A 57671-nucleotide genomic window follows, 5' to 3' on the forward strand; every position below is an offset into this window, starting at 1 on the left:
CCGTTGCAAAATTGCTCGTTTCTCTTTTAAAGAATGCACATCGTAAATCATACACTCGAATGAGAGTGAAGCGATAATCATCGCTTCACTTCTTCCATAATGTACGCTTCAATGATGTCCCCTTCTTTAAGATCATTATATCGCTCAATTGTAATACCGCACTCATAGTTTTGTGCAACTTCTTTTACGTCATCTTTGAAACGTTTTAACGTATCAAGTTGTCCTTCGAAGATTACTACGCCATCACGGATAATACGCACGCCACTATCACGTGTAATTTTACCGTCTGTTACGTAACAACCTGCGATTGTTCCAACTTTTGTTACTTTAAACGTTTGACGTACTTCTGCTTGACCGATTACTTTTTCTTCGAATTCTGGATCCAGCATACCTTGCATTGCTGATTCGATTTCTTCGATTACTTTATAAATAATACGGTGTAAACGAACATCAACGTTCTCTAATTCAGCTGTACGCTTCGCATTCACATCTGGGCGTACGTTAAATCCAATTACAATTGCATTAGATGCAGAAGCTAAAATGATATCAGATTCTGTGATCGCACCTACGCCTGTATGGATAATTTTAACTTTAACACCTTCAACATCAATTTTACGAAGTGATGCTGCCATTGCTTCTACAGAACCTTGTACGTCTGCTTTCACAATTAAGTTAATTTCTTTTACATCGCCCTCTTGGATTTGTTGGAATAAATCTTCAAGGCTTAATTTAGATTTCTCCCCACGTTGAGCAAGTAACGCTTCTTGTGCACGTGATTCACCGATTTGACGAGCTTTCTTCTCATCAGCGAATGCCATGAAACGATCTCCTGCTTGTGGTACTTCGTTTAAACCTGTAATTTCAACAGGAGTTGATGGACCAGCAACTTTTACACGACGACCAATATCACTTACCATTGCACGAACACGTCCGAATGAAGTACCAACAACGATTGGATCTCCAACTCGAAGCGTACCGTTTTGAACAAGTAATGTCGCGATAGTTCCTTTACCTTTATCAAGCTGTGCTTCAATTACAGTACCAGTTGCATAGCGGTTTGGATTTGCTTTATATTCTTCTACTTCACTTACAAGAAGAATCATTTCTAGTAAGTTGTCGATACCTTCGCCTTGAATCGCAGAGATTGGTACGAAGATAGTATCTCCACCCCATGCTTCCGGAACTAATTCATATTCTGTTAGTTCTTGCATTACGCGATCCGGATTCGCAGCTGGTTTATCCATTTTATTCACAGCAACAATAATTGGTACTCCTGCTGCTTTCGCATGGCTAATTGCTTCAACTGTTTGTGGCATAACACCGTCATCAGCTGCAACAACAAGGATTGTAATATCTGTTACTTGCGCACCACGAGCACGCATCGTTGTAAATGCCGCGTGACCAGGTGTATCTAAGAATGTAATCTTCTTGTCATTTACTTCAACTTGGTATGCACCAATATGTTGAGTAATTCCACCTGCTTCGCCAGCAGTTACTTTTGAATTACGGATAGAGTCAAGTAAAGTTGTTTTACCATGGTCAACGTGTCCCATGATTGTAACTACAGCTGGACGCTCTTTTAAGTTCTCTTCATCATCTTGCTCATCGATGAATGTTTCAAACTCAGTCTCGCTCACAACTACTTCTTCTTCTACTTCAATACCATAATCAGTAGCAATTAATTCAATTGTATCTTTATCTAAGTCTTGGTTAATTGTTGCCATAATTCCAAGCATAAAGAGTTTCTTAATAATTTCAGACGGCTCTTTGCTTAATTTCTTAGCAAGCTCACCTACTGTAAGACTTCCAGAGAAAGTAATTTTATCTGGTGTTTCTACAGTTTGTGTTTGTTGTCTTCCAGCAAAGTTATCTTGACGTTTGTCTTCGTTTCCTTTGCCTTTTTTCTTTTTCTTATTGCTGTTCTTTTTACTACGAACAACTTTTTCTTCTACTTCAAACTCATCTGCAACAGAAGGTTTTTCAGCTTGATACTCATTATCTAATTTGTTTACTACTTCATCGTCTAACATTGTCATATGATTCGAAACCTCGATATTCATTTCTTTTAGTTTTGTCATAAGATCTTTACTTGAGATATTATGTTGTTTTGCATATTCATGCACTCGAATTTTACTCATACCTTCACCCCCGGTAATTTGTATCGAGCATGCTACGCAGCTTTTTCGCAAAGCCTTCATCTAACACAGCTACAACGACTCGCTCATCTCTCCCAATCGCATGCCCTAATTGTTGTCGATTTTCGACCTTTCTCATTGGTACGTTGTAATACGTCGTTTTATCCGTAATACGCTTTGCAGTATTTGCTGACGCATCCTCAGATAGCAAAACGAGTTTTGCCTTACCACTTCGTACTTCTTTTAAAACGAGTTCTTCACCCGAAATAATTTTTCGAGCCCGGTTTGCTAGTCCTAAAAACGATTTCCAATCGGACACTTATTTCGACTCCTTCTCAACAAGCTCAAGAAGTTCTTCATAAAGAGAACTGTCGATTTTCGCTTTTAGATGATGTTCCAATACATTCTTCTTTTGAGCTTGAAGAATGCTTTCTTTATCTTTTGATAAATAAGCACCTCGTCCTGATTTCTTTCCAGTTAAATCAATAGACACTTCTCCCTCTTTGGAACGAACAATGCGAACGAGCTCTCGTTTTGATTTCATTTCTTGCGTTGCAACACATTTTCGTAACGGAACTTTTCGATTGCTCATACTCATCACCTCTATTCGATTTCGTCTTCAACTGAATCGAATCCGAATGCGATTACGCTATCTTCTTCTGTTACAATACCAAGTTGTTTCGCATCAGACTCACTCTTAATATCAATTTTCCAACCTGTTAATTTAGCTGCTAAACGTGCATTTTGTCCACGTTTACCGATAGCTAATGACAGTTGGTGGTCTGGAACAACAACAGTTGTTGCTTTTTCTTCTTCATCTACAAGCACTTTAACAACTTGTGATGGGCTTAAAGCATTAGCAACATATTCTACTGGATCATTTGACCAGCGAACGATGTCAATCTTTTCACCTTTTAGTTCGTCTACAATGCGTTGTACACGTTGTCCTTTCGGTCCTACACAAGAGCCTACTGGATCAACATCAATGTTCTCTGCATGTACAGAGATTTTAGAACGATCGCCTGCTTCACGTGCTACAGAACGAATTTCAACAGTTCCATCATAAATTTCAGGAACTTCCATTTCGAATAAACGTTTTAAAAGACCAGGATGTGTACGTGATACGTAAATTTGTGGTCCTTTTGTTGTTTTTTCTACTTTCGTAATGAATACGCGAATACGATCATGTGGTTTGTACTGTTCGTTCGGCATTTGCTCACTTACAGGTAATAAAGCTTCTACTTTCCCTAAGCTTACATAGATGAAACGAGCATCTTGACGTTGTACGATACCAACCATGATATCTTCTTCACGGTCACTAAACTCAGAATAAATAACACCACGCTCTGCTTCACGCACTCGTTGTGTTACAACTTGTTTTGCAGTTTGTGCTGCAATACGGCCGAAATCTTTTGGTGTTACTTCAATTTCTAGTACGTCACCATCTTGATAGTTCGGGTTAATTTGTCTTGCTTCTTCAACAGAAATTTCAAGACGTGGATCAAACACATTATCAACAACGTCTTTACGTGCTAAAACTTGGATTGTTCCCACTTCTGGGTTAAAGCTCACACGAACGTTTTGTGCTTGGTTAAAATTGCGTTTATAAGCAGAGATTAACGCTGCTTCAATCGCATCAATAATAATATCTTTGCTAATTCCTTTTTCTGACTCTAATACGAGCAAGGCATCTAACAACTCAGTGCTCATGAAGATCCCCCTTCTAACTAAAACGTAACAGCAAGTCGCGCATTTGCAACTTTATCCATTGGAATTTGGATTTCTTTTTTACGTGTTTTAATTGTTAATAATAGTGTAATTGTAGTACCATCGTAGGAAAGCATTTTTCCTTCAAACATCTTTTCGCCATCAATCGGCTCATATGTTTTAATTGCCACTTGTTTTCCTACCGCTTGCTGGAAGTCTTTCTCTTTCTTTAATGGGCGTTCTGCTCCAGGAGATGACACATCCAAAAAGTAAAGATGAGGAATTGGATCCTCTTTATCTAAAGCTTCGCTTAAACGTTCACTCACCGCACCGCATTCTTCAATGTCGACTCCCTTTTCAGAATCGATGAATACGCGTAAGAACCAGTCTTGTCCTTCTTTCACATACTCTACATCTACAAGTTCAAGATTTAACTCTTCAACGATTGGCTGCGCAAATGCTTCTACAACTTCTGTGACTTTCTTATCCATAAACAGCCTCCTTCCTGCCGCCATGTACCATTTACAAGAAAAGACTCCGTCCATAGAACGGTCTATCTTATTCTTTCTCGTTAGCTAACAAAAGCCCCTGCCGTTAAGCAGGGAATATCTGTCTTAGTATTACCAAATTTAAGAAGTAAAACTTGTAACAAAATATGTATATACGACAGAAATTTCTTACCTTTCCACATCAATAAAATGTAGATAGTAACACGAAAGAGTGGGTTTCCCCACTCTTTTTTTCACACAATATACATGACATGGTTATCTCGGTTAATAGTATACCATAGCAAATATTGATTTGCAAAGACTTTTCCTACCTACTAGAACAGAGATAACTGGTTTTGATCAGGTAAATCTCCTAGGCAACCTTGACTATCTAAATACTCAATAATTGTTTTTGAAACCTTACTGCGCTGCTGCAGATCTTCTTTTGATAAGAAATCTCCATTTTTGCGTGCTTCTACAATACTTAAAGCTGCGTTTGTACCAAGACCAGGCACTGCATTAAATGGAGGAATTAAAGTATCCCCATCAATAATAAAGTCTGTCGCATGTGAGCGATATAAATCAACTTTTTGGAATGAGTATCCACGCTCACACATTTCAAGTGTCATTTCTAGTACCGTTAATAAACTCTTCTCTTTCGGCGCTGCATCCAAACCTTTTTGCGCAATTTCATCAATTCTTGCACGTATAGATGCTGAACCTTTTGCCATTGCCTCTACGTCGAAGTCATCTGCACGAACCGTAAAGTATGCGGCATAGAATAGAAGGGCGAAATGTACTTTAAAGTATGCGATACGCACAGCCATAAGTACGTACGCAGCCGCATGGGCTTTAGGGAACATGTATTTAATCTTCTTACATGAATCAATATACCAACCAGGTACATTATTAGTTTTCATGTCCTCTTCCCATTCTTCTGGTACACCTTTACCTTTACGAACCGACTCCATGATTTTGAAGGCTAATGATGGGTCTAAACCTTGATAGATTAAATATACCATGATGTCATCACGACAACCGATAACTTCACTCAGTGTACATGTACCGTTATAAATTAACTCGTTTGCATTACCAAGCCATACGTCCGTACCATGCGATAGTCCAGAAATTTGGACTAACTCTGAGAATGTCGTCGGTTTCGTCTCTTCTAACATCTGCCTTACGAATTTCGTACCAAACTCTGGTATACCAAGCGTACCTGTTTTACAGTTAATTTGTTCTTCCGTTACCCCTAATGATTCTGGACCTGAGAAAATTTTCATTACTTCTGGATCGTCCGTTGGGATTGTTTTCGGATCAATACCACTTAAATCTTGTAACATACGAATAACAGTCGGATCATCGTGTCCTAGTATATCGAGTTTCAATAAATTATCATGAATTGAGTGGAAATCAAAGTGTGTCGTTCGCCACTCAGCCCCTATTGAATCTGCCGGAAACTGTATTGGTGAGAAATCAAAGATGTCCATATAATCTGGCACAACGATAATACCACCTGGATGCTGTCCGGTTGTACGTTTTACACCGGTACATCCTGCTACTAAACGGTCAATCTCTGCATTTCGAATCGTTAAGTTATGATCATTTGCATAACCTTTTACATATCCATAAGCCGTTTTTTCCGCAACTGTACCAATCGTTCCTGCACGATATACGTAATCCTCACCGAACAGTACTTTCGTATAGTTATGGGCACGTGGTTGGTATTCCCCGGAGAAATTCAAATCAATATCGGGTACCTTATCTCCTTTAAATCCAAGGAACGTTTCGAACGGAATATCATGTCCATCTTTTACGTATGGAACATTACATGTAGGACAATCTTTATCTGGTAAGTCAAAACCAGAGCCTACAGAACCATCATTAAAGAATTCTGATTGCTTACACTTCGGACATACATAGTGTGGTGGTAATGGATTTACTTCTGTAATTTCCATCATCGTTGCTACGAATGATGAACCTACCGATCCACGCGAACCTACTAAATATCCGTCTACTAATGATTTTTTTACAAGTTTATGTGAAATTAAATAAATTACGGCGAATCCATGCCCAATTATACTTTTTAATTCTTTCTCTAGACGTGCTTCTACAATTTCAGGTAACTCTTCACCATAAATGCTACGCGCCATTTCATAGCTCATATCACGCGTTTCATCATCTGCACCTTCAATTTTCGGAGTATATAAATCATCTTTTACTGGATGAACATCGCCAATTAATGATGCAACCTTTTGTGTATTCGTTACGACAATTTCTTTCGCTACGTCTTCACCTAAGAATGAGAAACACTCTAACATTTCATCCGTTGTACGGAAATGTACAGGTGGCAATGAATGTCGGTTTAACGGATTGGCTCCGCCCTGCGAACTAACTAAAATTTTACGATACATTGCATCTTCTGGATCTAAGTAATGCACGTTTCCGGTAGCGACAACGGGTTTATCTAACGTCTCACCTAGTTTAACTAAGTTAGAAATAATTGTTTTTAATTGTCCTTCATCTCGAACGAGTTCACGCTCTACTAAATGACGTAACACATCTGGCGGCATGACTTCAATGTAATCATAGAACTGCGCAATTTCTTCTACCTCTTCAGGTGCTTTTTGCATCATTGCCTCAAACACTTCACCTTTATCACAAGCCGTTCCTACTAAAATTCCTTCACGGTATTTTTTTAATAGTGACCTCGGTACTCGTGGTACACGGTAAAAGTAATTTAAGTGAGAGTATGAAACAAGTTTATATAAATTTTTCAATCCAACATCTGATGTAGCAAGTAATGTCATATGACTTGGACGCCCGCGCTTATAAGCATCCCCTTGCCCCATACTATCATTTAACTGATCGTGATATTCAAATCCTTTTTCAATCACATCTTTTAACATCTTCACAAGTAAATATCCCGTTGCTTCTGTATCATAAATTGCACGGTGATGTTGCGTTAATTCAATATCAAGCTTTTTACACATCGTATTTAATCGATGGTTTTTCATTTCTGGGAATAAGAATCGTGCAAGTTCTAACGTATCTATTACTGGATTTGTTGTTTTTTCTAAACCAGCTTTTTTAAATCCTACGTTAATAAAGCCCATATCGAAACTTGCGTTATGAGCAACAAGTGTATGGTCGCCCATCCATTCCTCAAACTTTTTAAACACCTCGTCCACTTCTGGTGCATCAGTTAACATATCATCTGTAATACCTGTTAGTTCAATAATCGTTGCCGATAATGGTTGATGCGGATTTGCAAAAGATTCAAAGCGGTCAATAATTTCGCCACCTTTTACTTTTACAGCAGCTAACTCAATAACAGTGTCATACACAGCAGATAAGCCTGTCGTCTCAACGTCAAAGACAACATATGTTTCATCTGCAAGTAGTCGATGCGCTTCGTTATATGCAATCGGTACACCATCATTAACTAAATTTGCCTCGACACCGTATATGACTTTAATCCCAGCCTTTTTACCCGCAGAATATGCTTCTGGGAAAGACTGTGCAACAGCATGGTCTGTTACCGCAATAGCCTCATGCCCCCATTTACCCGCTTGAGCCACAAGTCTAGAAACAGGAGTAACTGCGTCCATTTGGCTCATCGGTGTATGAAGATGCAACTCTACACGTTTTTCACCTTCTGGTGCTTTATCTTTACGAGACGGTCCCGTTATTTCATTAATATCATTTGCGATCATTACTAAATCTCGAACGAATGTATCATTTTGAACAGAACCACGTGCTTTTACCCACATTCCTTTTTTCAAGGACTGCAGCATTGGAATATCTTCTTTGTCACGCGAGAACATTTTGATCATAATAGAATCCGTATAATCTGTTATTTTTAGAGTTAATAACGTACGTCCACTACGAAGCTCTTTCGTTTCTACATGGAAGACATAACCTTGAACTGTTTTTCTTCTTTCTTCATCTTGAATTTCTCGCATCGGTGTAATCTCTTCGTCTGGCTTAATAAGATACCCGAGTGTAATCGGTCCTTCATGCACGACGCTGCTTTCTTCAGCTTGCTTCTTCGCCATTTCTTCCATAGCTTGTATAACACGTTCACGGTCTTCTTGCTGCGTTTGCTCACGAAACTTTTGCATTTCTTCTGTATTTTGCTGTATATGTGTGTCTAACTGGAAACGCGGGAATCCAAAAGCTTCGTATTGATCCCCTACTGGTTTCGCAACGTTTTTCTTTAAAGCAGTAGATTCCAGTTCATTATTCACATTTATAAGCAACTTCACGCCATTCACCTGCGGAAGCTGCTTCTTTAAGTAAGCAAACATAGGTGAAAATGTAATCCGTTCCGTACAAAGTGGCCAATACGCCCTCACTTCTTCTTCTGTAAATTGTTTATTCTCTGTTTCTAATGCAAATGTTGTTCTTGCAATATGAGAAAATGATTGCTTAAGCTTTGTTTCTAGCAATTCATATAATTCTGTAGGCAAAATACGTGGCACTTGTAAATTAAAATGCCAACTTTTATTTGCTTTATCAATAACGAGCCTTTCAATACCACCGCCTTGTAAATATTGATTTATTAGGTCGTCTGGTATTTGCAACTGCTGAAGCAAAATTTGAAATCGCTCTTGTTGTTCATTTGTTAAAGACATAAGCACTCTCCTTCCATTTGCTATTATAAATTGAAACGTACTACAAAGAAAGATTTCTCCCTTCTTCTTTTACAAAATACGTTTACAAAGAAAGAGAAGGTACCCCATTACGAGGTACCTCTTCTTATTTTAAAATATTAGCAATATATGTTTGAAGTTCTTCTACTTTCACTTCTTCAGACTCGCCTGTAGCGCGTACTTTCACTTCTACAATACCTTCGTCTGCTTTTTTACCAACTGTCACGCGAACCGGAAGGCCGAATAAATCTGCATCCGCAAATTTAACACCTGCACGTTCTGCACGATCATCTAGTAATACTTCATATCCTTGCTCTTGTAATGAGTTGTAGATGTTTTCACCCGTTTCACGTTGTGCATCGGATTTCATATTAACTGGAATTACATGCACATGGAAAGGTGCAACAGCTTTTGGCCAAACTAAACCATTCTCATCATTAAACTGCTCTGCAATTGCTGCCACTGTACGAGATACCCCGATACCGTAACAACCCATAATAAGTGGTTGTGTTTTTCCGTTTTCATCTAGGAATGTTGCATTCATTGCTTCACTATAACGAGTTCCTAATTTGAATACATGACCAACTTCAATTCCACGTGCGAAAAGAATTGTTCCATTTCCATCTGGAGATTGGTCTCCTTCTTGAATGAAACGTAAATCTGTATATTGACTCACTTTAAAGTCACGTTCTGGATTTACATTTACATAATGGAATCCTTCTTCATTCGCTCCTGAACATCCGTTAACAATTGATGCTACAGCATGGTCAGCGATAATTTCGATATCACCTGTTACACCAATCGGTCCTAATGAACCAACTTCACAATTTAATAGTTCTTTTACTTCTTCATGAGAAGCAAGCTCAACAACTGAAGCACCGTATACATTTTTCACTTTTACATCGTTTACTTCATGATCACCACGAACAAGTACAACTACTAATTTCTCATCTACTTTAAATACCATAGACTTAATGCACTTGTCAGCTTCAATGTTTAAGAATGCAGATACTTCTTCAATTGCTTTTTGGTCTGGTGTTGCTACTTTTTCAAGTGCTTTTTCTGCTTCGTCACTCTTCGTATACGCAGCTACAACAGGAGCCATTTCGATATTTGCTGCATAATCAGATGTATCAGAGTATGCAATTGTATCTTCACCAACATCAGATAATACCATAAATTCATGTGTATCTTTTCCGCCCATTGCACCAGAATCAGCAATAACCGCACGGAAATTCAAACCACAACGAGCAAAAATGTTAGAGTATGCTTTGTATAAGCGATCGTACACTTCATCTAAGCTCTCTTGTGTAGCATGGAAAGAGTATGCATCTTTCATTAGAAACTCTCTTCCGCGTAATAAACCGAAACGAGGTCTTTGTTCATCACGGAATTTTGTTTGGATTTGGTATAATGTTAACGGTAATTTTTTATATGACTTCACTTCATCTCGTACAAGATCCGTAATTACTTCCTCGTGGGTCGCTCCTAATGCGAATTCACGAGCGTTACGATCTTTCATACGCATTAATTCAGATCCGTAAGAATACCAACGGCCTGATTCTTGCCATAATTCTGCAGCTTGCATCGCTGGCATTAATAATTCTACAGCACCTGCGCGCTCCATTTCTTCTCGAACGATACGTTCTACTTTGTGTAGTACTTTTAAACCAAATGGTAGAAAACTATAAATACCAGAAGCATTTTGACGCATAAAACCTGCACGAAGTAATAACTGATGACTCTTAATCTCCGCATCAGCTGGAACTTCACGTAATGTAGGACTGAATACCATACTTTGTTTCATCTATTCGCACCTCTTCATTTTACTCTTACACGCAGTAAAACCCCTCACCTCGAGTTAGGTGAGGGATTTTATTCTACGAGCTCTATTTCATTATAAGTTTCACTTTATTTTACAAGAAAAACTTACGAATGTCATTCCAAGTTACAACTAACATAAGTAACATTAATAATGCAAAACCAATAAAGTGAACCATTCCTTCTTTTTGACGATCAATTGGTTTCCCTCGTAATGCTTCAATTAAGAAGAAGAACAAACGTCCGCCGTCTAAAGCTGGAACTGGTAGTAGATTAAATAAACCAAGGTTTATACTTAATACTGCTGCTAAACTTAATACACGCGTAAATCCATAATCTACAACTTGATCTGTTAGATTATAAATTCCTACTGGACCTGACAACTCATTAATAGAGAATTGACCAGTTACTAATTTCACAAGAGACTCAAAAATTAGTTTCGTCCATTGGTATGTTTGTTCAAAACCTGATTTAATAGAACCCATTACCGTTTTCTCTACTGGAGAGTAAACACCAATTCTACCAACCTCTTCTTTACCTTCTTTATCAAGCGTTGGCGTTACCTTCACATTAAACTGTTCACTATCACGCTTTATTTGTAACGTAATTTCCTTATTCGGGTTTTCACGTACAATGGTAACAACATCTTTCCATGTACTTGTGTTTTTCCCATCAATTGCTTGAATTGTATCATTTTCTTTTAATCCAGCTTGCTCTGCTGCACTATTCTCCATTATTTTTCCGACCATTGGCTTGTCAACAGGTACACCTTGTACAAATCCAAGAATCACAAAAATAACAAATGCTAAAATGAAGTTCATTGCAGGACCTGCAAAGATTGTTAAGGCACGTTGACCTAATTTCTTAGAGCCAAACTGCCTATTATACGGAGCAATTTGAATTTCTTCACCAGCAGTAATAATACGAGCCTTTTCATTCACTTGGAATGTTTGAAGCTCTTCCTCGTACTCTTCGTAGCCCGAAATTGTTAAATTATGTTCTAAATCAGCTTGTTCCACTTCAATAACGCGAACATTTGGATACTTTTCATATCCATCAAAAACTAATTTGGCAACTTCGTCTTTTTCATTTAATACAAGGCCAACCTTTTTCCCAGGCTTTAACTCAACTGTATCTGCATCCTCGCCAGCCATTCTTACATAGCCACCAAGGGGCAGTAATCGAATCGTATACACCGTTTCATTCTTTTCAAATGAGAATATTTTCGGACCAAAACCAATCGCAAACTCACGGCATAAAATACCTGCTCTTTTTGCGAAATATAGATGCCCTAGCTCATGGAAAAATACGAGTGCACCGAAAATTAATATAAAGGCAATCGCTGTATTCAATTCCATACCACCTTTGCTAAATTTGTTCCATCACAAACCGTCTTGTGGCTGCATCAATTTCCAGAATTTCCTCTAAGCTCGGACGTGCAATGACATTGTGATGGTTCATTGCTTTTTCAATGAGGTCTTCAACTGTTAAGAAACCAATTCTCTTTTGTAAAAAAGCTTCAACAGCTACTTCATTCGCTGCATTCATTACAGCTGGCATACTTCCGCCTGCTTTTCCAGCTTCATACGCAAAGCGCAAGCAACGGAAACGTTCTTGGTTCATTTTCTCAAAATGCAATGTACCCATTTCCCATAAATTTAACTGCTTTGTGTCTGAAAGAGGTAATCGATCAGGATATGTAAGTGCGTATTGAATTGGTACTCGCATATCAGGTGAGCCAAGCTGCGCCATCACACTACGATCTTCAAATTCAACCATAGAATGAATAATACTTTCTTTATGTAAAACAACATCGATTTGCTCATAAGGGATACCAAAAAGCCAATGTGCTTCAATTACTTCTAGCCCCTTATTCATCATTGTAGCAGAATCAATTGTAATTTTCGAACCCATTGACCAGTTTGGATGTCGAAGCGCATCTTCTACGGTCACATGATGCAATTCATCTCTCGTTTTATCACGGAAACTTCCTCCAGAAGCCGTAATAATTAGTCGAGAAATTCTTTTTTCATTTTCACCATTCAAGCATTGAAAAATAGCTGAATGTTCACTGTCTACTGGAAGTAACGAAACATTATGTTTTCGTGCTGCTTCCATTACAAGATGCCCTGCAGTTACTAACGTTTCTTTGTTTGCAATTCCAATTGTTTTTTTCGCCTCAATTGCACGAAGTGTTGGTAACAACCCTACGCTACCTACAACAGCATTTACTACAATCTCCGCATCTGGATGTAATGCTACTTCTAAAAGCCCTTCACTACCATATACAATTTTTGTATTACCAGAAACAGCTTGTAGTTTTAAAACATCTTCCTCTCTTTGCACAGAGACGATTTGCGGAGAAAATTCTTGAATTACCTTTACTGCGTAGTCAATATTTTTCCCTACAGAAAAAGCAACGAGACGGAATTGGTCTGGGTGCGAACGTAATACATCTAATGTTTGTGTACCAATTGATCCGCTTGCACCTAATAAACTAATGTTTTTCATGACTCCAACCCCTCGTTCATTCATTAATTGTATTGTAATAAGAAGTAGAGAATTGGTAAAACGAATAACCAACTATCTGTTCGATCTAATATACCACCATGTCCAGGTAAAATTGTACCTGAATCCTTTACGCCATAATGACGTTTAAATGCAGATTGTACTAAATCACCAATTTGTCCAAAAATAGAAATGATAATTGCCAACACAATTAAAATCCCTACATTAGCCTCAACTGGGAAGAACATATTGTAAACAAGTGCCACAATAATCCCACAAACGATACCGCCTAGTGAACCTTCTATCGTTTTATTTGGACTAATTTCTGGCCATAATTTTCTTTTTCCTAATGCTTTCCCTACGAAATATGCGCCTGAATCCGTAGCCCATATAACAAATAATGCGCAAAACACATATTTAATTCCTAAAATTCTCGTTTCATTCAAATATAGGAATCCCATTGCAACATATGTTGTTGCCATTAGTAAAAAGGAAGCATGGTCAAAAGTAAATGTATTCTTAGAAAGGACTGTATATGATAAAAGTAATAAAACAATCACAAATGTGATTTCTAATTTACCTAATCCAATCCAAGTAAACAGTTCTGATGCACTACTTGGAATTAAAATAACCCATAATAATACTGCAGCTAAAACTGTTGGTACTGAAATAAGCGTAAGCTTATTCATACGAATTAATTCATATAAACCTATAGAAGCAAGTGCATACACTAAAACCGTAAAAGGCACGCCACCGTAAATTACGATGGGAATGAATAGCGCGGCAGCAACCACTCCAGTAATAATTCTCTGTTTCACTACCAAACCCTCTCTTTCTACACGCCTCCGAATCTGCGCCCTCTATGTTGAAAGTCTGTAATCGCATTTAGCAAATGTTCCTCGGTAAAATCTGGCCAATACACATCTGTAAACCAAAATTCCGAATATGCAATTTGCCATAACATGAAATTACTAATACGTAGCTCTCCGCTCGTACGGATTAACAACTCTGGGTCAGGTAAAGAACTCGTCATTAAGTAGGAAGAAAGCATTTCTTCACTTACATCTTCAACACGAATTTTCCCTTCCTCACTATCTTTCATCATATGTTGCACAGCAGAAACGATTTCATCTCGACTTCCATAGTTTAACGCGAAATTCAGAATTAATCCCGTATTCTCTTTCGTATCTTCCATGGCCTTCTCCATCGCTCTGCGTGTATGCGTAGGGAGACGATCTTGTTGCCCTATTACTCGGACTTGTACGTTCTCTTCAATCAATTCTGGTAAAAATGTACCTAAAAATTCTTCCGGAAGCCTCATTAAATAATCAACTTCCTTTTTCGGTCTTTTCCAGTTCTCAGTTGAAAAAGCATAAAGAGTTAATACTTTCACATTAAGTTTGCTTGCAAATTTTGTAATTTTCTTTACAACTTGCATGCCTTCATGATGTCCCGCAATACGAGGCATCGCTCTCCTCTTTGCCCATCTTCCATTACCATCCATAATGATAGCAATATGTTCCGGGATGTATCCTTTTTTCACTTCTTCAACGAGATGATCAAACGATGTGTCCTTTTTACCTTTAAAAAAAGGAAAGTTTTTAAACATCATTCATACCCTCCAGCAAGCAGACGTATGCCTAAAAGTGTAAAAAGACCCCCTTAAGAAGAGGGTCATATTTGCGAAAGTATCGCTATTACACTTCCATGATTTCTTTTTCTTTGTTTTTTGCGATTTCGTCAACTTTTGCAATATATTTATCTGTTTCTTTTTGGATATCTTCAGTATATCCTCTTAAATCATCTTCTGTAATCTCGCCAGCTTTTTCAAGCTTCTTAAGATCATCGTTACCGTCACGACGTACGTTACGAACAGCAACTTTTGCTTCTTCAGCATATTTTTTCACAACTTTAACAAGATCACGACGACGCTCTTCAGTTAATGCAGGGAATGCAATACGAATTACAGTTCCGTCATTAGAAGGGTTTAAGCCTAAATCTGCTTTTAAAATTGCTTTTTCGATATCACCGATAGAAGTTTTATCATAAGGTTGAATTACAAGTAAACGTGCTTCTGGAACTGTAATGTTCGCTAATTGCACAACTGGTGTTGGTGCACCATAGTAATCGACTTGTACTTTATCTAATACTGACGCATTTGCACGGCCAGCACGAACTGTTGCTAATTCACGAGAATAAGCAGCAACTGCTTTTTCCATTTTTTCATTTGAAGACTTCAATACTTGTTGTCCCATATTTATTTCCCCCTTACAACTGTTCCGATATTTTCGCCTAAAACGGCACGTTTAATATTACCTTTTTCCATAACTGAGAATACAATTAATGGAATGTCATTATCCATACATAGAGAAGAAGCTGTAGAATCCATTACACCTAAACCTTCTTTTAATACATCTAAGTAAGTAAGCGTTTCGTATTTCGTAGCTGTTGGATCAATAGATGGGTCCGCATTGTATACGCCATCTACATTGTTTTTCGCCATTAAAATTACGTCTGCTTCAATTTCTGCCGCACGTAATGCTGCTGTTGTATCTGTAGAGAAGTATGGATTACCTGTACCTGCTGCAAAGATTACAACACGTTTCTTCTCTAAGTGACGAACTGCTTTACGACGAATGTAAGGCTCTGCCACTTGACGCATTTCGATTGAAGTTTGTACGCGAGTTTGAATTCCGATGTTCTCTAAGCTATCTTGAAGAGCTAATGAATTCATAACTGTCGCTAACATGCCCATGTAATCTGCTCCTGCACGATCCATGCCCATCTCACTTCCAATTTTTCCACGCCAAATGTTACCGCCACCAACAACAACAGCAACCTCTACATCAAGTTCTGCAATTTCTTTCACTTGTTCCGCAACTGATTTAATAACAGCTGGGTTAATTCCAAATCCTTGCTCGCCAGCTAAAGCTTCTCCACTCAGCTTTAAAACGACACGATTATATTTCGGTTTACTCATAATGAACCTCCAATTGCTTACATCTTTATTTTAAAAAAGGGAACACAATGTGTTCCCTAATCTGTATTAGTTACTACCTTTTACTTGGTTCATTACTTCTTCAGCAAAGTTGTCTTCGCGTTTTTCGATACCTTCACCAACAGCGTAGCGAACGAATCCTTTTAATGTTCCGCCTTTAGACTCAACGAACTGACGAACTTTCATATCAGGGTTTTTAACGAATGCTTGGTCAAGTAAGCAAATTTCTTCAAAGAATTTGCCAAGACGGCCTTCAACCATTTTTGCAACGATTTTTTCAGGCTTGCCTTCGTTTAATGCTTGTTGTGTTAATACTTGACGCTCATGCTCAACTTCTTCAGCTGTTACAGCATCGCGGTCGATGTATTTAGGGTTAACTGCAGCGATGTGCATTGCAACATCTTTAGCAGCTGCTTCATCAGTAGAACCTTCAAGAACTGTTAGAACACCAATGCGTCCACCCATGTGTAGGTAAGCACCGAATGCATCTGCATCAGTTTTTGTTACGATTTCGAAACGACGAAGTGTAAGTTTTTCACCAATTTTAGCGATTGCTTCGTTGATGTGCTCTTCTACTTTTTTGCCGTTTTCCATTGTTTGAGCCATAGCTTCTTCAACGTTAGCTGGTTTGTTAGCTAATAAGTGAGCAGCTAATTCTTTAATTAATGTTTGGAAACCTTCGTTTTTCGCAACGAAATCAGTTTCAGAGTTTAATTCTAAGATTAAACCGTCGTTACCGTTTGTTTCGATGAAAGTTAAACCTTCAGCAGCGATGCGGTCTGCTTTTTTAGCAGCTTTCGCGATACCTTTTTCACGTAAGAAGTCAATTGCCTTCTCCATGTCGCCATTAGTTTCTGTTAAAGCTTTTTTGCAGTCCATCATACCTGCGCCAGTTTTTTCACGTAATTCTTTTACCATTTGTGCAGTGATTGCCATAGTTTTCATCCTCCTAAAATATGTATTTATACCTTTAATAAAGGTGTTTATACCTTAAAAAAGGTGATAAAAGGCCGAACCCCTTATCACCTTTCCAACTTTGTTACGCAGTAACAGTTTCTTCACCTTGTTTTGCTTCAAGGATCGCGTCTGCCATTTTAGATGTAAGAAGTTTTACAGCACGAATTGCATCATCGTTTGCTGGGATAACGTGATCGATTTCGTCTGGATCACAGTTTGTATCAACGATACCGATGATTGGAATGTGTAATTTGCGTGCTTCAGCAACTGCAATACGCTCTTTACGAGGGTCTACTACGAATAATGCACTTGGAAGACCTTTCATATCTTTAATACCGCCTAAGAATTTCTCAAGACGCTCTAACTCTTTTTTAAGTTGAACAACTTCTTTCTTAGGAAGTACTTCGAAAGTACCATCTTCTTGCATTCTTTCGATGTCTTTAAGACGCTTGATACGCTTTTGGATTGTTTGGAAGTTTGTTAAAGTTCCACCTAACCAACGTTGGTTAACGAAGTACATACCAGCACGAGTTGCTTCTTCTTTAATAGCTTCTTGTGCTTGTTTTTTAGTACCTACGAATAAGATGTCTCCGCCTTCAGAAGCGATGTCGCGCATCGTTCTGTAAGCTTCCTCAACTTTTTTCACAGTTTTTTGTAAGTCGATGATGTAGATACCGTTACGCTCTGTGAAAATGTAACGCTTCATTTTTGGGTTCCAACGACGAGTTTGATGTCCGAAATGAACACCAGCTTCAAGCAATTGCTTCATAGAAATTACTGACATAATATAGTTCCTCCTAAATGGTTTTTGATATCCTCCGTTTACTTCATCTCTAAGCGAAACTACAAACGTAGCACCAACACTTAAATCAGTAAACGTGTGTACTTTGTACTGACACCACTGCTTACTATATCATACTGAAATATTACAAGCAAGTTGAAAATGCGAACAATGTAAAACTTTCTTTGTTCATACTCGAATTCTAGTATTACCAACCTGTATTTCTTTTAAGCAAAAAAGCGAAATTCAATTCATAGCTTTTCCAAAAAACACGATTATGACGCTATTTTCAACCAAAAGCACTCTTTTATACACAAAAAACTCCCCTCAAAAAATGAGGAGAGTTTTATAAATTAGTTTGTTTTTAATTTAGCAAGTTCATGTAAGAATTTGTCGTTTAATACTTTAATGTATGTTCCTTTCATACCTAAAGAACGCGACTCAATTACACCAGCACTCTCTAATTTACGAAGTGCATTTACGATTACAGAACGAGTAATTCCTACGCGGTCAGCGATTTTACTTGCAACAAGTAAACCTTCTGTTCCATTTAATTCTTCGAAGATGTGCTCAATTGCTTCTAACTCACTGTAAGATAATGAGCTGATCGCCATTTGAACAACAGCTTTACTACGTGCTTCTTCTTCGATTTCTTCCGCTTTTTCACGTAAAATTTCCATACCTACAACAGTTGAGCTGTACTCAGCAAGAATTAAATCATCGTCTAAGAACTCTTGACCAAGACGAGCTAACACTAGTGTACCTAGACGCTCACCGCCACCAACGATTGGTACGATTGTAGTTAAACCTTGACCGAATAATTCTTTATTTTCTACTGGGAATGCTGTGTAAGCACTATTTACATCTAAGTTTGAAGATGTTTCTGTAATGTTGAATAAGCTTTGTGTATACTCTTCTGGGAATTGACGCTCTGCAAGCATTTGTTTCATACGCTCATTCTCAATTTGTTGGTGAATTGCATAACCTAGTAATTTACCACGACGGCTTACTACGAATACGTTCGCTTCGATTACTTCACACATTGTGTCAGACATTTCTCTAAAGTTTACAGGCTTTCCTGCTGCGCTCTGTAATAACGCATTTAATTTTCTTGTTTTTGCTAATAATTCCATTTCAAAAGTTCCTCCTACATGTTACTCACATATTTTTTCATCACTTGGAAACTAGGGCGAGTCACCTGATGACACTATTACAAAATAAACTGGCTCACATCTTTATTCTTAGCAATCGTTGCTAATTTCTCCTCAACGTATTGAGGTGTTATCGTTATTTTCTCTAACGTAATTTCAGATGCTTCAAACGATAAATCTTCAAGGAGCTTCTCCATAATCGTATGAAGTCTTCTTGCTCCAATGTTATCTGTATCCTGATTAACTTGATAAGCAATCTCAGCAATCTTACGAATAGCTTCGTCTGAAAATTCAATTTCTATACCTTCAGTCGCTAATAAAGCCATATATTGTTTAATTAACGCATTGTCAGGCTCGATTAATATTTTAACAAAATCATCAGTCGATAATTTTGTTAATTCTACTCGAATCGGAAATCTCCCTTGTAATTCCGGAATTAAATCCGACGGTTTAGACATATGAAACGCTCCAGCTGCAACGAATAAAATATAATCCGTTTTTACTGATCCGTATTTTGTCGCAACATTCGACCCTTCTACAATCGGCAGAATGTCACGTTGCACACCTTCACGTGATACATCTACGCTATTCGACTGCTTACCAGCAATTTTGTCAATTTCATCGATAAAAATAATCCCGAGCTGTTCAGCACGATAAACAGCCTCTTGTGTAACTTCATCCATATCAATTAAGCGCTGTGCTTCCTCATTTGTCAAGAGTTTTCTTGCTTCTTTTACAGAAAGTTTACGTTTTTTTGTTTTTTTCGGCATAAAACTTCCTAACGCATCTTGGAAATTCATTCCCATTTGTTCCATGCCAGTTCCTTGTAACATATCGAACATAGAAGACTGTTGCTCAGTCACTTCAATCGATACAATTTCATCTTCAAGAAGTCCTGCAGCAAGCTTTCTTTCCACATCTTGACGTTTCTTTTCGATTTCCACATCTTCTTGTGCATCAGTTGTTTGATTCGAATTTTGAGCACCACCAAATAACATTTCTAATGGGTTTTTAAATCCAGATTGTTTCTCTGGACTTGGTACTAAAATTTCAACAAGACGTTGATTCGCTTGTTCCTCTGCTTTGTCTTGCACTTTAACTACCATTTCTTCTTTCACGATGCGAACCGACGTTTCCACAAGGTCACGTACCATCGATTCTACATCTCTACCTACATATCCAACTTCTGTAAATTTCGTAGCTTCAACCTTAATAAAAGGTGCTCCAACGAGTTTCGCCATTCGTCGTGCTACCTCTGTTTTACCAACACCTGTCGGTCCAATCATTAAAATATTTTTAGGCGCAATTTCATCACGTAGATTTTCAGCTAATTTACTTCGGCGGTATCGATTTCTTAAAGCTACAGCAACCGCTTTCTTCGCATCTTTTTGACCGATAATGTATTGATCTAATTTTTCCACAATTTGACGCGGAGTAAAATGTAAATGCATATAAAATGCCTCCCTTACGATTCTACAATTCTTCCACAATTATATTGTGGTTTGTATAAACACAAATATCGCCAGCAATGTCTAAACTCGCTTTCGCAATTTGCTTCGCTGTTAAATGTTCACTTGCATATTGCTTTAAAGCACGACCTGCAGAAAGCGCATAATTTCCACCAGATCCAATTGCTAAAATACCATCATCCGGTTCAATCACTTCTCCTGTACCTGAAACAAGGAGCATCGTTGTTTTATCCATGACAATGAGCATCGCTTCTAGCTGACGTAACATTTTGTCGCCACGCCATTGTTTTGCCATCTCAACTGCAGCACGCTGTAAGTTCCCATTGTACTCTTCTAACTTCCCTTCAAACATTTCAAAAAGAGTAAATGCGTCAGCAACCGAACCTGCAAAACCAGCTAAAACTTTCCCTTGGAAAAGTTTACGAACTTTACGAGCTGTATGTTTCATTACAACAGCATTTCCCATTGTCACTTGGCCATCTCCAGCCATTGCACATTCTCCATTATGATGAACTGCAAATATCGTTGTAGCGTGGAAATTTCCCATAGAAAAAACTCCTTTATATGTTTTTATAGCTTTAAAAAGCAATTTATGCCCGTGGGTGATGCTTCATGTAGACAGAACGCAATCTTTCTTTAGAGACATGCGTATAAATTTGTGTCGTCGACAAATTCTCATGACCGAGTAACTCCTGTACAGTACGTAAATCTGCCCCTTCATCTAACATATGTGTAGCAAATGTATGCCTTAACATATGGGGACTTATCCGCATGGTCAGTGAAGCCTTCTTAATGAGTTCGTTTAATACATAGCGTACTCCTCGACTCGTTAGCGGCGTGCCTTTCGCATTTAAAAATACCATATGAGAGTGTTCTTCAGTTTTGTGAGCTAACTGTTTTCTCCCGTTCTCTATATAAGTAATTAAAGCATCTTGTGCGTAGCTTCCGAACGGAATATACCTTTGTTTTTTTCCTTTTCCCATAACTAAAATTGTTCCCACCGCGAAGTCAATATCGGTAAGTTGTAAATTGACACATTCACTCACACGGATCCCAGTCGCATACATCAACTCTAATAAAGCTTGATTCCTTTGACCTAGCGGCGTCTCTGTGTCAGAAACTTCAAATAATTCCTCTAATTCTTCAGCATATAAAAACTTTGGGATTGACAATTCTTTTTTGGGGAGTGACGCAAGTGCAAACGGATTATCCTTCCGATAACCTTCACGCATCAAAAAACGATATAAACTTCGTAAGCTTGATACTTTTCTTGCGACAGATTTACGGGCTAACTTTTCATCGTGCAACGTAGTTAAGTACAAACGAACATCCGCGTATGTAATATCTAAAAAAGAGGATATGCCTTCTCGCTCCATAAATTGCACAAAATGTTCTAAATCATTTTGATAACTTGCAATTGTATATTTTGAATAATTTCTTTCAATTTGTAAATATCCAACGAATAATTGTAACAATTTCTTCACATTCACACAATTCACCTCAATAAAGGCTACTAAATCGTATCACAACTTAGTAGCCTTTGCAAGAAATTTAACTAAATATTTACAAAATTTTGAATCGTTTCTAAAGCGCGTGTTGCATAGGCTTCATTACGTTCTGCTTTTTTCTTAATTTTCTTCTCTAGTGGTGCAAACAATCCGAAGTTTGCATTCATTGGTTGGAAGTTTTTCGCGTTTGTCGCAGTAATATAATTCGCCATACTTCCCATTGCAGTTACAGGCGGTAATACAACCGGCTCTTCGCCTTTTACAAGTCGAGCAGCGTTAATACCTGCTAGCAATCCTGAAGCCGCCGATTCAACATATCCCTCTACTCCAGTCATTTGACCAGCGAAGAATAAATCATCACGTTGTTTATATTGGTATGTTGGACGAAGTAAGTTAGGTGAATTAATAAACGTATTACGATGCATTACACCATAACGTACAATCTCTGCGTTTTCCAGTCCTGGAATCAACTGTAACACTTCTTTTTGTGGTCCCCACTTTAAATGCGTTTGGAAACCTACGATATTGTATAACGTTCCCGCTGCATCGTCTTGACGTAACTGAACAACAGCATATGGCGTTTTCCCTGTTTTCGGATCTTCTAACCCAACAGGCTTCATTGGTCCAAATACTAGTGTCTGTCTTCCTCTACTTGCCATAACCTCTACCGGCATGCAACCTTCAAAGAAAATTTCTTTTTCAAATTCTTTTAAAGGTACTGTTTCAGCAGCGATTAAAGCCTCATAAAAACGGTCAAATTCCTCTTCCGTCATTGGGCAGTTTAAATATGCCGCTTCACCTTTATCGTAACGAGACTTTAAATACACTTTATTCATATCAATGCTGTCTTTCTCAACAATCGGTGCTGCAGCATCATAGAAATAAAAATAGTCTTCACCTGTTAATTCTTTTAATTGTGCAGAAAGATCCGGAGACGTAAGTGGACCTGTCGCGATAACAGTAGGGCCTTCTGGAATTTCAGTGATTTCTTCATTCATCACAGTTACGTTCGGATGGTTTTTCACATATTCCGTTACTTTTGCCGCAAACTCATGACGATCTACAGCTAAAGCTCCTCCTGCTGGTACAGAGCACTCATCAGCTGCACGAATAATAACAGAATCCATTAAGCGCATTTCTTCTTTAATAACACCAACAGCATTTGTTAATGTGTTTGCGCGAAGTGAGTTACTACATACTAGCTCTGCAAATTTATCTGTGTGATGAGCTGGCGTTTGTCTTACCGGTCTCATTTCATATAATCTTACTTGGACACCACGTTTTGCAATTTGGTAAGCTGCTTCACTTCCTGCAAGACCTGCGCCAATGACGTTTACTACTTGTGTTGTCATATATTTATCACCTTTCCTTTTCTTCCCGAAAAAAATGTGAGCAGTTACGCTCACATTTGTTGTTCTTCTTCATAATCACACGAAATACATTGTACTTGCACGCCTTTTTTCAACTTCTTCTCTACTAGCATACCTTCGCACTTCGGACATTTACGGCCAATCGGCTTATCCCAAGATACAAAGTCACACTCTGGATACGTACCGCAACCATAGAAAAGACGTTTCTTTTTATTACTACGACGTTCAATAATTTGACCTTTATCACATTTCGGACAAGTAACACCGATTTCTTTCACAATCGGTTTTGTATTACGACAATCTGGGAAATTCGAGCAAGCCATAAATTTCCCGTATTTACCCATTTTAAAGACCATTGGGTGCGCACATAATTCACAGTCTTCCCCAGCTGGTTCATCTTTAATTTCCACTTCACGCATTTCTTTTTCCGCTTTTTCTAAACGCGGTTCAAAGCCTACGTAGAAATCATCAACAATTTTTACCCAATTCGCATTTCCTTCTTCTACTTCATCGAGGCTTTGCTCCATGTTAGCAGTAAATTCAATGTTAATAATTTCTGGGAAAAACTCTAAAATAAGTTCAATTACTATTTCACCAAGTTCAGTTGGAACAAAGCGTTTATTATCCAAACCTACGTATCCACGTTTTTGAATCGTTTCAAGTGTCGGTACGTAAGTCGATGGTCTTCCAATCCCAAGCTCTTCAAGTGTTCTTACTAAACGAGCCTCTGTATAGCGCGGCGGCGGTTGTGTAAAGTGTTGCTTCGGTTCTAAATCCTTCGAAAATACTGTTTCCCCTACTTCTAAAGGTGGTAACATCTTATCCTTTTCTTCAGCACCGTCATCTTTCGACTCTACATACACTTTCATAAATCCTGGGAACTTTACAACCGATCCACTTGCACGGAACTGAACATTGTTATTAATGAGTCTCGCTGTCACAGTATCCATTATAGCAGACGCCATTTGACTTGCAACAAATCGCTCCCAAATCAATTTATACAATCGAAGTTGATCACGACTTAAGAAACTCTTTAGTTCCTCTGGCTTTCTCATTACCGAAGTAGGACGAATTGCCTCATGCGCATCTTGCGCGTTCGATTTTTTCGTTTCTTTCTTCTTTTCTGTTCCTATGTATTCCGTACCAAACGCCTCTGTAATGAAAGTACGCGCCTCTGTTTGAGCTGTTTCTGAGATACGTGTTGAATCAGTTCTCATATAAGTAATAAGACCGACAGTTCCTTGTTTTCCAAGATCAATTCCTTCATACAATTGCTGCGCAAGCATCATCGTTTTCTTTGCTCGCATGTTTAACTTACGCGCTGCCTCTTGTTGCAAGGAAGATGTTGTAAACGGTAATGCAGGATTACGTTTTCGCTCTTTGCGCGCTACATTTTCAACTGAGAACGCATTATCTTTCATCTGTTCAATTATTTCATTCACTTGCGTTTCATTCGTTAATTGAACTTTTTCACCATCTACACCGTAAAAGCTTGCTTCAAATGTGTCTTTCCCTTTCACAAATTCTGTCTTAATTGTCCAGAATTCTTCAGGCTCAAAACTTTGAATTTCTCTTTCACGTTCGATAATTAAACGAACTGCTACAGATTGTACGCGCCCTGCACTTAATCCTTTTTTTACTTTCTTCCATAATAAAGGACTAATATTGTAACCAACAAGACGATCTAGTATACGTCTTGCTTGTTGTGCATCTACTAAATCCATATTAATTGCACGAGGATGTTTAAATGATTCTTTGATTGCATCTTTTGTAATCTCATTAAACACAACTCGGCAATCTGATTCCACGTCCACATTTAACGTATTGGCTAAATGCCAAGCAATTGCTTCTCCTTCGCGGTCTGGATCGGCCGCGAGATAGACTTTCTTTGCTTTTTTTGCCGCTGATTTTAAATCTTTTAAGACGGGACCTTTACCACGAATGGTAATATACTTCGGGGTGAAGTTATTCTTTACTTCTATCCCCATTTGGCTTTTAGGTAAATCGCGAACGTGTCCCATAGACGCGACAACTTTGTATTTTTTCCCTAAATATTTCTCAATGGTCTTCGCCTTAGAAGGCGACTCCACGATTACGAGGTAATCTGACATGCTAGTGCCTCCTTAAGAGGTGGATTCAAGTCTTCATTAATCTTATTGATTTCTCTTGTTTTTGTCAATCAAGAATGAATATACCATACAGTGCCTATCTACCATTTGTCAATAATTGTTTAATAAAAACATAAAAATATAAGGTTAATTTAAAATCTCTTCTAGTATATCTTCTGCATTTCTTACTAGTTTCGCTCCTTGTTGAATTAGATGATTTGTTCCTGATGCACTATCTATAAATATAGGTCCAGGAAGTGCAAATACCTCTCTATTTTGCTCTAAAGCAAGGTCCGCGGTAATCAGTGTTCCGCTTCTCGATTTCGCTTCTACAACTAAAACACCTTTACTTATACCACTAATAATCCGATTCCTTTTTGGAAAATACCATTTTTTCGGTGCATAGTGCGGAGGATACTCTGTTAATAACAATATATATTCATTCCAAGCTTCATATAAATATCGATTCTCTTTTGGATATATATACGATAATCCGTGTCCTAGTATCGCTATAGTCGGGCAATGCCGTCTTACTGTAATTTCATGGGACATCGTATCTATCCCTCTTGCAAACCCACTGACAATAAGCCATTCCATTTCTAATAATGGATGTAAAATAAATTGTAAACTCTCATGTCCATATAAAGTCGGTTCTCTCGTTCCGACAACCGCTAATTTGTTCGTTTTATTGAGGAAATCCTTCTCTCCTTTTCCATATAATACAAAGGGGGGATCTTGTATTTCACGTAATAATTGGGGATAATCTTCATCCCATATAGTCATGTAAAAGATTCGATTTTTCTCTAAATAAGATATATATTGCGGGAGATTTGAACTTTGAAGAAATTTTACTAATTCTGAAGATTTTTTCGAGGATATTCCGGTGTAGTATTCCATTTGTTTTGCATTAAAAGCGTATATTCCCTTCAATTCTGGATCGACGTATAATAGCTTCTCAATCGCTTTCCAATGATCCGCTAATAAGTAGTGAAGATGCAATAATCGTTCTCTTTTCATTACAATTCTCCTTACCCATAATTTTTATTATGTAAACAATAAGTGTGTAAAAAGACACCCTCAAACAAGAAGGTGTCTTTCAAAAGATTAGTAGTTTTTACAAGTCTCAAATAGACCTTTTTCTTTTAAGACAGAGATTAGCGTTTCACCCATAACTGCTGGAGTTTCCGCTACTTTAATACCACAAGCTTCCATCGTTTTAATCTTTTCTGCAGCAGTTCCTTTACCACCAGAAATGATTGCACCAGCATGGCCCATACGTTTGCCAGCAGGCGCTGTTTGGCCGCCAATGAAGCCTACAACAGGTTTTGTCATATTAGCTTTCACCCATTCAGCTGCCTCTTCTTCCGCTGTACCACCGATTTCACCAATCATAATTACAGCATGTGTTTCTTCATCTTCATTAAATGCTTTTAACGCATCAATAAAGTCTGTACCGTTAACAGGGTCTCCGCCGATACCTACAGCCGTAGATTGACCAATACCTTCTTGTGTTAACTGATGTACAGCCTCATACGTTAATGTACCAGAGCGAGATACGATACCTACATGACCTTTTTTATGAATGTATCCTGGCATAATACCGATTTTACATTCATCAGGCGTGATAACACCTGGGCAGTTTGGTCCAAGTAAACGTGTATGTTTACCAGCCATATATCTCTTTACGTTTACCATATCTAATACAGGAATCCCTTCAGTAATACATACTACTAAATCAATTTCTGCATCAACTGCTTCCATAATTGCATCAGCCGCAAAAGCGGGTGGAACGTATACAACTGAAGCGTTTGCGCCTGTTGCTTTCACTGCATCTTCTACAGTATCAAATACTGGTACACCTTCAATATCAGTGCCACCTTTACCTGGCGTTACACCACCGACAATTTTCGTACCGTATTCAATCATTTGTTTTGTGTGGAATAACCCTTGAGAACCTGTAATACCTTGAACAATAACTTTTGTATCTTTATTAACTAATACGCTCATTTTTCTCCCCCGCTTTCTATTAGCCCACTAGTGAAACAATTTTTTGTGCACCGTCTGCCATAGATTCTGCTGCAACAATATTTAAACCAGACTCATTTAAAATTTTCTTACCTAACTCTACGTTTGTACCTTCAAGACGTACAACTAAAGGTAATTCAAGACCTACTTGTTTCGTTGCTTCAATAACACCTTCTGCGATAACATCACACTTCATAATGCCACCAAAAATGTTAACGAAGATACCTTTTACATTTTTATCAGAAAGGATAATTTTGAATGCTTCTGTAACTTTTTCAGCTGTTGCACCGCCACCAACATCTAAGAAGTTAGCTGGGTCGCCATGATAATGTTTAATGATATCCATTGTAGCCATTGCTAATCCTGCACCATTAACCATACAACCGATATTTCCATCTAAAGGAATGTAGTTTAAGTCATATTTAGAAGCTTCAATCTCTTTTGCATCTTCTTCATCAAGATCGCGAAGTTCTAAAATATCTTTATGGCGATATAAAGCATTAGAATCAAAGTTTAATTTCGCATCTAATGCCATAACTTTACCGTCACCTGTTGTTACAAGTGGATTAATCTCTGCGATAGAGCAATCTTTTTCGATAAATGCACGGTATAAGCCCATCATAAACTTCACAGCTTGTCCTACAAGCTCTTTTGGAATATTGATGTTAAATGCGATTCGGCGTGCTTGGAAGCCTTGTAAGCCTACTGCTGGATCGATATATTCTTTAAAGATTTTTTCAGGTGTTTGCTCTGCTACTTCTTCAATTTCTGTTCCGCCTTCTTCAGACGCCATTAAAACAACTTGAGAAGTTGCACGGTCTAATACAAGACCTACATAATATTCTTTTTTAATATCGCAACCTTCTTCGATAAGTAAGCGTTTTACTTCCTTACCTTCAGGACCTGTTTGATGTGTCACAAGTGTAGTTCCTAAAATGCTCTCTGCATATGTACGAACTTCATCTAAATTTTTTGCAACTTTTACTCCGCCAGCTTTGCCGCGTCCACCAGCGTGAATTTGTGCTTTTACTACACATACATCCGTTCCTAATTCTTTTGCTGCTTCTACAGCTTCTTCTACTGTAAATGCAACCTTCCCGTTCGGAACGCTAACCCCATAGCTTCTAAGGACTGCCTTACCTTGGTACTCATGGATATTCATGGTCCCATCCTCCCCTGTTTTCCTGTTTTACTCGAAAAGTTTTTTAATGTTTAAAAAACATTACATTGCCATTGTATAAGATGATTGGCACGCTGTCTACAATAAAGTGTCAGAAAACTGAAATCGCTTTATTCTTTTTTGAAAATAGTAATGTTTATATGTCAAAATAAAAAATAAGCTGCGAAAACACAGCTTATTTTTGAATCATATCTTTAATTGGTGCAAACGATTTTCGATGTTCTTCTAATATTCCATGCGCTTCAATCGCTTCTAAATGTTGTTTTGTTCCGTATCCCATATGTTGTTCAAATCCATATGCAGGATACTTTTCTCCAAGCTCTTTCATCATACGATCTCTCGTTACTTTCGCAATAATAGATGCAGCTGAAATAGAAATACTTTTTGCATCACCTTTAATGATGGATGTTTGCGGAATTGGTGTAGGGAGTTTCATCGCATCAATTAATAAATATTCTGGTGTACAAGCTAAATTCGCAACAGCATCTAACATCGCTTGTTTCGTCGCTTGATAAATGTTTATCTCATCAATCACTTGCGGTGATACAATTCCAACTCCAATGGCAATTGCTTGTGTTTTAATCTCATCATAAAAACGCTCTCGCTTCGCCTCACTCAGCTTTTTCGAATCATTTAACCCTGGAATATAAAAATCTTCCGGAAGGACAACAGCTGCCGTCACAACAGGCCCAGCTAGCGGTCCACGACCTACTTCATCTATACCTGCGATATATGTGAGACCTTTTTCACGTAACGCATTTTCATACTTAGACATTTCTAAAAATTTTTCTTTTTCCTTTTGCGCTAACTCTTTTTGTTTATACCACTTTAAAATGAGCTTTTGCACCCCTTTTCGCTCATCTTTCATTAAAGTTTGAAAACGGTCGTCCTCTTCACTTATAATTTCTTGCAGTAAATGTTCTGCTTCTTGAATCGTCACTTTTTGCATTCCTGCCACTCCCTTTATATACAAAAAAGAAAAGACGTACAAACGCACGTCTTATACTTCTTCTACTTTTTCTACATCTTCTGTTTGCTCTGCAAACTCTTCTGGTGTTTCGAACGTCATTTTTCCAAGTTTCCCACCACGAAGCTCACGAAGTACAAGTTCAGATGTTTTATCATAATCAATCATTCCGCCGCCCATTAAACAGCCTCTATTTTTTCCAATTGCATCGAATAACTCCACAATATCTTCTGGAATCTCATTTAAATTATATCGCTCTTTCAAACGTTCTGGATAATGTTTCTCCATAAAACGTAGTGCGTAAACAGCAACATCTTGCAAATTTAAAATTGAATCTTTAATTGCGCCTGTTGTCGCTAATCGAAGACCCACTAATTGATCTTCAAATTTAGGCCATAAAATACCAGGTGTATCTAACAGTTCCATTTCTTTCCCAACTTTAATCCATTGTTGAGCTGTTGTCACACCAGGACGATCTCCTGTTTTAGCAATATTTTTCTTTGCTAATTTATTAATTAACGTAGATTTACCAACATTCGGTATACCTACGATTAATGCACGAATCGCTCTCGGTCTAATACCTTTTGCAACCATTTTATCAAATTTCTCTTTCACTAACACTTTACAAGCCGCTGCAATTTCTTTCATACCTTGTCCAGCTTGTGCGTTAATTGAAATTGCCATATGGCCGTTTTCTTTAAAATATGCGATCCATTGCTTTGTTAAACGATCATCTGCCATATCTGCTTTATTTAAAACAACAAGCCTCGGTTTATGTGTAATAATCTCATCAATCATCGGATTTCGAGAAGATAAAGGTAATCGAGCATCTACAAGCTCAATTACAACATCAATTAACTTTAATTTTTCTGTTACTTGGCGTCTAGCCTTTGCCATATGGCCCGGGAACCATTGAATTACCATGTTGCCACCTTCTTTTTCTTTTATTTCACAATACGAGCGTCTTTTAACGGCCAATATAGTATATTTGCTTTTCCGATTACTTGGTCCATTGAAATTGTACCAATCGAACGGCTATCTTTACTAAAACGACGATTATCACCTAAAACAAATAACTGACCTTCTGGAACAGTTTTCTTCCCTGTCATTTCTTCAAGAGTAAAATCATATGTAAGCGGTCCATCAGCAAGTTGCTTTTTCTGCTTGTCTAAATACGGCTCCTCATAAGCCTTTCCGTTTACATACAGTTTATCATTACGATACTCTATTTCATCGCCTGGAAGGCCGATAATACGCTTAATATAATCCTTATCTTCCGTTGCTCGGAATACAATAATATCAAATCGTTTCGGGTCTCCTATGTGATAACCAATTTTATTGACAATCATTCGATCGCGATCATGTAAAGTAGATGCCATCGATACTCCATCTACGAGAATTGGCGCAAAGAAAAACTGTCTAATAACACCCGCTAATACAACAGCAATCAAAATTGCCTTGATCCATTCCCAAAGTGAACTTTTTTCTTTCTTCATGCTTTTCTCCTCCACACGATTATGTAAGCTGCTCGTATTATATCAAAATTTTATATAGATTGGAAAAAGGGAGCTTGTGCATTTACAAGCTCCCATACATGTCTTATCGAATTTCTTTAATACGTGCTTTTTTACCGCGAAGGTTACGTAAGTAGTATAACTTAGCACGACGTACTTTACCACGGCGAAGTACTTCGATTTTCGCGATTCTTGGCGTGTGAACTGGGAATGTACGCTCAACACCTACACCGTAAGAAATCTTACGAACTGTGAATGTTTCACTGATTCCGCCACCACGACGTTTAATTACAACACCTTCGAAAAGCTGAATTCTTTCACGAGTTCCCTCAACTACTTTTACGTGTACACGTAAAGTGTCTCCAGGACGGAATGAAGGAAGGTCAGTTTTTAATTGGCCTTTTGTAATTTCTGCGATTAATTGTTGCATATTAAATTCTCTCCTTTAAACAGATGCTCTTATAAAGTCTTAATAAATTACAGCGGAACATCGTTAATACGGCCACTGATTTCAGCAGCACAAGTGTTATAATAGCATATTGCTAGGACTGTTGCAATAGAAAATATATCAAGCCCTTATTTACCTTCTTTAATCTGTTCTAGCCACTTCTTTTCTTGCTTAGACAATTCTCGTTCTTCTAGTAAATCCGGTCTACGCGTGTACGTACGACGCAACGATTCTTTATGTCGCCACTCATCAATATTTTTATGATTTCCTGACATTAATACATCGGGCACTTTCATACCACGAAAATCAGCTGGACGTGTATAATGAGGATGCTCTAATAAACCTGTACTAAACGAATCCTCGACTTGTGAAGCATGATTTCCTAGTACTCCTGGCAAGAGACGTACGACACTATCAGTTATAACCATAGAGGCTAACTCTCCACCTGTTAATACGTAGTCGCCGATAGAAATTTCATCTGTTACGAGATGTTCACGAATTCGTTCGTCGTACCCTTCATAATGACCACACACAAAAATAACATGCTCTTCTTCAGCAAGCTCTTCTGCTTTCTTTTGCGTAAAACGCTCTCCTTGTGGACACATTAAGACAACTCTCGGTTTACGTTCTGTTTCCTTCGTTAACTTTTCCACTGCATCAAAGATAGGCTGAGGGGTTAATACCATCCCAGCACCACCACCATACGGATAATCATCTACACTATTATGCTTACTCGTTGTATAGTCGCGGAAATTGACAACACGAAGCTCTACCGCTTCTTTTTCTTGTGCTTTCTTTAAAATTGAAGATCCAAACACACCTGTAAACATATCTGGAAACAATGTTAAAATGTCAATTTTCATTATAGCAGCCCTTCCATTACATGAATGGTTACTAATTTATTCTCAATGTTAACTTGAAGTACAACATCATCAATATAAGGAATTAACAGATCTTGACCTTTTGGACTTTTAATAACCCAAACATCATTTGCACCGGGAGATAAAATTTCTTTTATTGTCCCTAACGCTTCTCCTTCTTCCGTTACAACGTTGCAACCAATAATTTCATGATAGTAGTATTCACCTTCAGCTAGTTCGCCTAATTGATCTTCAGGCACTTTTAAAAGAGATCCTTTAAACTGTTCTACTTCATTTACATTCCCATATCCTTCAAATGTCAATAAATCAAATGTTTTATGTTGACGATGAGAAGTAATCTTTACTGGGAAAGGCTCTCCACCTTTTTCATTCGATATGTATAATGTATTTCCTACTTTATATCGCTCTTCTGGAAAATCAGTACGAGAAACTACACGAATTTCTCCTCTTACGCCATGAGTATTTACAATTTTCCCTACATTAAACCATTTTGTCATAAATAGTATTTCACCCCTGGTTTCTATATAAATTAAGCATCCCCATTTCACATATGGAACATGCAACTTCTCTTTAAATGTTAAAAAAGGGAGAGGAAATAACTCCTCGCCCTTTTTACGTTTATTGAATTTCCAGTGTTACTTTTTCATCATTATGATGTCCCACTGAATACAAGAGCATTCGAATTGCTTTCGCAACTTTGCCTTGCTTTCCAATGACTTTTCCAACATCCTCAGGATGTACAGTTAATCGATACTTTATCTCTCCGTTGTAAAGTTCCTGTGTAACTTTTACATCTTCAGGATAATCGACAAGAGGCTTGACAATCGTCTCGACTAACTTCTTCATAGTCATTGCCTCAATTACTTACCTTGTTTAGATAAGTGGAATTTCTCCATGATACCTTGGTTAGAGAATAAGTTACGAACTGTATCAGATGGTTTAGCACCATTTCCTAACCATTTTAATGCTGCTTCTTCGTTGATCTTAACTTCAGCTGGTTGAGCAACCGGATTGTAAGTACCGATTTCCTCAATGAAACGTCCGTCACGAGGAGAACGAGAATCTGCAACAACTACACGATAGAAAGGAGTTTTTTTAGCTCCCATACGTTTTAAACGAATTTTAACTGCCATTTATAAAGCACCTCCGAATTTATTTCACACAGATAATTATATTAGCAAAAAGACTATTGCTTTGTAAAGTATTTTTTCTTAACAGAGCCATCTTTTTTCCTTACATGAATGGAAACTTCAATCCACCTAGTCCTTTTTTCTTACCTTTTTGCATTCCAGTCATCGTTTTCATCATCTTTTTCATATCATCAAATTGCTTGATTAAACGATTGATTTCTTGTACCGTTGTACCGCTACCTTTGGCAATGCGCTTTTTGCGACTAGCATTGATTATTTCCGGTTGTTCTCGCTCTAATTTAGTCATAGAACGAATAATTGCCTCAATATGCCCAATTTGTTTTTCATCAACTTGTGCATTTTTCAGCCCTTTAATTTTATTTGCACCAGGAAGCATTCCTAACAATTCATCAAGCGGTCCAAGTTGACGCACTTGTCCAAGTTGTTCTAGGAAATCGTCAAGCGTAAACGAAAGTGTACGCATTTTTTGCTCAAGTTCTTTTGCTTTCTCTTCATCAACTGTAGCTTGCGCTTTTTCAATTAACGTTAAGACGTCTCCCATCCCTAAAATACGGGATGCCATACGTTCTGGATGGAACGCTTCAAGTGCATCTAGTTTTTCACCCATACCAGCAAATTTAATTGGTGTATTTGTAACAGCTTTAATAGATAATGCCGCACCACCGCGCGTATCACCATCTAGTTTTGTTAATACAACCCCAGTTAAACCTAACTGTTCATGGAAACTTTGTGCAACATTAACCGCGTCTTGTCCTGTCATCGCATCGACAACAAGGAAAATTTCATCCGGTTTCGCAACTTCTTTCACTTTCGCTAATTCATCCATTAGTTCTTCATCAATATGCAGGCGACCTGCTGTATCAATTAAAACATAATCGTGATGATCTTCTTTTGCTTTTGCAATCGCTTGTTTCGCAATTTCAACAGGACTTACTTGATCTCCTAAAGAGAATACAGGCATGTCCAATTGCTTCCCTAATGTTTCAAGCTGTTTAATCGCTGCAGGACGGTAAATATCCGCCGCAACAAGCATAGGTTTACGATTATGCTTTTTACGAAGCAAATTCGCAAGCTTACCTGTCGTCGTTGTTTTACCTGCACCTTGCAGACCAACCATCATAATAACAGTCGGTGGCTTATTAGCAACAGCAATTTTGCTTTGCTCTCCGCCCATAAGTTCTGTAAGTTCTTCCTGTACAACTTTAATTACTTGTTGTCCAGGTGTCAAACTTTTCATTACATCTTGTCCGACAGCACGTTCAGACACACGCTTTACAAAATCTTTTACTACTTTAAAGTTAACGTCTGCTTCTAAAAGAGCTAGACGAACTTCTCTCATCATTTCTTTCACATCGGCTTCAGAAACTTTTCCTTTGCCGCGGATTTTTTGCATCGTCTGTTGAAGTCGGTCGGCTAATCCTTCAAATGCCATATTGCCGCCCTCCTAATCTAATTTTTCGATAGCTTCAACAACTTGTTTCATTTCTTCATTCACATGCTCTTCTTCGCTGATTAGCTGTTTTAGCTTTGCAACAAGTCGCTGTCGCTCTTGAAACTTTTGAAGTAATACTAATTTTTCTTCATATTCTTCAAGCATCGCTTCAGTCCGTTTAATGTTATCATACACGGCTTGGCGACTTACATCAAATTCTTCCGCAATTTCACCAAGAGATAAATCATCTAGATAATAAAGCGACATATAACTTCTTTGTTTTTGCGTTAACAACGATTGATAAAAATCAAATAAATAGTTCATTCTCGTTGTTTTTTCGAGCATGTTGGATCATCCTTTGTTAAGTGATTTCCCTTTACATGAATTAGTTTACATGGAGTACAAAAGAGTGTCAAGTTTTTTTCTTAACATCACATATTTTTATAGAAAAAGAAGCGGAAATTACCGCTTCTTTCACTTATACTTCTTCTGTTTCTACTAAGTTCGCAAATAAACCATACACATATTGTTCTGGATCGAACTGCTGCAAATCATCCATTTGCTCTCCTAATCCAACAAATTTCACTGGTACATCCATTTCGTTACGAATCGCTACTACAATACCACCTTTAGCAGTTCCATCTAACTTCGTTAAAACAATACCAGTAACATTCGTTGCTTCACGGAATGTTTTCGCTTGACTTAAACCATTTTGTCCTGTTGTAGCATCAATAACAAGTAATACTTCATGAGGAGCTCCCGGTACTTCACGCTCAATTACACGCTTTACTTTCTCTAACTCTTTCATTAAGTTCACTTTATTTTGCAAACGTCCTGCTGTATCACATAATAATACGTCTACGTTACGTGCTTTTGCGGCTTGTACAGCATCATACATAACCGCTGCTGGGTCAGACCCTGATCCTTGTTTAATCACTTCTACACCAACGCGATTGCCCCATACTTCTAATTGTTCAATCGCTCCAGCACGGAACGTATCTCCTGCCGCTAATAAGACAGACTTACCTTCTGATTTAAACTTATGAGCCATCTTACCAATTGTTGTCGTTTTACCTACACCATTAACACCAACAAATAAAACAACTGTCAAGCCATCTTTTTGCATATTAATTTCATTAGTAAAGTCGCTGTCGCCTTTATAAATTTCTATTAGTTTTTCTGAAATAACAGCTTGTACTTCTTTTGGATCTTGAATGTTACGGCGTTGTACTTCTTCTTTCAATTGATCAATTAATTCCATCACTGTTGAAACGCCAACGTCCGCGCCGATTAAAATTTCTTCTAATTCTTCGAAGAAATCTTCATCTACTTTACGGTAACGAAAGACTAAATCATTTACTTTATCTGCAAATGAATTTCTCGTTTTTTCTAATCCTTGTTTAAACTTCTCTGTTACCGTATCTGTTTGTTTTGAAATTTTTTCTTTTAGTTTTTTAAAAAAGCTCATACTGTCCCATCCTTCCTATTTGCTTGCAACTAGTTCTTCTCCATCATCTAAACGAACCGAGACAAGTTTAGATACCCCTGACTCTTGCATCGTTACACCGTACAATACGTCAGACTCTTCCATTGTACCTTTTCTATGTGTAATTACAATAAACTGTGTCTCATCACTAAATTTCTTTAAATACTGGGCAAAACGGGCAACGTTTGCTTCATCAAGAGCAGCCTCTACCTCATCTAGTACACAGAATGGGACTGGGCGCACTTTTAAAATACCAAATAACAGCGCAATTGCTGTTAAAGCACGCTCTCCACCTGAAAGTAAACCTAAGTTTTGCAGTTTCTTCCCTGGCGGTTGCGCTACGATATCAATACCCGTATTTAATAAGTCCTCTGGATTTGTCATGACTAAATCCGCTCTACCGCCTCCGAATAATTCAGAGAATACCGATTGAAACTCCATTCGAATTCCTTCAAACGTAGTAGAAAAGCGTTTTTTCATTTCTTCATCCATTTCAGTAATAAGTTGGTGCAATGTCGTTTTCGCTTCTTCTAGGTCCTCTTTTTGCTCTAGTAAGAACGTATGACGCTCTGCTACACGCTCATACTCTTCAATTGCGCCTAGATTTACTGTGCCTAACTCTTCGATGGATAGTTTAATTAGTTTCACCTTTTTACGTGCGTCCTCGGCAGGCATCACCATTGTATACTTCAGTTTTGCCGCTTCAAACGAAATCGTATATGTTTCACGTAAATGTTGTAATCTATTTTCTAACTCTACATCAAGTCGGTTAATTTTTACTTCTTGATCTTTCAACATCTCAAGAATGTATTTATGTTTACCTGTTGTTTCTTTCAAATTACGCTCTAACTGTTCTACTCTCTCTTGTAACGATACACGTTGTTCGCGACGAGAGCGAATTAACTCTGAAGTTTGATTACGATCATATGCTTTCTTCTCAATCATATTCGTAATTTGCTCTTCACCACTTGAATTCGATGTCATTTCTTGTTTTAAGAATGCTAAATCCTCTTTTGTTTTGAGAAGCGTTGCATCCGTTTCTTCTTTTTCCTTCGTCAATCGTTCAACTTTTTCTTTTTGATTAGATAAGCGTTGTTGCTTTTCAGCTGCCAACACTTTTAACTCAGTCATTTCTTTTTGAACTTTTTCTTTCGAAGAATGCTGCTCGCTTTTTTGTTTTGTTAAAGCTACGATTTTGCTATCTAATTCCGTAATCTCAACTTGTAGAGTCGCTAAAATCTTTTCTAACTCTTCTTTACGCCCTTGTATTTTCACTTGATCTTGCAAGAACCCTTCAATTTCTAAATCATAAATAGATAAACGATCATTAATACGATGTTCTTCTAATTCCAAGCGACTAATTTCTTCTCTTAATTTCTGTTCATCTACGCGCTCTACCTCTACGCTTTGTCTTAGTTCACGTATTTGCACTTCTTTTTCTTGAATTTCTTGCTTTACTGCTTTAACAAAGTTTTCTAACTTCGTCGTTTTTTCTTCCATATCAGTTAACTTGTTCGTCCACTCTTCTAGCTCACGTTGACGCCCTAATAAAGAAGATTTCGCCTGTTTTACTGCTCCACCTGTCATAGAACCGCCAGGGTTCACTACATCACCTTCGATTGTTACAATACGATAACGGTATTGTAGTTGTTTCGCCAACTCATTCGCCCCGCGTAAATCTTTTGCAACGATAACAGTACCTAATAAATTCGAAACTACATTTTCATATTTATTGTTATACTGCACAAGTTCTGCTGCTACACCTACAAATGATGGGTGTTGATTTACAATACGCAATTGATCAAATGATAACGATCTACTTTTAATAACAGCTTGTGGTAAAAACGTTGCTCGTCCATGTTTATTTTGTTTTAAAAATGCAATTGCATTACGAGCATGCTCTTCTTTTTGTACGACAATATGTTGCATCGCTGCACCTAGAGCAATTTCCATTGCAACTTCATATTCTTTCGGTACCGTTAGCAGTTCTGCAACAGCACCCTCAATACCTTGCAACCTATTTTCTCTAGCTTTTAATACTTCACGTACCCCTTGATAGAAACCAGAGTAATCTTCTTGCATCTCCTCTAACATTTCTTTTCGAGAACGTGCCTGTTGTACAAATTGATACGCTTGATACAGTTTTGTTTCGTTTTCACTATACTGCGTCTTGCATTTCCCAAGTGCCGCTTCTGTCTTTTGTATATGTGAAAGGATTCCAGCTACTTTTTCTTTCACTTGTTCATAACTTTCCACCAGTTTCGTCTTTTTCGCTGTAATTTCCATACGCATTTCTACATATTTTGCATTTTCTTCATCGAGGCGTTCATTTTTAGAGTTTTGTTGTTTAGATTGTTCTTCAATCATAGATAATTCATTGCGATGACTAGCTTGTTGATTTAAAAGTTCAATATAGTCACCTTTTAAATTCTCAATTTGTTCCTCTAAATTGTCAGCAAACGTTGCAAGCAATTGCTCATTATCATGCAATTTCGTCTCCAACTCTTTTACTTGATTTACAAACTGCATTAACACTTCTGTACTTGAGTCTATTTCACCATCATAACTTGTAGCTTTCGCTGTTAATTCAACAATTAACTGTTCGAGTTGCGCACAATGCGTCGTTGCATTTTGCTTTCTCTCTTTTAATAACTCACGCTGCCCTTCTAACTTTTCTAGTTCTTTACTAGAAAGAAGAAGTACTTCTTGCAAGGAATCTACAGACTCATCTACTGCTTGCAATTGGCCTCGTAATTCCTCTAGCTCTTCTTCGCCTTTTTGTAAATGCGTTGACATTTTCGCTTCTTCGTCTTTATTATGCCCAAACTGATTTCGAAGCGCCTCCCATTTCTCATGTAATTCTTCAATTTCATGTACAATAAGCGCCGCTTCTACTTTCTCTAACTCTTCTTTTTTCTCTAGATAATCTTTCGCAATAGAAGCTTGTCTTTCTAAAGGCTCTACTTGACTACTTAATTCGTGAATTATATCTTGTACACGATTTAAGTTTTCTTGTGTGTCTGCTAATTTTCCTTCAGCTTTCTTTTTACGAAGTTTGTATTTCAGCACTCCTGCCGCTTCTTCAAATACACCACGACGTTCTTCCGATTTACTACTTAAAATCTCTTCAACTTTCCCCTGGCTAATAATCGAAAAAGCTTCTCTTCCCATACCAGAGTCCATAAATAAATCGATAATATCTTTCAATCTACATGATTGTTTATTAATATAAAAGTCACTATCACCAGAACGAGATACACGACGCGTTACACACACCTCATTATATTCAATCGGTAAACGTTGATCTTCATTATTTAAAGTTATCGTTACTTCAGCAACATTAACTGCTCTTCTCGTATCACTACCTGCAAAAATAATATCTTCCATCTTTGCACCACGTAATGATTTTGCCGATTGTTCACCAAGTACCCAGCGAATGGCATCAGTAATATTACTTTTCCCGCTTCCATTAGGTCCTACTACAGACGTTACACCTGGGACGAAATCAACAGATACACGCTCAGCAAAAGACTTAAATCCTGCTATTTCTAATCTTTTTAAAAACACGAAAGGCCTTCCTCCTATTCTCCGTTGCCACAAATGTTGTTTATACAAAAACAAACTATTATACGGATTTCCTTTCCTTTCATTTACAAACGAAAGGAAAGTTTCATTCTATGCACAAGGAATCCCCCTCATTCAAAGGGGGATTCCTTATAGTTGTTCTTTTAACTTTTTCAACGCTTCTGCAGCAGCTTGTTGCTCTGCTTCTTTTTTCGACTTGCCACTACCAAGACCTAAAGCCACGTTATTTAACGTAACACGTGACACAAATTCTCGATTGTGAGCTGGTCCTTTTTCTTGCAAAATTTGATACTCAATATTGCCACTACCATCACGCTGAATCAACTCTTGTAATTGACTCTTATAATCCATCACATGAGAAAAAGCACCTTCATTAATTTTAGGGTATACAATTTCTTTTAAGAAGCCCCATACTGTTTCTAACCCTTGATCAAGATAAAGGGCACCAATAAACGCTTCAAAGACATCCGCTAATAAAGCTGGTCGTTCACGTCCACCTGTCATTTCCTCACCTTTACCTAATAAAACAAGGCTACCAAATGACAACTCGTTTGCAAAACGAACAAGAGATGGTTCACATACAATAGCTGCACGTAATTTTGTTAACTCTCCTTCGCTCATTGTCGGATATTTTTGAAACAGATACTGCGACACAGTAAGTTCCAATACTGCATCTCCAAGAAATTCGAGACGCTCATTGTCTTCATGTGGTTTTTTTCGATGCTCATTCACATACGATGAATGCGTAAATGCTTGAATCAATAATTTTTCATCTGAAAACGTAATACCTATCTCTTCTTGAAATACTTTAAACGCTTCACGATATTTTGTTTCGTATTTTTTTTCTCTATGTTTTCGGTACGGCATAGGTCCCTCCAGATATAAGCCGAGAAGCCCCGCTAAAAAACGGGACTTCACTTAAGCATTATAGATGACTCTCTATGTAAGTCACAGCATCGCCAACAGTAGCAATCTTTTCAGCATCTTCATCAGAAATTTCCATTTCAAATTCATCTTCCAATTGCATTACAAGTTCTACTACATCTAGGGAGTCTGCACCTAAATCTTCTTTAAAGCTCGCAGCTGGTACTACTTCAGTTTCTTCTACACCTAAACGATCAACGATGATTTTTGTTACACGCTCTAAAACATCTGCCATTCCATTCACCTCCCCTCAAATATTATATTAAATATTAGCCAAAAAAACTAGTTGAAATCAATTCTTTTATTACATTACCATACCGCCATCAACATTTAACGTTTGACCTGTAATATATTTGCTTTGATTAGAAGCAAAAAACGTTACAGCATTTGCGATATCTTGCGCTTCACCAAACTGAGCTGCAGGAATTAATTTTAACATTTCAGCTTTTACATTTTCATCTAATACGTCTGTCATATCTGTCGCAATAAACCCAGGAGCAATTGCATTTACAGTAATATTACGGCTCGCTAACTCTTTTGCTGATGTTTTTGTTAATCCAATTACACCTGCTTTAGCAGCAACATAGTTTGCTTGTCCTGGATTACCCGTTACTCCAACAACAGAAGCGATATTAACAATACGTCCATGACGTTGACGCATCATATATCGAGATACTGCCTTCGTACATAAGAATACACCTTTTAGGTTTGTATTAATAACTGTATCCCATTCTTCTTCTTTCATACGCATTAATAAATTATCTTTTGTTACACCTGCATTATTTACAAGAATATCAACTTGTCCAAATGTATCTACAGTTTGTTTCACCATATTTGTAACATCTTCAGCATTTGCAACATCTGCTCTTACTGCAATTGCATCCGAACCTAATTTCTTGATTTCATCAACTACTTCATTTGCCTTTTGCTCATTACCAGCATAATTTACTACAACATTTGCCCCTTGTTTCGCTAAATCAATCGCAATCGCACGACCAATTCCACGTGAAGCACCAGTTACTAATGCTACTTTCCCTTTTAACATCAGTTTTCTCCTCTCAAATTTGAAATGGTATCTTTCAATGTTTCTTCATCGTATATCGCATATGCTTTCACTGATGAATCTATTGACTTCATAAGTCCAGCAAGTACTTTCCCAGGTCCAATCTCAATAAATGTATCTACCCCTTGATTCACCATATATTCAATAGATGGGTACCATAAGACAGGTGAATAGAGCTGCTCGATTAACTTTTCTTGAATATGTGCACCACTTGTAATAACGTCCGCTGTTACATTTGCGATAACCGGAATGTTCGTATCTTGAATTGTAATTTCATTTAAGACACTTTGGAATTTTTCCGCTGCTGGCTTCATAAGCGAAGAATGGAACGGTCCACTTACCTTAAGCGGAATTGCTCTCTTTGCACCATTTTCTTTCGCTCTTTGAGAAGCAATCTCGACTCCTTGCTTTGTTCCAGAAATCACAATTTGCTTCGTACTATTCATGTTAGCGATTTGTACTGCATATCCCTCACTTGTTACTTCTTCTGTAACTTGTTTCAGCATATGTGGATCAGCACCTAAAATAGCCGCCATTGCACCTTCTCCGCCAGGAACAGCTTCTTCCATATATTCCCCACGTTTCCTTACAGCATAAACAGCGTCTTCAAAATTTATTGCACCTGCTGCTACAAGGGCACTATATTCGCCTAAACTATGTCCTGCGACAAAGTCTGGTGTAATATCATACTCTTTCAAAGCTGTCAAAATAGCAAAACTCGTTGTTAATAAGGCCGGCTGCGCATTTGTCGTTAACGTAAGCTTTTCCTGTGGCCCTTCAAAAATCACTTCTGAAAGTGAATCTTGCAACACCTCATCTGCTTTTGCAAACACATTTGCAACCTCTTTATTATTCTCTGCTAACTGTTTACCCATTCCAACTGCCTGTGAACCTTGGCCTGGAAAAAGAAATGCTAGTTTTCCCACTTCAAATCCTCCTCTTATTGGAGTGGCTCTTTCTCCATTACGCTTGAAATAGTAGGAATCACTTCTTTTGCTACCATTTCTCTCGTTTGACGAATCGCACTAAATATCGATTGGTCATTAGAAGAACCGTGAGCCTTAACGACAGGAGCTTTCAATCCAAATAATGCCGCCCCTCCATACTCCGAATAATCCATTTTATCTTTTAATACCATAAGTTTTGGTTTTAATACCGCTGCTGCTAATTTGGTCGTAAACGAACTCATTAACTGCTCTTTTAACATAGAGAATAATGCAAGCGCTGTTCCTTCTAATGATTTCAGTGCTACATTGCCTGTAAAACCATCACATACAACAACATCTGCTACACCTTGCAATAAATCTCTTGATTCAACGTTCCCAACGAAATTAATCGGGGCATCCTTAAGCATTGCAAAGACTTGTTTTGAAAGCTCGTTCCCTTTGCCATCCTCTGTTCCAACGTTTAAAAGTCCAACGCGAGGATTTTTAATTCCTCTTACTTTCTCTGCGTATACAGATCCCATTACTGCATATTGATATAAATGAATTGGTTTTGCATCAACGTTCGCTCCAACATCTAACATAACAAAACCTTCTCCATCAACAGTTGGCATTGTAGGGGATAAAGCCGGTCGCTCAATCCCTTCCATACGACCTACAACAAACAATCCAGCCGCCATTAAAGCTCCTGTACTACCAGCTGATATACAAGCATCCGCTACACCGTCTTTCACTTGCTGCGCCGCTAGTACCATTGAAGCTTGTTTTTTTCGACGAACCGCTCTTACTGGTTCATCTGTCGATTCTATTTTTTCATCTGTATGGAGTATAGCAATTCGTTCTTCACTCGTTAAGTATTGACGAATTTCCTCTTCTTTCCCTACTAACGTAATATGTAAATCAGAATATTCCTTAATAGCTTTCATTGCTCCTAGTACGACAGCCTTTGGAGCATGATCGCCGCCCATTGCATCTATTGCGATTTTCATAAGTTGTTACCTTCCTCACTATAATTACTAGATCGATACATTTCAAAAGTGCCTGTAAAAACAAGTTCTTCTCCAACAAAGCTACGCACTTTGACAACCGTCCGTCCTTTATCATTCTCTACATCTTCAACGCGCGCTTTCGCAACGACACGCTCCCCTAATTTTACAGGACGAATGTATCGAATGGTAGACTTTGCAGTTAAAGCTAATTCTTCATCAATAACCGCAACAGCTAGTGAGTTTGCTTGTGCAAACAAATGATGCCCACGGGCAATTTGATTTCTTTTAAATACGTGTTCTACCTTCACTTCAAAGATAGAAATCGCATGTCTATCTAATTCTATATCGATAATTTCTCCGACAACCTCTTCTAGCGGTAAAGATTTCACATCTTCTTCATGTTGCTTTGTAGCTACATGTTTAATTCTTTCTCTTAATTCAGGAATAGATAATTCCATACGATCAAGACGTACAGTTTGTATACTCACTTGAAATTTTTCTGCTAAATCTTCATCCGTAATAAAAGGATTCGTTTCTATAGTTTGTTGTAATAATTCTTGTCTTTCTTTTTTACTTCTTCTTTTTTTCATACCGCACCATCCATTTTTATGACTAGGTACTAACAGTAGTATATAATCATTAAAAGTAGAATGCAACAAAAACTTTCGTTGCCTCCCTTTAATCAAGCTTCTCTCCCTGGAACACACCCGTTCCGTCTAGATACGTACGCAGTGAAGCATATTGATCATTATGCCAAAACGCTTCTGAATCTACTAGTAACGCCGCATCTTGTCTAGCTGTTTCTAACGCTCGATAATCATGTACCATATCAGCAACCTTGAATTCTGGTAAACCACTTTGCTTACTTCCAAAGAAATCTCCAGGACCTCTTAACTCTAAATCTTTTTCTGACAATACAAATCCATCATTCGTTTCGGTCATAATACGCATTCGCTCTTTTCCCGTTTCCGATTTTGGATCCGCGATTAATAAACAATACGACTGTTCACTACCACGGCCAACACGCCCTCTCAGCTGATGAAGCTGCGATAAACCGAAACGCTCCGCATCATAAATAACCATTACAGTCGCATTCGGTACGTTCACACCTACTTCAACTACTGTTGTCGATACAAGAATTTGCACTTTATTTTCACTAAATTGTCCCATTATCTCTTCTTTTTCTTGAGATGATAATCTCCCATGCATTAATCCGACTTGACATTTCCCTTGATAATGATGAGTCAGCATGCTATGTAAGTCGATTGCATTTTGCACATCAAGTTTCTCTGATTCTTCAATAAGGGGACAAATAACATATGCTTGTCTTCCTTTTTTTATCTCCTTCTCCACAAAACCGAGAACTCGATCTAACATATCATGTTTTGCCCAGTATGTTTCAATTACCTTTCTACCAGCTGGCATCTCATCGATTATAGAAACATCCATCTCCCCAAATGCAGTAATTGCTAACGTACGCGGAATTGGGGTCGCCGTCATAAATAATACGTCCGGGCTTTCACCTTTCTCTCTTAAAACTCGTCGCTGCGCTACACCAAATCGATGTTGCTCATCAGTAATAACGAGACCTAACCTATGAAAGATAACTTCATCTTGAATTAAAGCATGTGTTCCAACAAGAATATCTATTTCTCCTTGTTCTAATTTCGCCAAAATCTCTCGACGTCTCACGCCTTTAACTGAACTTGTTAACAATTCAACTTTCATACCAAAGTGTGAGAACGTCTCTGCAAGTGATTGATAATGTTGTTCTGCTAAAATTTCTGTAGGAACCATTAAAGCACCTTGATAATGTGCTAATTTCGCTGCATAAAGGCCAATTGCTGCAACAACCGTTTTACCAGAACCTACATCACCTTGTAACAAACGATTCATTCGATAAGGAGATGTCATATCTTTCATAATTTCATCTACAACCCGGCGTTGCGCGCCAGTTAACGGAAACGGAAGTGCATCGATAAACTCTTGCAATTCTGCTAAAGGAATTTCTTTTTCCGTCCCTTTCGAATTTTCCCTCTCCATCTTCCGTAATGTTTGCATTTTCAGCTGAAATAAGAAAAATTCCTCATATACAAAACGGCGACGCGCTTGTTTTAAATCTTCCTGCCCTGCCGGGAAATGAAGCGCCTTGAGCGCTTCATAACGTGGCAGTAATTTATATCGACTTAGCAATCCATCAGGCAGCACTTCGACTATAGAGTCTCCATACTCCTTTAACGCTTGTGCAATAAAGCGGCGCATCTGTTTTACTGTAAGTTTCCCCTTCACTGAGTATACAGGTTCAACTTCTTGTTGACGTACAACAGGTCCAAAATGAAGCTCAGATACCGCAATCGTTTGACGGTGCTGATCCCATTTACCTGTTATCGTTACCGTTTCATCTAAAGTTAACTTCTGCTTATAGTACGGTCTATTAAAACATACAGCTGTAATTAAATAACGACCGACGAGGACACGAACCGTAAGGCGCGACTTTTTCTTCCCATAATATTGCAGTAAAGGAGCACTATGAACTTTCCCCTCAACTGTTACACGTTCATCATGCTTGACTTCAGCAAGATCTTTCATCGCATAATCTTCATAACGGTACGGAAAATGTTCTAATAGATGAGAAACTGTATAAATTCCCATCTCGTGTAGTAATTCAGATGTTTCTCCTCCGATTCCCTTTACATCCGTAACAGGAACTTGTACAACTTCATTCAAGATTCTCACGCTCCGTCACATTATTTTCTTCGATACATTATCGATTAACACGATTGACATCTGTAATCGCTCTCTTTCACCTTATATATTCTATCATAGGCATTCTAAGAGAAACTACTCAAATACCTCATAAGCAACACGAAAGAAAAGAGCCTCACTATTAGCAGCAAGGCTCTTTTTTATCTTCAATATGCTAGCCTTTTGAATAAAAACTAGTAATAAACTTCATATTACTACTTCTTATCCATTAGCAAGTAAGTAATCCATTTATTTTCAAAACGAATTTTTCTTATTCTACAGAGAAGATGAAAGAATATACCGGTTGGTTTCCAGCATGTACTTCTACTTCTGCATCTTCAAATTTCTCTTCTACAAATTCAACTAACTCAGCTACTTCTTCATCAGTTGCATCTTCACCTTGTAGAATCGTTACGATTTCAGAATCTTCATCAATAAGTGCTTCTAGTAATTGCTTTGCAGCTCCTACTTTTTCTGCATTTGTTGATACGATTTTTCCATCTGCAATACACATGAAGTCATCTTTTTGAATTGCGACACCATCAATTTCCGTATCCCGTACAGCATACGTAATTTGTCCAGTTTTCACATGAGATAAAGCTTCTTTCATGTTTTCTTCATTTTCTTCTAACGTTCCAACTGGATTAAATGCTAACATTGCAGCCATACCTTGAGGAACTGTTTTTGAACGAACTACAATCACTTCTTGATCCACAACTGACGCTGCTTGTTCTGCTGCCATCACGATATTTCCGTTATTTGGTAAAATGATGATTTTTTCAGCGTTCGCTTCTTCAATCGCCTTTACAATATCCTCCGTACTTGGATTCATCGTTTGGCCGCCTTCGATAACCTTCGTAGCGCCAATGCTCTCAAATAAAGTTTTAATACCAGATCCCATAGCTACAGTTACGATACCATATGGTTGCTTCTCTTTAGACTGGCTAATTGGCTCAGGCATCATAGCAGGCTCATCTAATAAAGCAGTATGCTGTTCACGCATATTCTCTACTTTAATCTTGATTAAACTACCGTAACGTTGCCCGTAGTTCATAGCGTCTCCAGGATGCTCTGCATGGATATGAACTTTTACAATTTCATCATCAGATACAACTAATAGAGAATCACCATACACACTAATATCTTCACGGAATTTTTGTTCAGAGAAATTATGCTCTTTCACTTTTTCAGCCTCTAATTTCACCATGAACTCCGTACAATATCCATACTTAATATCTTCTGTACTCAATTGGCTTTGTACACTACGGTGATGTTCTGCTCGTACCATCTCATTCATAGATGGTTGGGCAGGTGCATCAGAAGAAATCGTTTCTCCTTTTAAGTCAGCTAAAAATCCTTCGTATACTACTACAAGACCTTTACCACCGCTATCTACAACGCCAACTTGTTTTAATACAGGTAATAAATCTGGCGTACGATTTAACGATGCGTTCGCTTCTTTCACAACGTCTTCCATAAACAAAACAAAGTCGCGCTGTTTTTTCGCAACTGTTACTGCATATTTACCCGTTTCTCTTGCAACCGTTAAAATCGTTCCTTCAATCGGTTTCATAACCGCTTTGTATGCCGCCTCTACTCCAGCTTCTAAAGCTGCAGCAAAATCAACTGTTGTTAATTCTTCTTTTTGTTCAATGGATTTTGAGAAACCACGGAATAACTGAGATAAAATAACTCCAGAGTTACCACGAGCTCCCATTAATAATCCTTTGGCTAAACTTACGCCGACTTTACCAGCATGTTGTGAAGGATTCGCTTTCACTTCACGTGCGCCTGAAGTCATAGATAAGTTCATGTTTGTACCGGTATCGCCATCTGGAACTGGAAATACGTTTAATGCATCAACAAGCTGAACATTATTTGTTAAATTATTCGCTCCTTGAATGATCATTTGTGATAAACGTTTTCCATCAATTTTTTGAATTGACACAGATTTTCCTCCTTAATGCACATTACAAGTTTATTACTTTAACTCCTTGTACGTAGATGTTTACAGAATCTACTGCTAGTCCTACAGTTTGATCTAATGTATATTTCACTTTCGTCTGCACGTTATGTGCTACTTCTGAAATTTTCGTACCATAGCTCACAATAATATACATATCAATATGTACTTCATCTTCATCTTTACGAACGATAACACCTCTAGTGAAGTTTTCTTTTCGTAAAATGTCTGTTAATCCATCTTTTAACTGATTTTTTGATGCCATACCTACGATACCGTAGCAATCTACCGCGGCACCTCCAGCAATTGTTGCAATTACATCTGTACTAATATCAATTTGACCGTACTTCGTTTTAATTTCAATTGACATCTCGTTTTCCCCCTTCATAAATGGTGAAAGTGAGTTAGACTACTTTAGTTACTATCATATAATCTTTTTAAAGAAAATTCCATCGTTCTTTCTTTTCACTCTCATATTTTATGTTTTAAATCACATTTTTTATGATGAGCAAAATAGTCCATTGTTATTATACAACATGTACCACTATAATATGTCAAGCAATTTTTCTTGATTTCAACTTTTCTTCATTGATATGTAGTGTCAAGTAATTTTTCTTGATTTCTTTTTTCTACAGTGTTGCATTCTCTATTTAGTTGTGTTAAATTATAGTAGTGTTTTTAGCATCGCATAAAAGACTAACATTGAAAAATTACGTATGGTAAGGTATCAAGGGAGGGAAATATAAATGGCTCGTGTTTGTGCTATTACTGGAAGAAAAGCTCGTTCTGGTAACTCTCGTTCTCACGCAATGAACGCTACAAAACGTAAGTGGGGCGCTAACCTTCAAAAAGTTCGCGTACGCATCGACGGAAAAGTTCAACGTGTTTACGTTTCTGCTAGAGCATTAAAATCTGGCAAAATCGAACGTGTTTAATAATAAAAAAAAGAGCCGCTAGGCTCTTTTTTTACTATACCAATGAAAAAAGCACCGGTAATAGGTGCTTTTTTTAATCTTTTTTGAAGGTATTTAACATGGCACGAACAATTCCACCAAGAAATTTAGGTAACTTAATTGTATAAAATCTCATGGTTTCCCTCCTAATCCCCATTACTCCACTTGTTCACTATATGATGTAAGGAGCAAAATTGTTTCTTTAATCAGTGCTTCTTATCACCATTAATATGCCAGAAGTAAATGAAAAAGTACCTTTTTCCTCAACGAGTTCATTACTAATACAAAGTGTCGATCCCCACTCTATTGTTTTGTTAGTTAGAGGATACTTAAAACCAAGTAATGTAATCCCTTCAACTATTTCAGTAACCGGCACGAAGGATACATAAGGGAAATTTTTATTTTCTTCAATTATATGTGTACCCACTTTTTTTACGCTTATTTCATTTTTATTGTCGACAATGCACATTTCTATCCCGACTTCTAACCCTTTTAAAAGCATCTGTATATTTGCTAAACCGTGATCTAACCTTCCGCCGGTAGCACCAAAAATACGAATCAATGTCGGATTTTGTTCTAATGCCCAGTTAATCGCAATTTCTAAATCCGTTTGATCTTTTTCACGAGGAACAATATGTAAGTCATTTGTTTGCTGCCCCATCCATACTAATTCCTCTTCAGTAACCGAATCGTAATCTCCAAACGCAACAGTTGGAGTAATTCCGCCTTTTAATAAACGATATACTCCTCTATCAACTGCCGCCCACACTACTTTCTCATTTTCATATCGAGAAAAATCTGCACAATATTCCGCAGGACCTCCCGCTAAAATATGAATAATCATGTTTCCTTCCCCTTCTATTGTAAAAAGGCAATCTGCCATTCGGTAGATTGCCTTTTTACATATTTTTTCTCTATCCTTTATAAATAGTGAAAACTTACTACACTAGAAGATTCACTGGGATAAAGACTCGCTCATTCATTATCCACGAATGACACGAATTGCTTCACCGCGGTCTTTTTGATTGTATACTGCTGATCCAGCTACAAGTACATTTGCTCCTGCTTCCACACAAAGTCTTGCTGTTTCAGCGTTTACACCACCATCAACTTCAATTTCTACGTCTAGATTGCGCTCTTTAACCATATCTGCAACTTGTTTAATTTTCGGTAATACAGAATGAATAAATTTCTGTCCACCGAATCCAGGATTTACTGTCATAAGTAATACCATATCGATATCTTCTAATACATGCTCAATAGCTGAAACTGGCGTATGCGGATTTAATACAACCCCCGCTTTAATGCCATGAGATTTAATTAACTGAATTGTACGATGTAAATGAGGGCACGCCTCTACATGAACAGTAATAATATCCGCTCCCGCTTTTGCGAAAGTCGGGATATAGTTATCAGGATTTTCAATCATTAAATGTACATCTAATGGTAACGATGTAATCGGACGGATTGCTTCTACAATTAATGGTCCAATCGTAATATTTGGCACGAAATGTCCATCCATTACATCGACGTGAATGTAATCTGCTCCGCCCTTTTCTACATCTTTAATTTCTTCCCCTAATTTTGAAAAATCTGCTGATAAGATCGATGGTGCAATTTTAATCATAACTAATACCTCGGCTTTCTCTCTCTAATTTCTTCTACGAATTGTTTGTAATTCTTATAACGATATTCTGTAATCTTCCCTTCTTCAACCGCTGCCTTCACAGCACATTTCGGTTCAGAAAGATGTGTACACCCTCTAAATTTACAGTATTGGCTCGCTTCTTTCAACTCTGGAAAACAATATGTAAGATCTTCTACCTCGATATCTATGAAATCAAGTGAACTAAAACCAGGTGTATCTGCCACTAGTCCGCTTCCAATCGCAATCAATTCCACGTGTCTTGTCGTATGTTTCCCGCGTCCTAAATGCGAGGAAATATCATTCGTTTTCAGTTCTAACTCTGGACGTAAAACGTTCAGCATAGAAGATTTTCCAACACCTGATTGTCCTGCAACGACAGAAACACAACCTTCTAAGAATGGTTTTAAAATATCAATACTTTCCGACGTATTTATAGAAGTAAATAATACATCATATCCCATCTCGCGATAGTCATTTGCATAAGATTCAACAGTCTCTCTCATTTTTTCATCTACTAAATCCATCTTACTAATGCAAATAATCGGTTTAATGTTATGATATTCGATCAGCACTAAAAATCGATCTAACAGTCCCGGATTAAAATCTGGTTCTACTGCGGAGAAAACAAGAATGGCTTGGTCAACATTAGCAATAGGAGGCCTAACAAGTTCATTTTTTCGATCAAATACTTCAAGCACGTATCCTTCAGTTGGATTATCTGCTTGAAAAACAACTTGGTCTCCTACCAATGGTGTAATTTTATTTTTTCTAAACACACCACGCCCGCGACATTGTGTAATCCCCTCTTCATGCTGCACATAATAAAACCCACTTAGAGCTTTTACAATTTTTCCTTCTGGCATATAATTCTCCTTTATTTTGTATAAAGTGAAGCTGTAATTAAAATTATTAAATAATGATTTCAAAACCCGTCATATATACAAGTTATTATATTTAACCTACCATCAAATTTAAAATATTATTTATAGCAGTATCACTTTTATAGCTTTTTGAATCATATATTTTTGCCTGTTATACTTTCTACTATATGTAGATAGCATAACAGGCAAGAGTAATACATTCCATTCTCTTTAAACAGAACATGGAATTCATTATTATTGAGTTGGGTAAGGTACTTCTTTGTCGATAATCGTTACACCATCTCGCACAATTTTATAATGTCCTTTTGTGCCTTCTTGAATTACAAATTCTAATGAAATAGTTGCCGACTCTAAAATTGTTCTAGTTTCAAATGGTCTATCCATTTTTTGTTGCATATCTTCTTTATAAATTTCTATCGTTTGTGGTTTTTTCTCATCTATTATAGAAGACTCATACGGAATAGAAATATTATCTACTTTCACTGTTTTCGTTACTTTCGGCTTAGGACCTTCTGAGATGACAATCGTCACTTTATCTCCTTCTTTTAACGGCGTTCCCGGTTTTGGAGATTGTGAAATGACAAGTCCTTTATCAACAGTATCGGAATACTCTCGTTTTATATCTGGAGTTAGTTTCCTCTCATTCAAATAACCATTGACACTATTTTCAGTCCATCCTGAAAAATCACCTGGTCTAATTTGATAAGGACCTTTGCTTACCCAGATTTTCAGTTCTTGCTCGGCCTCTACCACCATTTGGTCAGACGTTGGAATTTGCTCTACGATTGCACCTTTTGGCCTATCATCTTCAATATAATATACTGTAACTTGTTTATATTTTTCTTCTAACTCTGTTCTTATACTCTCAAAATCTTTTCCTGTGAGATCACTCATCTTATTTTTCTTTTTTCCACCTGATTGATAGATAGTAATTTTAGAGTTTTCTTTCACGACTCTTCCGGCCACAGGGTCTGTTTTTAGAACACCACCAACCTCTACATCATCTGTATATACAATATTAGGTTCCGTAACCTCAAAACCCTTTTCAACTAATGTATTTACTGCAGTCGTATATTTCATACCAGCTACATCAGGGACTTTTACATCTTTTGGAATAAAGAATCCTGGAACAACCGTAAGCGCTAACGTTATTCCAATCGCTAAAAGTAAAAATGTTGTAATTAAAATTTTGAGCCATTTATTACTTCGTTTTTTCTTCTTATTTAATTCTATTTCTTCTTTTCTTTTTTGTTCATCCACTTTACTTCCTTTTAAAACAATTGTTTCATCAGTTATATTTTCGAATAATTGTTCTTGTTGAATAATCGGAATCGCTTTCGTCGCTTCCATATCTTCTGGTATGTAAAATGGCTGCTCATTTATCCTCTCTGGATAAAGCGCAGTTTCAATGTCTCGTTTCATCGCATTGGCAGATTGATATCGATGAAACGGATCTTTCGCAGTTGCCTTCAATATAATATTTTCAACACTTTGCGGAATATTTTCGTTCCATCTTCTAGGAGACGGAATTTCACTTTGTAAATGTTTTAAAGCTATAGCAACAGCAGATTCGCCAGAAAACGGTTGTCTTCCTGTTAACAACTCAAACATAACAATCCCTAGGGAATAAATATCTGATTGTTTATTTGCTATCCCGCCGCGTGCTTGTTCTGGTGATAAATAATGCACCGAACCGAGTACTGAATTTGTATGTGTAATTGTTGTTGCACTTGTAGCTGTCGCAATTCCAAAATCTGTTACTTTTATTACTCCATCAGCTCGAATTAAAATATTGTGCGGTTTAATATCGCGGTGCACAATTTCAAAATGATGGGCATGTGCCATGGCGGATGTTAACTGCTCCATAATATCAAGAGCTTCTCCTATCGGTAACATTCCTCGCTCAATTATGTATTGCTTCAATGTTTGTCCTGGTACATACTCCATTACAAGATAATATATACCATCTTCTTCTCCGACATCATACATATTCACAATATTTGGATGCGACAACGTTGTAACAGACTGCGCTTCTCGATGGAAACGTTTAATAAACTCTTCGTTATTTGAATAGTCGAGTCTTAATATTTTCACCGCTACATCTCGGCCTAGTATATCATCATGAGCTAAATACACATTGGCCATTCCACCGCCACCAATCATTTTCAGTAGCTTATAACGGTCATTTAAGCGTTTTCCAATCAGCACGTTGCACTTCACCTACTTTCGTTTGTCGAACCCGCATAATCAATAAGAACAAGGGTGATATTATCTTCCCCGCCACGATCATTCGCCAATTGAATGAGACGTTGTCCCTTAGTTTCTAGCTGTTCATTTAACTGTAAAACTTGTTGCATATCAGCAATAGAAACTTTGTTAGATAATCCATCAGAGCAAAGAAGTAACTGATCATCTTCCTCAAGTACCAATGTTTTCAAATCTAATCCGACTGTTTCTTCTGTTCCTAACGCTCTTAACAAAACATTCTTTTTCGGGTGATATTCTGCGTCTTCTTTTGAAATTTCACCATGTCTTACAAGTTCATTGACAAGTGAATGATCTTCCGTTACAAGCGAAATTTTCCCCTCTGATACCATATAACAACGACTATCTCCTATGTGACCTATCGTCACAAAATTTGTTGTACAAATCGCTATTATAAGTGTTGTTCCCATGCCATTACATTCTACATGTTGCTTAGAGTATTCATATATACGCTCATTAATAATCCCAACACTAGTATGTAACCACTCTTCTACTTTTTTTGGCTCATTCATATTATGTGTTTGCTTCCAATAATCATGGAATAATTGAATGGTCATCGAGCTAGCTACATCACCAGCTCGATGACCTCCCATTCCATCTGCTACTACCGCTAAAATATTTCCATCTAAATTGTGAAAAACTCCCGCACTATCTTCATTATGTTGACGAACTTTTCCTTTATCTGACAGAAACACGGCTTTCATCTCGTCACCTCGTCTCTTCTTTGCGCTCCTTCGCACGCAACTGACCGCAGGCTGCATCAATATCATGACCTTGTTCACGGCGAATCGTTACATTTACTCCACGATCTTTTAACGTTTTTTCAAATAAGAAAATTTGTTCACGTGGCGTACGTACATAATCACGTTCTGGTACGTAGTTTACCGGAATTAAGTTTACATGACATTTTACACCTTTTAAGAGCGCAGCAAGCTCTTCAGCGTGCTCAACTTGGTCATTTTCTCCTCCAAATAGCCCATATTCAAAAGTAATACGACGCCCTGTTCTATTTACATAGTATTTAATAGCTTCCATTAAATCCGGAAGCTTATAAGCACGGTTAATCGGCATTAATTTTGAACGTAATTCTGAGTTTGGAGCATGCAGTGAAATCGCAAAATTAATTTGTAAGTCTTCTTCAGCGAACTTATAAATTTTCGGGATAATTCCACTTGTCGAAACTGTCATATGTCTCGCACCAATATGAAGTCCTTTTTCATGGTTAATGATGCGTAAGAATCCCATTAAATTATCGTAGTTATCAAATGGTTCTCCAATTCCCATAACAACAAGAGAACTTACACGTTCTTCTGATTCATCAAGTGCACGTTGCACTTCTACTACTTGTGCTACAATTTCTCCAGCTTCTAGGTTTCGTTTTAAACCACCAAGCGTTGAAGCACAGAACGTACATCCAATACGACAACCTACTTGCGTTGTTACACAAATTGAATTTCCATATTCATGTCGCATTAATACTGTTTCAATAGAGTATCCATCGTATAGCTGGAATAAGAATTTAATTGTTCCATCCGAAGACGTTTGTTTTACTAACGTGTTTAAAGTAGTAATATCAAAGGAATTCGACAATTTATCACGCAATCCTTTAGAAAGGTTTGACATATCCTCATAATTTTTTACACGTTTTTTATATAACCAGTCAAAAATTTGCCCAGCACGGAACTTTGGTTCTCCTTGTTCCTTTAACCACTCTTGCATTTCATGGAGTTGTAAAGAGTAAATTGATGGTTTTTTCGTTTCTAAATTTTTCTTTTGTTTTCTCACAGTCGTTTCCACGATGCTACACCTTCTTCCTTAAACAAGCAATATAAAAGCCATCTGTTGCAAAATAATGCGGTAAAATTTGTACTTGACCTTCATCAATATACGGACTTAACTTTTCTGGCATACGCTCTTTTATCGTAGTATCCCACTCAAATTCAGGATGCTCTTGTAAAAATCGCTCTATTACTTGTTCATTTTCTATTTTCTCAATTGTGCACGTACTATAAACAAGGCGACCACCTTGTTTTAATAACGGTGCAATTTTTTCTAGTATTGCAAGTTGAATCGTCGATAATCTTTCACTATCGCCTTTATCTTTACCTAACTTAATATCAGGCTTACGTCTAATTACACCAAATCCAGAGCACGGGGCATCTACTAATATTTTATCAAACGTTTCATCTGCAAAGTGCTCTTGCACTTTTCTAGCATCTAATGCCTTTGTTTCAACGTTTTCTAGACCAAGTCGCTCTGCCTGTTGTTTAATTAAACGTACTTTGTGTGCATGTAAATCAAGGGACATGACTTGACCAGTTCCTTTTAATCGCTCTGCAATATGCGTTGTTTTTCCGCCTGGAGCAGCACAACTATCAAGAACTGCATCTCCCTCATCTGGTTCTAGAGCGCGTGCTACCAGCATAGAACTTTCATCTTGAATAGAAAGAAAACCTTTTTTAAACGCATCTGTATGCGCTACATTCCCTCTTTCAATTTGAATTGCATCATCTGATAAATCGCCACGCTTCGCTTCTATACCTTCACTAGCCAATAATTTAATTGCTTCTTCTACTGTTATTTTATCAACATTTACACGCGCTGTTGGTGCAGGCGGTAACATGTTCACTTCACACATTTTCTCAGCAGTTTCTAAACCATATGCTGAAGTCCACTCTTTGACAAGCCAAATTGGATGACTTGTTGCAATTGCCAAACGTTCTACTGGATCTTTAATTTCATCTACAGAAGGTACACCTTCTCTTTGAATTGAACGTAATACACCGTTCACCATACCAGCAATGCCTTTATGCCCGCGACGTTTTGCAATTTCAACAGCTTCATGAATAGCCGCTCTTTCGGGCACTCGGTCTAAATAAATCATTTGATATAAAGATAAGCGAAGCAATACTCTTACCCACGCTTCAACCTTCTTTTTTAAAAAAGGCTGTAAATAATAATCTAATGTGTC

At 37.7% G+C, this 57671-nt stretch carries 55 protein-coding genes (2 of these 55 running past the window's edge); 1 reads left to right on the forward strand and 54 read right to left on the reverse strand.

What is annotated here, in order from left to right; translation table 11 throughout:
* The 46 genes from AC3WVA_RS00535 to AC3WVA_RS00760 all read right to left on the reverse strand — a co-directional run.
* Positions 1 to 81, reverse strand: the 5' portion of a protein-coding gene (locus AC3WVA_RS00535) for a DUF503 domain-containing protein (RefSeq protein ID WP_071758788.1). The gene continues 201 nt to the left of window position 1, outside the view; only the first 81 of its 282 coding nucleotides appear in the window; its start codon is at positions 79 to 81; the stop codon falls past the left edge of the window.
* On the reverse strand, positions 78 to 2138 hold the full coding sequence (infB, locus tag AC3WVA_RS00540; RefSeq protein WP_048530488.1) for a translation initiation factor IF-2: 2061 nt from the start codon (positions 2136 to 2138) through the stop codon (positions 78 to 80). The genes AC3WVA_RS00535 and infB overlap by 4 nt, the downstream gene beginning before the upstream one ends.
* Positions 2139 to 2142: 4 nt before the next feature.
* Positions 2143 to 2454, reverse strand: coding sequence for a YlxQ family RNA-binding protein (locus tag AC3WVA_RS00545; RefSeq protein ID WP_001286518.1), 312 nt, complete (start codon positions 2452 to 2454; stop codon positions 2143 to 2145).
* The gene (rnpM, locus tag AC3WVA_RS00550; RefSeq protein ID WP_000071128.1) at positions 2455 to 2727 is read right to left on the reverse strand and encodes an RNase P modulator RnpM; all 273 of its coding nucleotides are present in this window, start codon (positions 2725 to 2727) and stop codon (positions 2455 to 2457) included.
* A gap of 11 nt (positions 2728 to 2738) precedes the next feature.
* A complete protein-coding gene (nusA, locus tag AC3WVA_RS00555; protein ID WP_000102596.1) occupies positions 2739 to 3845 on the reverse strand; it encodes a transcription termination factor NusA in 1107 nt (368 codons plus the stop codon).
* Positions 3846 to 3862: 17 nt separating this feature from the next.
* On the reverse strand, positions 3863 to 4333 hold the full coding sequence (rimP, locus tag AC3WVA_RS00560; RefSeq protein ID WP_000359097.1) for a ribosome maturation factor RimP: 471 nt from the start codon (positions 4331 to 4333) through the stop codon (positions 3863 to 3865).
* A gap of 332 nt (positions 4334 to 4665) precedes the next feature.
* Positions 4666 to 8967: a PolC-type DNA polymerase III gene (locus AC3WVA_RS00565; RefSeq protein WP_071758787.1), complete on the reverse strand. Its 4302-nt coding sequence runs from the start codon at positions 8965 to 8967 to the stop codon at positions 4666 to 4668.
* Between the two features lie 124 nt (positions 8968 to 9091).
* Positions 9092 to 10792, reverse strand: coding sequence for a proline--tRNA ligase (locus tag AC3WVA_RS00570; protein ID WP_048530491.1), 1701 nt, complete (start codon positions 10790 to 10792; stop codon positions 9092 to 9094).
* 109 nt (positions 10793 to 10901) lie between these two features.
* Positions 10902 to 12158 carry an RIP metalloprotease RseP gene (rseP, locus tag AC3WVA_RS00575; protein WP_142320943.1) on the reverse strand — a complete coding sequence of 419 codons (1257 nt, stop codon included), beginning with the start codon at positions 12156 to 12158 and terminating at the stop codon, positions 10902 to 10904.
* Positions 12159 to 12174: 16 nt separating this feature from the next.
* Positions 12175 to 13317: a 1-deoxy-D-xylulose-5-phosphate reductoisomerase gene (gene dxr / locus AC3WVA_RS00580; RefSeq protein WP_016086609.1), complete on the reverse strand. Its 1143-nt coding sequence runs from the start codon at positions 13315 to 13317 to the stop codon at positions 12175 to 12177.
* 23 nt (positions 13318 to 13340) lie between these two features.
* Entirely contained in the window at positions 13341 to 14132 is a 792-nt protein-coding gene (cdsA, locus tag AC3WVA_RS00585) for a phosphatidate cytidylyltransferase (RefSeq protein ID WP_098345015.1), read from the reverse strand.
* Positions 14133 to 14149: 17 nt separating this feature from the next.
* Positions 14150 to 14926, reverse strand: a complete 777-nt coding sequence (gene uppS, locus AC3WVA_RS00590; protein ID WP_098345014.1) for an undecaprenyl pyrophosphate synthase — start codon at positions 14924 to 14926, stop codon at positions 14150 to 14152.
* A gap of 85 nt (positions 14927 to 15011) precedes the next feature.
* Positions 15012 to 15569, reverse strand: a complete 558-nt coding sequence (gene frr / locus AC3WVA_RS00595; RefSeq protein WP_000531501.1) for a ribosome recycling factor — start codon at positions 15567 to 15569, stop codon at positions 15012 to 15014.
* A 2-nt stretch (positions 15570 to 15571) separates the two neighbouring features.
* A complete protein-coding gene (pyrH, locus tag AC3WVA_RS00600) occupies positions 15572 to 16294 on the reverse strand; it encodes a UMP kinase (RefSeq protein ID WP_000042663.1) in 723 nt (240 codons plus the stop codon).
* A gap of 66 nt (positions 16295 to 16360) precedes the next feature.
* Positions 16361 to 17248, reverse strand: coding sequence for a translation elongation factor Ts (gene tsf / locus AC3WVA_RS00605; protein WP_002194822.1), 888 nt, complete (start codon positions 17246 to 17248; stop codon positions 16361 to 16363).
* Positions 17249 to 17351: 103 nt separating this feature from the next.
* Positions 17352 to 18053, reverse strand: a complete 702-nt coding sequence (rpsB, locus tag AC3WVA_RS00610; protein ID WP_433770205.1) for a 30S ribosomal protein S2 — start codon at positions 18051 to 18053, stop codon at positions 17352 to 17354.
* 350 nt (positions 18054 to 18403) lie between these two features.
* Positions 18404 to 19183, reverse strand: a complete 780-nt coding sequence (codY, locus tag AC3WVA_RS00615; protein ID WP_000421288.1) for a GTP-sensing pleiotropic transcriptional regulator CodY — start codon at positions 19181 to 19183, stop codon at positions 18404 to 18406.
* A 77-nt stretch (positions 19184 to 19260) separates the two neighbouring features.
* On the reverse strand, positions 19261 to 20652 hold the full coding sequence (gene hslU, locus AC3WVA_RS00620) for an ATP-dependent protease ATPase subunit HslU (protein ID WP_048530499.1): 1392 nt from the start codon (positions 20650 to 20652) through the stop codon (positions 19261 to 19263).
* A 22-nt stretch (positions 20653 to 20674) separates the two neighbouring features.
* Complete coding sequence (hslV, locus tag AC3WVA_RS00625) at positions 20675 to 21217, reverse strand: ATP-dependent protease proteolytic subunit HslV (RefSeq protein ID WP_000526271.1); 543 nt, start codon at positions 21215 to 21217, stop codon at positions 20675 to 20677.
* 43 nt (positions 21218 to 21260) lie between these two features.
* Entirely contained in the window at positions 21261 to 22160 is a 900-nt protein-coding gene (xerC, locus tag AC3WVA_RS00630) for a tyrosine recombinase XerC (protein ID WP_029439591.1), read from the reverse strand.
* A gap of 65 nt (positions 22161 to 22225) precedes the next feature.
* Positions 22226 to 23530 (reverse strand): FADH(2)-oxidizing methylenetetrahydrofolate--tRNA-(uracil(54)-C(5))-methyltransferase TrmFO, encoded by a 1305-nt coding sequence (gene trmFO, locus AC3WVA_RS00635; protein ID WP_071716250.1) that lies wholly within the window; start codon positions 23528 to 23530, stop codon positions 22226 to 22228.
* Positions 23531 to 23580: 50 nt separating this feature from the next.
* Positions 23581 to 25659 carry a type I DNA topoisomerase gene (topA, locus tag AC3WVA_RS00640; RefSeq protein WP_098345013.1) on the reverse strand — a complete coding sequence of 693 codons (2079 nt, stop codon included), beginning with the start codon at positions 25657 to 25659 and terminating at the stop codon, positions 23581 to 23583.
* A gap of 144 nt (positions 25660 to 25803) precedes the next feature.
* The gene (dprA, locus tag AC3WVA_RS00645; RefSeq protein ID WP_492321744.1) at positions 25804 to 26673 is read right to left on the reverse strand and encodes a DNA-processing protein DprA; all 870 of its coding nucleotides are present in this window, start codon (positions 26671 to 26673) and stop codon (positions 25804 to 25806) included.
* Between the two features lie 87 nt (positions 26674 to 26760).
* On the reverse strand, positions 26761 to 27663 hold the full coding sequence (gene sucD, locus AC3WVA_RS00650) for a succinate--CoA ligase subunit alpha (RefSeq protein WP_000115178.1): 903 nt from the start codon (positions 27661 to 27663) through the stop codon (positions 26761 to 26763).
* A gap of 19 nt (positions 27664 to 27682) precedes the next feature.
* A complete protein-coding gene (gene sucC / locus AC3WVA_RS00655) occupies positions 27683 to 28843 on the reverse strand; it encodes an ADP-forming succinate--CoA ligase subunit beta (protein WP_016086604.1) in 1161 nt (386 codons plus the stop codon).
* A gap of 193 nt (positions 28844 to 29036) precedes the next feature.
* A complete protein-coding gene (gene rnhB / locus AC3WVA_RS00660; RefSeq protein ID WP_048530506.1) occupies positions 29037 to 29810 on the reverse strand; it encodes a ribonuclease HII in 774 nt (257 codons plus the stop codon).
* Positions 29811 to 29861: 51 nt separating this feature from the next.
* Complete coding sequence (gene ylqF / locus AC3WVA_RS00665) at positions 29862 to 30752, reverse strand: ribosome biogenesis GTPase YlqF (RefSeq protein ID WP_492321745.1); 891 nt, start codon at positions 30750 to 30752, stop codon at positions 29862 to 29864.
* Positions 30753 to 30772: 20 nt separating this feature from the next.
* Positions 30773 to 31324 (reverse strand): signal peptidase I, encoded by a 552-nt coding sequence (gene lepB, locus AC3WVA_RS00670; protein WP_048530509.1) that lies wholly within the window; start codon positions 31322 to 31324, stop codon positions 30773 to 30775.
* A 103-nt stretch (positions 31325 to 31427) separates the two neighbouring features.
* Positions 31428 to 31772 carry a 50S ribosomal protein L19 gene (rplS, locus tag AC3WVA_RS00675; RefSeq protein WP_001186516.1) on the reverse strand — a complete coding sequence of 115 codons (345 nt, stop codon included), beginning with the start codon at positions 31770 to 31772 and terminating at the stop codon, positions 31428 to 31430.
* Positions 31773 to 31918: 146 nt separating this feature from the next.
* On the reverse strand, positions 31919 to 32653 hold the full coding sequence (gene trmD, locus AC3WVA_RS00680; RefSeq protein WP_098345011.1) for a tRNA (guanosine(37)-N1)-methyltransferase TrmD: 735 nt from the start codon (positions 32651 to 32653) through the stop codon (positions 31919 to 31921).
* Positions 32653 to 33168: a ribosome maturation factor RimM gene (gene rimM, locus AC3WVA_RS00685; RefSeq protein ID WP_492321746.1), complete on the reverse strand. Its 516-nt coding sequence runs from the start codon at positions 33166 to 33168 to the stop codon at positions 32653 to 32655. The genes trmD and rimM overlap by 1 nt, the downstream gene beginning before the upstream one ends.
* A gap of 121 nt (positions 33169 to 33289) precedes the next feature.
* Positions 33290 to 33517: a KH domain-containing protein gene (locus AC3WVA_RS00690; protein WP_048530518.1), complete on the reverse strand. Its 228-nt coding sequence runs from the start codon at positions 33515 to 33517 to the stop codon at positions 33290 to 33292.
* 14 nt (positions 33518 to 33531) lie between these two features.
* Entirely contained in the window at positions 33532 to 33804 is a 273-nt protein-coding gene (rpsP, locus tag AC3WVA_RS00695) for a 30S ribosomal protein S16 (RefSeq protein WP_000268750.1), read from the reverse strand.
* Between the two features lie 100 nt (positions 33805 to 33904).
* Positions 33905 to 35254 carry a signal recognition particle protein gene (ffh, locus tag AC3WVA_RS00700; protein ID WP_000863461.1) on the reverse strand — a complete coding sequence of 450 codons (1350 nt, stop codon included), beginning with the start codon at positions 35252 to 35254 and terminating at the stop codon, positions 33905 to 33907.
* A 12-nt stretch (positions 35255 to 35266) separates the two neighbouring features.
* Positions 35267 to 35599 carry a putative DNA-binding protein gene (locus tag AC3WVA_RS00705; protein WP_000891062.1) on the reverse strand — a complete coding sequence of 111 codons (333 nt, stop codon included), beginning with the start codon at positions 35597 to 35599 and terminating at the stop codon, positions 35267 to 35269.
* 133 nt (positions 35600 to 35732) lie between these two features.
* Positions 35733 to 36722: a signal recognition particle-docking protein FtsY gene (gene ftsY / locus AC3WVA_RS00710; RefSeq protein WP_098520342.1), complete on the reverse strand. Its 990-nt coding sequence runs from the start codon at positions 36720 to 36722 to the stop codon at positions 35733 to 35735.
* A gap of 15 nt (positions 36723 to 36737) precedes the next feature.
* Positions 36738 to 40307 carry a chromosome segregation protein SMC gene (gene smc, locus AC3WVA_RS00715; RefSeq protein ID WP_492321747.1) on the reverse strand — a complete coding sequence of 1190 codons (3570 nt, stop codon included), beginning with the start codon at positions 40305 to 40307 and terminating at the stop codon, positions 36738 to 36740.
* A gap of 147 nt (positions 40308 to 40454) precedes the next feature.
* Positions 40455 to 41192: a ribonuclease III gene (gene rncS, locus AC3WVA_RS00720; RefSeq protein ID WP_001146867.1), complete on the reverse strand. Its 738-nt coding sequence runs from the start codon at positions 41190 to 41192 to the stop codon at positions 40455 to 40457.
* Positions 41193 to 41250: 58 nt separating this feature from the next.
* Positions 41251 to 41484, reverse strand: coding sequence for an acyl carrier protein (gene acpP / locus AC3WVA_RS00725; RefSeq protein ID WP_000786062.1), 234 nt, complete (start codon positions 41482 to 41484; stop codon positions 41251 to 41253).
* Positions 41485 to 41553: 69 nt separating this feature from the next.
* A complete protein-coding gene (gene fabG / locus AC3WVA_RS00730) occupies positions 41554 to 42294 on the reverse strand; it encodes a 3-oxoacyl-[acyl-carrier-protein] reductase (protein ID WP_492321748.1) in 741 nt (246 codons plus the stop codon).
* Positions 42294 to 43238: an ACP S-malonyltransferase gene (fabD, locus tag AC3WVA_RS00735; protein WP_048530525.1), complete on the reverse strand. Its 945-nt coding sequence runs from the start codon at positions 43236 to 43238 to the stop codon at positions 42294 to 42296. Before fabD ends, fabG begins: the two co-directional genes overlap by 1 nt.
* 14 nt (positions 43239 to 43252) lie before the next feature.
* Entirely contained in the window at positions 43253 to 44245 is a 993-nt protein-coding gene (gene plsX / locus AC3WVA_RS00740; protein WP_492321749.1) for a phosphate acyltransferase PlsX, read from the reverse strand.
* Complete coding sequence (gene fapR / locus AC3WVA_RS00745) at positions 44242 to 44835, reverse strand: transcription factor FapR (RefSeq protein WP_000747352.1); 594 nt, start codon at positions 44833 to 44835, stop codon at positions 44242 to 44244. Before fapR ends, plsX begins: the two co-directional genes overlap by 4 nt.
* A gap of 88 nt (positions 44836 to 44923) precedes the next feature.
* Entirely contained in the window at positions 44924 to 46972 is a 2049-nt protein-coding gene (recG, locus tag AC3WVA_RS00750) for an ATP-dependent DNA helicase RecG (protein ID WP_048530529.1), read from the reverse strand.
* A gap of 289 nt (positions 46973 to 47261) precedes the next feature.
* On the reverse strand, positions 47262 to 48938 hold the full coding sequence (locus AC3WVA_RS00755) for a DAK2 domain-containing protein (protein ID WP_048530531.1): 1677 nt from the start codon (positions 48936 to 48938) through the stop codon (positions 47262 to 47264).
* 22 nt (positions 48939 to 48960) lie between these two features.
* On the reverse strand, positions 48961 to 49323 hold the full coding sequence (locus AC3WVA_RS00760) for an Asp23/Gls24 family envelope stress response protein (RefSeq protein ID WP_000021109.1): 363 nt from the start codon (positions 49321 to 49323) through the stop codon (positions 48961 to 48963).
* A gap of 376 nt (positions 49324 to 49699) precedes the next feature.
* Between AC3WVA_RS00760 and rpmB the strand changes: the two genes are divergently transcribed.
* On the forward strand, positions 49700 to 49888 hold the full coding sequence (gene rpmB, locus AC3WVA_RS00765; RefSeq protein WP_000124776.1) for a 50S ribosomal protein L28: 189 nt from the start codon (positions 49700 to 49702) through the stop codon (positions 49886 to 49888).
* 73 nt (positions 49889 to 49961) lie between these two features.
* On the opposite strand, the gene spoVM is transcribed toward rpmB, so the two are convergent.
* From spoVM to rsmB, 8 genes are all read right to left on the reverse strand, one after another.
* Positions 49962 to 50042, reverse strand: coding sequence for a stage V sporulation protein SpoVM (gene spoVM / locus AC3WVA_RS00770; RefSeq protein WP_001213599.1), 81 nt, complete (start codon positions 50040 to 50042; stop codon positions 49962 to 49964).
* Between the two features lie 66 nt (positions 50043 to 50108).
* Positions 50109 to 50789, reverse strand: a complete 681-nt coding sequence (locus AC3WVA_RS00775) for a thiamine diphosphokinase (RefSeq protein WP_048530532.1) — start codon at positions 50787 to 50789, stop codon at positions 50109 to 50111.
* 99 nt (positions 50790 to 50888) lie between these two features.
* Positions 50889 to 51533 carry a ribulose-phosphate 3-epimerase gene (gene rpe, locus AC3WVA_RS00780; protein ID WP_048530533.1) on the reverse strand — a complete coding sequence of 215 codons (645 nt, stop codon included), beginning with the start codon at positions 51531 to 51533 and terminating at the stop codon, positions 50889 to 50891.
* Between the two features lie 2 nt (positions 51534 to 51535).
* The gene (gene rsgA / locus AC3WVA_RS00785; protein ID WP_048530535.1) at positions 51536 to 52417 is read right to left on the reverse strand and encodes a ribosome small subunit-dependent GTPase A; all 882 of its coding nucleotides are present in this window, start codon (positions 52415 to 52417) and stop codon (positions 51536 to 51538) included.
* Positions 52418 to 52669: 252 nt separating this feature from the next.
* Positions 52670 to 54643 carry a serine/threonine protein kinase PrkC gene (gene prkC, locus AC3WVA_RS00790; protein ID WP_492321750.1) on the reverse strand — a complete coding sequence of 658 codons (1974 nt, stop codon included), beginning with the start codon at positions 54641 to 54643 and terminating at the stop codon, positions 52670 to 52672.
* A gap of 8 nt (positions 54644 to 54651) precedes the next feature.
* The gene (locus tag AC3WVA_RS00795; protein ID WP_492321751.1) at positions 54652 to 55404 is read right to left on the reverse strand and encodes a Stp1/IreP family PP2C-type Ser/Thr phosphatase; all 753 of its coding nucleotides are present in this window, start codon (positions 55402 to 55404) and stop codon (positions 54652 to 54654) included.
* Positions 55405 to 55408: 4 nt separating this feature from the next.
* The gene (gene rlmN / locus AC3WVA_RS00800; protein ID WP_048530542.1) at positions 55409 to 56497 is read right to left on the reverse strand and encodes a dual-specificity RNA methyltransferase RlmN; all 1089 of its coding nucleotides are present in this window, start codon (positions 56495 to 56497) and stop codon (positions 55409 to 55411) included.
* 4 nt (positions 56498 to 56501) lie between these two features.
* Positions 56502 to 57671 carry the 3' portion of a 16S rRNA (cytosine(967)-C(5))-methyltransferase RsmB gene (rsmB, locus tag AC3WVA_RS00805; RefSeq protein WP_492321752.1) on the reverse strand. The gene runs 165 nt beyond the window's last position, so 1170 of the gene's 1335 nt are visible here — the last part of the coding sequence; the start codon falls outside the window, past its right edge; it ends in the stop codon at positions 56502 to 56504.

Source organism: Bacillus sp. EB106-04-02-XG92 (genome assembly GCF_058791995.1).

Bases quoted from the DNA above. Each gene is read 5' to 3' on its own strand.
- rnpM (WP_000071128.1), bottom strand. From the start codon at position 2,727: ATGAGCAATCGAAAAGTTCCGTTACGAAAATGTGTTGCAACGCAAGAA.
- ftsY (WP_098520342.1), bottom strand. From the start codon at position 36,722: ATGAGCTTTTTTAAAAAACTAAAAGAAAAAATTTCAAAACAAACAGAT.
- topA (WP_098345013.1), bottom strand. From the start codon at position 25,659: ATGTCAGATTACCTCGTAATCGTGGAGTCGCCTTCTAAGGCGAAGACC.
- rpmB (WP_000124776.1), top strand. From the start codon at position 49,700: ATGGCTCGTGTTTGTGCTATTACTGGAAGAAAAGCTCGTTCTGGTAAC.
- AC3WVA_RS00565 (WP_071758787.1), bottom strand. From the start codon at position 8,967: ATGTCTTTAACAAATGAACAACAAGAGCGATTTCAAATTTTGCTTCAG.
- AC3WVA_RS00705 (WP_000891062.1), bottom strand. From the start codon at position 35,599: ATGCTCGAAAAAACAACGAGAATGAACTATTTATTTGATTTTTATCAA.
- pyrH (WP_000042663.1), bottom strand. From the start codon at position 16,294: ATGAGTAAACCGAAATATAATCGTGTCGTTTTAAAGCTGAGTGGAGAA.
- dxr (WP_016086609.1), bottom strand. From the start codon at position 13,317: ATGAAAAACATTAGTTTATTAGGTGCAAGCGGATCAATTGGTACACAA.
- dprA (WP_492321744.1), bottom strand. From the start codon at position 26,673: ATGAAAAGAGAACGATTATTGCATCTTCACTACTTATTAGCGGATCAT.
- ffh (WP_000863461.1), bottom strand. From the start codon at position 35,254: ATGGCATTTGAAGGATTAGCCGACCGACTTCAACAGACGATGCAAAAA.
- rpe (WP_048530533.1), bottom strand. From the start codon at position 51,533: ATGATTAAAATTGCACCATCGATCTTATCAGCAGATTTTTCAAAATTA.
- nusA (WP_000102596.1), bottom strand. From the start codon at position 3,845: ATGAGCACTGAGTTGTTAGATGCCTTGCTCGTATTAGAGTCAGAAAAA.
- sucC (WP_016086604.1), bottom strand. From the start codon at position 28,843: ATGAATATCCATGAGTACCAAGGTAAGGCAGTCCTTAGAAGCTATGGG.
- hslV (WP_000526271.1), bottom strand. From the start codon at position 21,217: ATGGGAAATTTCCACGCTACAACGATATTTGCAGTTCATCATAATGGA.
- fapR (WP_000747352.1), bottom strand. From the start codon at position 44,835: ATGAAAAAAAGAAGAAGTAAAAAAGAAAGACAAGAATTATTACAACAA.
- hslU (WP_048530499.1), bottom strand. From the start codon at position 20,652: ATGCATTTACATTTTACTCCGCGTCAAATTGTGGAAAAATTAGATCAA.
- plsX (WP_492321749.1), bottom strand. From the start codon at position 44,245: ATGAAAATCGCAATAGATGCAATGGGCGGCGATCATGCTCCAAAGGCT.
- rpsB (WP_433770205.1), bottom strand. From the start codon at position 18,053: ATGTCAGTAATTTCTATGAAGCAATTGCTTGAAGCTGGTGTTCATTTC.
- acpP (WP_000786062.1), bottom strand. From the start codon at position 41,484: ATGGCAGATGTTTTAGAGCGTGTAACAAAAATCATCGTTGATCGTTTA.
- rplS (WP_001186516.1), bottom strand. From the start codon at position 31,772: ATGCAACAATTAATCGCAGAAATTACAAAAGGCCAATTAAAAACTGAC.
- rsgA (WP_048530535.1), bottom strand. From the start codon at position 52,417: ATGCCAGAAGGAAAAATTGTAAAAGCTCTAAGTGGGTTTTATTATGTG.
- ylqF (WP_492321745.1), bottom strand. From the start codon at position 30,752: ATGGTAATTCAATGGTTCCCGGGCCATATGGCAAAGGCTAGACGCCAA.
- trmD (WP_098345011.1), bottom strand. From the start codon at position 32,653: ATGAAAATTGACATTTTAACATTGTTTCCAGATATGTTTACAGGTGTG.
- sucD (WP_000115178.1), bottom strand. From the start codon at position 27,663: ATGAGCGTATTAGTTAATAAAGATACAAAAGTTATTGTTCAAGGTATT.
- AC3WVA_RS00795 (WP_492321751.1), bottom strand. From the start codon at position 55,404: ATGAAAGCCGTGTTTCTGTCAGATAAAGGAAAAGTTCGTCAACATAAT.
- frr (WP_000531501.1), bottom strand. From the start codon at position 15,569: ATGGGACAACAAGTATTGAAGTCTTCAAATGAAAAAATGGAAAAAGCA.
- uppS (WP_098345014.1), bottom strand. From the start codon at position 14,926: ATGATGTTTAAAAACTTTCCTTTTTTTAAAGGTAAAAAGGACACATCG.
- rpsP (WP_000268750.1), bottom strand. From the start codon at position 33,804: ATGGCAGTTAAAATTCGTTTAAAACGTATGGGAGCTAAAAAAACTCCT.
- rimM (WP_492321746.1), bottom strand. From the start codon at position 33,168: ATGACAAAATGGTTTAATGTAGGGAAAATTGTAAATACTCATGGCGTA.
- lepB (WP_048530509.1), bottom strand. From the start codon at position 31,324: ATGAAGAAAGAAAAAAGTTCACTTTGGGAATGGATCAAGGCAATTTTG.
- rimP (WP_000359097.1), bottom strand. From the start codon at position 4,333: ATGGATAAGAAAGTCACAGAAGTTGTAGAAGCATTTGCGCAGCCAATC.
- fabG (WP_492321748.1), bottom strand. From the start codon at position 42,294: ATGTTAAAAGGGAAAGTAGCATTAGTAACTGGTGCTTCACGTGGAATT.
- infB (WP_048530488.1), bottom strand. From the start codon at position 2,138: ATGAGTAAAATTCGAGTGCATGAATATGCAAAACAACATAATATCTCA.
- rnhB (WP_048530506.1), bottom strand. From the start codon at position 29,810: ATGCAAAAAGTGACGATTCAAGAAGCAGAACATTTACTGCAAGAAATT.
- spoVM (WP_001213599.1), bottom strand. From the start codon at position 50,042: ATGAGATTTTATACAATTAAGTTACCTAAATTTCTTGGTGGAATTGTT.
- AC3WVA_RS00775 (WP_048530532.1), bottom strand. From the start codon at position 50,789: ATGGCAGATTGCCTTTTTACAATAGAAGGGGAAGGAAACATGATTATT.
- codY (WP_000421288.1), bottom strand. From the start codon at position 19,183: ATGGAATTATTAGCAAAAACAAGAAAATTAAATGCGTTATTACAGAGC.
- AC3WVA_RS00690 (WP_048530518.1), bottom strand. From the start codon at position 33,517: ATGAAGAAGTTAGTCGAGACGATTGTCAAGCCTCTTGTCGATTATCCT.
- trmFO (WP_071716250.1), bottom strand. From the start codon at position 23,530: ATGACAACACAAGTAGTAAACGTCATTGGCGCAGGTCTTGCAGGAAGT.
- AC3WVA_RS00570 (WP_048530491.1), bottom strand. From the start codon at position 10,792: ATGAAACAAAGTATGGTATTCAGTCCTACATTACGTGAAGTTCCAGCT.
- AC3WVA_RS00760 (WP_000021109.1), bottom strand. From the start codon at position 49,323: ATGTCAATTGAAATTAAAACGAAGTACGGTCAAATTGATATTAGTACA.
- rncS (WP_001146867.1), bottom strand. From the start codon at position 41,192: ATGCCGTACCGAAAACATAGAGAAAAAAAATACGAAACAAAATATCGT.
- tsf (WP_002194822.1), bottom strand. From the start codon at position 17,248: ATGGCAATCACTGCACAAATGGTAAAAGAATTACGTGAAAAAACTGGC.